Source organism: Winogradskyella sp. ABM4_392 (assembly GCF_056160445.1).
In genome coordinates this window covers 115,343-173,013 of sequence record NZ_JBSWXE010000006.1, presented here as the reverse complement: position 1 = coordinate 173,013, position 57,671 = coordinate 115,343, and the positions used below count along the sequence as shown (strand labels likewise).

Annotated in this window: 46 protein-coding genes (2 of these 46 running past the window's edge); 27 read left to right on the top strand and 19 right to left on the bottom strand. The window is 33.2% G+C overall.

Annotation, left to right across the window (positions count from 1 at the left end):
• Both ACXAFS_RS13245 and ACXAFS_RS13240 read left to right on the top strand, forming a co-directional pair.
• Positions 1-305, top strand: partial view of a DUF349 domain-containing protein gene (locus ACXAFS_RS13245; RefSeq protein WP_475307527.1) — the 3' portion only. It extends 1,657 nt beyond the left edge of the window; only the last 305 of its 1,962 coding nucleotides appear in the window; its start codon lies beyond the left edge, outside the window; it ends in the stop codon at positions 303-305.
• Positions 306-309: 4 nt separating this feature from the next.
• A complete protein-coding gene (locus ACXAFS_RS13240) occupies positions 310-495 on the top strand; it encodes a hypothetical protein (protein WP_475307526.1) in 186 nt (61 codons plus the stop codon).
• Between the two features lie 300 nt (positions 496-795).
• On the opposite strand, the gene mazG is transcribed toward ACXAFS_RS13240, so the two are convergent.
• The 4 genes from mazG to ruvX are packed head-to-tail and all read right to left on the bottom strand — an operon-like array spanning position 796 to position 3,060.
• Positions 796-1,569 carry a nucleoside triphosphate pyrophosphohydrolase gene (mazG, locus tag ACXAFS_RS13235; protein WP_475307525.1) on the bottom strand — a complete coding sequence of 258 codons (774 nt, stop codon included), beginning with the start codon at positions 1,567-1,569 and terminating at the stop codon, positions 796-798.
• Between the two features lie 3 nt (positions 1,570-1,572).
• On the bottom strand, positions 1,573-2,007 hold the full coding sequence (locus ACXAFS_RS13230) for a DUF5606 family protein (RefSeq protein ID WP_475307523.1): 435 nt from the start codon (positions 2,005-2,007) through the stop codon (positions 1,573-1,575).
• Between the two features lie 10 nt (positions 2,008-2,017).
• Positions 2,018-2,608: a peptide deformylase gene (def, locus tag ACXAFS_RS13225; protein ID WP_475307522.1), complete on the bottom strand. Its 591-nt coding sequence runs from the start codon at positions 2,606-2,608 to the stop codon at positions 2,018-2,020.
• A gap of 38 nt (positions 2,609-2,646) precedes the next feature.
• On the bottom strand, positions 2,647-3,060 hold the full coding sequence (gene ruvX, locus ACXAFS_RS13220) for a Holliday junction resolvase RuvX (protein ID WP_475307520.1): 414 nt from the start codon (positions 3,058-3,060) through the stop codon (positions 2,647-2,649).
• A 361-nt stretch (positions 3,061-3,421) separates the two neighbouring features.
• Here ruvX and ACXAFS_RS13215 point away from each other — a divergent pair, with 361 nt between their 5' ends.
• From ACXAFS_RS13215 to ACXAFS_RS13205, 3 genes are read left to right on the top strand one after another with little or no spacing between them, the layout of a single operon-like run.
• Entirely contained in the window at positions 3,422-4,237 is an 816-nt protein-coding gene (locus ACXAFS_RS13215) for a 2,3,4,5-tetrahydropyridine-2,6-dicarboxylate N-succinyltransferase (RefSeq protein ID WP_475307519.1), read from the top strand.
• A gap of 4 nt (positions 4,238-4,241) precedes the next feature.
• Positions 4,242-4,556 carry a hypothetical protein gene (locus ACXAFS_RS13210; protein ID WP_475307517.1) on the top strand — a complete coding sequence of 105 codons (315 nt, stop codon included), beginning with the start codon at positions 4,242-4,244 and terminating at the stop codon, positions 4,554-4,556.
• 40 nt (positions 4,557-4,596) lie between these two features.
• A complete protein-coding gene (locus tag ACXAFS_RS13205; protein ID WP_475307515.1) occupies positions 4,597-5,634 on the top strand; it encodes a glycosyltransferase family 9 protein in 1,038 nt (345 codons plus the stop codon).
• A 2-nt stretch (positions 5,635-5,636) separates the two neighbouring features.
• Here ACXAFS_RS13205 and ACXAFS_RS13200 read toward each other — a convergent pair whose 3' ends face one another.
• Both ACXAFS_RS13200 and ACXAFS_RS13195 read right to left on the bottom strand, forming a co-directional pair.
• Positions 5,637-6,458 carry a glycosyltransferase family 2 protein gene (locus tag ACXAFS_RS13200; RefSeq protein WP_475307514.1) on the bottom strand — a complete coding sequence of 274 codons (822 nt, stop codon included), beginning with the start codon at positions 6,456-6,458 and terminating at the stop codon, positions 5,637-5,639.
• Between the two features lie 7 nt (positions 6,459-6,465).
• On the bottom strand, positions 6,466-7,287 hold the full coding sequence (locus tag ACXAFS_RS13195) for a glycosyltransferase family 2 protein (protein ID WP_475307512.1): 822 nt from the start codon (positions 7,285-7,287) through the stop codon (positions 6,466-6,468).
• Between ACXAFS_RS13195 and ACXAFS_RS13190 the strand changes: the two genes are divergently transcribed.
• The gene (locus ACXAFS_RS13190) at positions 7,278-8,090 is read left to right on the top strand and encodes a glycosyltransferase family 2 protein (RefSeq protein WP_475307510.1); all 813 of its coding nucleotides are present in this window, start codon (positions 7,278-7,280) and stop codon (positions 8,088-8,090) included. The two genes, ACXAFS_RS13195 and ACXAFS_RS13190, sit on opposite strands and share 10 nt — an antisense overlap.
• On the opposite strand, the gene ACXAFS_RS13185 is transcribed toward ACXAFS_RS13190, so the two are convergent.
• Positions 8,087-8,860: a Kdo domain containing protein gene (locus ACXAFS_RS13185; RefSeq protein WP_475307509.1), complete on the bottom strand. Its 774-nt coding sequence runs from the start codon at positions 8,858-8,860 to the stop codon at positions 8,087-8,089. The genes ACXAFS_RS13190 and ACXAFS_RS13185 overlap by 4 nt on opposite strands.
• Positions 8,861-8,932: 72 nt before the next feature.
• Between ACXAFS_RS13185 and ACXAFS_RS13180 the strand changes: the two genes are divergently transcribed.
• The 16 genes from ACXAFS_RS13180 to uvrB all read left to right on the top strand — a co-directional run bounded on the left by ACXAFS_RS13180 (position 8,933) and on the right by uvrB (position 39,932).
• Positions 8,933-9,784 (top strand): glycosyltransferase, encoded by an 852-nt coding sequence (locus ACXAFS_RS13180; protein WP_475307508.1) that lies wholly within the window; start codon positions 8,933-8,935, stop codon positions 9,782-9,784.
• A 39-nt stretch (positions 9,785-9,823) separates the two neighbouring features.
• Complete coding sequence (locus ACXAFS_RS13175; RefSeq protein ID WP_475307507.1) at positions 9,824-10,930, top strand: glycosyltransferase family 4 protein; 1,107 nt, start codon at positions 9,824-9,826, stop codon at positions 10,928-10,930.
• A 10-nt stretch (positions 10,931-10,940) separates the two neighbouring features.
• Positions 10,941-11,903, top strand: coding sequence for a WaaS/CpsH family glycosyltransferase (locus ACXAFS_RS13170; RefSeq protein WP_475307505.1), 963 nt, complete (start codon positions 10,941-10,943; stop codon positions 11,901-11,903).
• Positions 11,904-11,955: 52 nt separating this feature from the next.
• On the top strand, positions 11,956-13,374 hold the full coding sequence (locus tag ACXAFS_RS13165) for a CCA tRNA nucleotidyltransferase (RefSeq protein ID WP_475307504.1): 1,419 nt from the start codon (positions 11,956-11,958) through the stop codon (positions 13,372-13,374).
• Positions 13,371-13,826, top strand: a complete 456-nt coding sequence (locus ACXAFS_RS13160; RefSeq protein WP_475307503.1) for a GNAT family N-acetyltransferase — start codon at positions 13,371-13,373, stop codon at positions 13,824-13,826. Before ACXAFS_RS13165 ends, ACXAFS_RS13160 begins: the two co-directional genes overlap by 4 nt.
• Before the next feature lie 15 nt (positions 13,827-13,841).
• Positions 13,842-14,858: a COX15/CtaA family protein gene (locus tag ACXAFS_RS13155; protein ID WP_475307501.1), complete on the top strand. Its 1,017-nt coding sequence runs from the start codon at positions 13,842-13,844 to the stop codon at positions 14,856-14,858.
• Between the two features lie 14 nt (positions 14,859-14,872).
• On the top strand, positions 14,873-15,388 hold the full coding sequence (locus ACXAFS_RS13150; RefSeq protein WP_475307500.1) for an IS1096 element passenger TnpR family protein: 516 nt from the start codon (positions 14,873-14,875) through the stop codon (positions 15,386-15,388).
• A gap of 136 nt (positions 15,389-15,524) precedes the next feature.
• Complete coding sequence (locus ACXAFS_RS13145) at positions 15,525-16,427, top strand: ABC transporter ATP-binding protein (protein ID WP_475307499.1); 903 nt, start codon at positions 15,525-15,527, stop codon at positions 16,425-16,427.
• Between the two features lie 51 nt (positions 16,428-16,478).
• On the top strand, positions 16,479-17,324 hold the full coding sequence (locus ACXAFS_RS13140) for an ABC transporter permease (RefSeq protein ID WP_475307497.1): 846 nt from the start codon (positions 16,479-16,481) through the stop codon (positions 17,322-17,324).
• 103 nt (positions 17,325-17,427) lie between these two features.
• Positions 17,428-20,856, top strand: a complete 3,429-nt coding sequence (locus ACXAFS_RS13135) for a T9SS type B sorting domain-containing protein (RefSeq protein ID WP_475307496.1) — start codon at positions 17,428-17,430, stop codon at positions 20,854-20,856.
• Between the two features lie 2 nt (positions 20,857-20,858).
• The gene (locus tag ACXAFS_RS13130) at positions 20,859-23,318 is read left to right on the top strand and encodes a T9SS type B sorting domain-containing protein (RefSeq protein WP_475307495.1); all 2,460 of its coding nucleotides are present in this window, start codon (positions 20,859-20,861) and stop codon (positions 23,316-23,318) included.
• A 37-nt stretch (positions 23,319-23,355) separates the two neighbouring features.
• On the top strand, positions 23,356-25,197 hold the full coding sequence (locus ACXAFS_RS13125; RefSeq protein WP_475307493.1) for a gliding motility-associated C-terminal domain-containing protein: 1,842 nt from the start codon (positions 23,356-23,358) through the stop codon (positions 25,195-25,197).
• A gap of 425 nt (positions 25,198-25,622) precedes the next feature.
• The gene (locus ACXAFS_RS13120; RefSeq protein WP_475307492.1) at positions 25,623-30,458 is read left to right on the top strand and encodes a choice-of-anchor L domain-containing protein; all 4,836 of its coding nucleotides are present in this window, start codon (positions 25,623-25,625) and stop codon (positions 30,456-30,458) included.
• 109 nt (positions 30,459-30,567) lie between these two features.
• Positions 30,568-35,469, top strand: a complete 4,902-nt coding sequence (locus ACXAFS_RS13115) for a choice-of-anchor L domain-containing protein (RefSeq protein WP_475307491.1) — start codon at positions 30,568-30,570, stop codon at positions 35,467-35,469.
• Between the two features lie 66 nt (positions 35,470-35,535).
• Positions 35,536-37,890 (top strand): choice-of-anchor L domain-containing protein, encoded by a 2,355-nt coding sequence (locus ACXAFS_RS13110; RefSeq protein WP_475307490.1) that lies wholly within the window; start codon positions 35,536-35,538, stop codon positions 37,888-37,890.
• A 35-nt stretch (positions 37,891-37,925) separates the two neighbouring features.
• Entirely contained in the window at positions 37,926-39,932 is a 2,007-nt protein-coding gene (uvrB, locus tag ACXAFS_RS13105; RefSeq protein ID WP_475307488.1) for an excinuclease ABC subunit UvrB, read from the top strand.
• Between the two features lie 103 nt (positions 39,933-40,035).
• On the opposite strand, the gene ACXAFS_RS13100 is transcribed toward uvrB, so the two are convergent.
• A complete protein-coding gene (locus ACXAFS_RS13100; RefSeq protein ID WP_475307487.1) occupies positions 40,036-40,437 on the bottom strand; it encodes a TerB family tellurite resistance protein in 402 nt (133 codons plus the stop codon).
• A 151-nt stretch (positions 40,438-40,588) separates the two neighbouring features.
• Between ACXAFS_RS13100 and ACXAFS_RS13095 the strand changes: the two genes are divergently transcribed.
• The 3 genes from ACXAFS_RS13095 (at position 40,589) to ACXAFS_RS13085 (ending at position 42,433) form a co-directional block, all read left to right on the top strand.
• Positions 40,589-41,401 carry an alpha/beta hydrolase gene (locus ACXAFS_RS13095; RefSeq protein WP_475307486.1) on the top strand — a complete coding sequence of 271 codons (813 nt, stop codon included), beginning with the start codon at positions 40,589-40,591 and terminating at the stop codon, positions 41,399-41,401.
• Positions 41,402-41,403: 2 nt separating this feature from the next.
• Entirely contained in the window at positions 41,404-41,646 is a 243-nt protein-coding gene (locus tag ACXAFS_RS13090; protein WP_475307484.1) for a DUF1456 family protein, read from the top strand.
• Between the two features lie 85 nt (positions 41,647-41,731).
• Positions 41,732-42,433, top strand: coding sequence for a phosphoadenylyl-sulfate reductase (locus ACXAFS_RS13085; protein ID WP_475307483.1), 702 nt, complete (start codon positions 41,732-41,734; stop codon positions 42,431-42,433).
• Positions 42,434-42,479: 46 nt separating this feature from the next.
• On the opposite strand, the gene ACXAFS_RS13080 is transcribed toward ACXAFS_RS13085, so the two are convergent.
• From ACXAFS_RS13080 to ACXAFS_RS13070, 3 genes are all read right to left on the bottom strand, one after another.
• Positions 42,480-42,830, bottom strand: coding sequence for a hypothetical protein (locus tag ACXAFS_RS13080; RefSeq protein ID WP_475307482.1), 351 nt, complete (start codon positions 42,828-42,830; stop codon positions 42,480-42,482).
• 152 nt (positions 42,831-42,982) lie between these two features.
• Positions 42,983-44,173: an ADP-forming succinate--CoA ligase subunit beta gene (sucC, locus tag ACXAFS_RS13075; protein ID WP_475307480.1), complete on the bottom strand. Its 1,191-nt coding sequence runs from the start codon at positions 44,171-44,173 to the stop codon at positions 42,983-42,985.
• Positions 44,174-44,275: 102 nt separating this feature from the next.
• Positions 44,276-44,938 carry a hypothetical protein gene (locus ACXAFS_RS13070; protein WP_475307479.1) on the bottom strand — a complete coding sequence of 221 codons (663 nt, stop codon included), beginning with the start codon at positions 44,936-44,938 and terminating at the stop codon, positions 44,276-44,278.
• A gap of 102 nt (positions 44,939-45,040) precedes the next feature.
• Between ACXAFS_RS13070 and lysA the strand changes: the two genes are divergently transcribed.
• Together lysA and ACXAFS_RS13060 are read left to right on the top strand one after the other, a co-directional pair.
• A complete protein-coding gene (gene lysA / locus ACXAFS_RS13065) occupies positions 45,041-46,246 on the top strand; it encodes a diaminopimelate decarboxylase (RefSeq protein WP_475307478.1) in 1,206 nt (401 codons plus the stop codon).
• Positions 46,247-46,440: 194 nt separating this feature from the next.
• Complete coding sequence (locus ACXAFS_RS13060; protein WP_475307476.1) at positions 46,441-47,166, top strand: hypothetical protein; 726 nt, start codon at positions 46,441-46,443, stop codon at positions 47,164-47,166.
• A 7-nt stretch (positions 47,167-47,173) separates the two neighbouring features.
• On the opposite strand, the gene ACXAFS_RS13055 is transcribed toward ACXAFS_RS13060, so the two are convergent.
• From ACXAFS_RS13055 to ACXAFS_RS13020, 8 genes are all read right to left on the bottom strand, one after another.
• The gene (locus ACXAFS_RS13055; RefSeq protein ID WP_475307475.1) at positions 47,174-48,595 is read right to left on the bottom strand and encodes a M20/M25/M40 family metallo-hydrolase; all 1,422 of its coding nucleotides are present in this window, start codon (positions 48,593-48,595) and stop codon (positions 47,174-47,176) included.
• On the bottom strand, positions 48,588-49,466 hold the full coding sequence (locus ACXAFS_RS13050; protein WP_475307474.1) for a PPK2 family polyphosphate kinase: 879 nt from the start codon (positions 49,464-49,466) through the stop codon (positions 48,588-48,590). The genes ACXAFS_RS13055 and ACXAFS_RS13050 overlap by 8 nt, the downstream gene beginning before the upstream one ends.
• A 139-nt stretch (positions 49,467-49,605) precedes the next feature.
• Complete coding sequence (locus ACXAFS_RS13045) at positions 49,606-52,638, bottom strand: T9SS type A sorting domain-containing protein (RefSeq protein ID WP_475307472.1); 3,033 nt, start codon at positions 52,636-52,638, stop codon at positions 49,606-49,608.
• A 98-nt stretch (positions 52,639-52,736) separates the two neighbouring features.
• The gene (locus ACXAFS_RS13040; RefSeq protein WP_475307471.1) at positions 52,737-53,900 is read right to left on the bottom strand and encodes a sigma-54-dependent transcriptional regulator; all 1,164 of its coding nucleotides are present in this window, start codon (positions 53,898-53,900) and stop codon (positions 52,737-52,739) included.
• 2 nt (positions 53,901-53,902) lie between these two features.
• Complete coding sequence (locus tag ACXAFS_RS13035; RefSeq protein ID WP_475307470.1) at positions 53,903-54,763, bottom strand: DUF6268 family outer membrane beta-barrel protein; 861 nt, start codon at positions 54,761-54,763, stop codon at positions 53,903-53,905.
• Between the two features lie 36 nt (positions 54,764-54,799).
• The gene (locus tag ACXAFS_RS13030; RefSeq protein ID WP_475307468.1) at positions 54,800-55,678 is read right to left on the bottom strand and encodes a mechanosensitive ion channel family protein; all 879 of its coding nucleotides are present in this window, start codon (positions 55,676-55,678) and stop codon (positions 54,800-54,802) included.
• Positions 55,679-55,682: 4 nt separating this feature from the next.
• On the bottom strand, positions 55,683-56,996 hold the full coding sequence (locus ACXAFS_RS13025) for an ABC transporter permease (RefSeq protein WP_475307467.1): 1,314 nt from the start codon (positions 56,994-56,996) through the stop codon (positions 55,683-55,685).
• 2 nt (positions 56,997-56,998) lie between these two features.
• Positions 56,999-57,671, bottom strand: the 3' portion of a protein-coding gene (locus ACXAFS_RS13020; protein WP_138433764.1) for an ABC transporter ATP-binding protein. It continues 254 nt past the right edge of the window; the window shows 673 of its 927 coding nt (coding positions 255-927); its start codon lies off the right edge, out of view; it ends in the stop codon at positions 56,999-57,001.

Here is a 57,671-nt window from a genome sequence, read left to right as displayed (position 1 = left end):
CTTTTGATAAACTAAAAATGGAGAAGTCTAAGTTAGAAATGGTAAAATTTGAAAGTAAGCTTGAAAATTTAGCCAATAATAATGATGACACCAGACTTTTAGATAACGAACAAAACTTTATCCGCAAGAAAATTGGCGAAGTAAAATCTGAAATAACGCAGCTTGAAAATAACTTACAATTTTTCACTAATGTAGACTCGGATAATCCATTGGTAAAAGATGTCCATAAGAACATTGCCAAGCACAAAAAAGAATTAGAAACTTGGAAAGCTAAGCTTACCAAGATTCGTGGAATGTATAGTTAAATTTATGGACAACAAATTATTAGGTAATTTCATCATTGCATTTCCAACAGCAGCTTATGTAACTTACATTATCGTTATGAAAGAGCCTAATAGCGGAATTGATTGGACATCTGTAATTATTGGAGGCTTGATTGGTATAATAAGCTTTAATATTGGAAAGAAAATCAAAAGCAAAGGTGAGGTAGAATAAATTTAAGCCTATAAAAATCAAAACCCATCTGTTACCAACAGATGGGTTTTGCCCTAACTAAACTAAATTAACCTTAATTACAACCGCTTAATAATAATTAAGATTTCCTACTAAGAATATAAAAACGTTGTTGTTTTTATATATCTTATTTACGTGAGAAATTTCTGTTTGGATCTTAAGGTTTTCTTTTTGGGATAATTTTAACATATCTCTCTTTTGTCATTCCTGCGAAGGCAGGAATCTAAAAATCGGTAGTGTAGAAGTGGATTCCGCATCAGGTGCGGAATGACAAAATATAAACTAAAGAGATTTCGCCTCTTCCCAAAAGACATCCATCTCAGATAAGGTCATATCTTTTAGTGGCTTATTAAGCTCTTTAGATTTACTTTCGAGATACTGAAAGCGTTTTATGAATTTTTTATTGGTACGCTCTAAAGCATTTTCAGGATTTACTTTTAGAAAGCGTGCATAATTAATCATAGAAAATAAAACATCACCAAACTCACTTTCAATAGCATCTTGATTACCTTTTGCTATTTCAGCTTTTAATTCGGCTAACTCCTCTTCTACTTTTTCAAAAACTTGCTCTGGTTGTTCCCAATCAAAACCTACACCTGCAACTTTATCTTGTATTCTATTGGCTTTTACCATAGCTGGCAAACTTCTTGGCACACCTTCGAGAACGCTTTTCTTACCCTCTTTGAGTTTTAATTGCTCCCAATTGCGTTTTACGTCTTCCTCATTTTCAACCTTTACATCTCCATAGATGTGTGGATGACGATCTATAAGTTTATCGCAGATGCTATTACATACATCTGCGATATCAAAATTGTTTGTTTCACTTCCTATTTTAGAATAAAAAACAATATGCAGTAAGACATCACCCAACTCTTTTTTTACCTCATCTAAGTCATTGTCTAAAATAGCATCACCAAGTTCGTAAACTTCTTCTATAGTGAGATGACGCAGCGACTCCATGGTTTGCTTTTTATCCCATGGACATTGCTCGCGCAACTCGTCCATAATTACAAGCAAACGTTCAAAGGCTTTTAGTTGGGCTGCTTTGCTAGACATGGTTTATTCTTCTTCGTCTGAAGTAGTTGTTTCTTCTTCAGCTTCAGTTTCAAGCGATCCTAAAAGATCATTTTTGTGCAGTAAATTGTACCACTGAATTACTTTTTTTATGTCTGAAGGATACACACGGTCTTCATCATAATCTGGTAAAACTTCAAAGAAATACTCTTCTAAAGTATCTTTACTGTCTTTGTGGCTAATCGATGTTTGCTCACCATTTTCTTTGTCTTTAACCTTTTTAAGTACATCTTTTAAAGGTACTTCTTCTGTTAAAGTATAAATAGCGATTTCACTTAATATACTAATGTTACTATGTGCACCTACAGTAATACGTTTCTTATCAATTAACGATTGTACTACTGCACCTGTTCTTGTCTGTGTTACGATTTCGTATAATCCTGGTTTACCAGAAATAGCTAAAATTTTATCTAAGCTCATATATTTTGTATTAACGTTTTCTGCTCATTGCAGGAAAACGCATTTTATAATCTATTCTTATTTTTCCTTTTGAAATATTTGTCAATTTACCTTTAATTAAACGTTTTTTAAACGACGATAGTTTGTCGGTAAATAAAATTCCTTCAATATGATCGTACTCATGCTGAATAACTCTAGCGATTAAACCATCATATTCTTCAACATGCGTTTCAAAATTTTCATCTTGATATTGAATCTTTATTTTAGGCTTTCTAAATACATCTTCTCTAACATCTGGTATGCTTAAACAGCCTTCATTAAAAGCCCATTCATCTCCTTCTTCTTCTAAAATCTGTGCGTTGATGAATGTTTTCTTAAAATTCTTCATTTGTTCTCTATCCTTTTCAGACAAATCTTCATCGTCTGAAAAAGGCTCTGTATCTACCAAAAATAAACGGATAGGCAAACCAACTTGTGGAGCAGCTAAACCAACACCATGAGCACCATACATAGTCTCGTACATATTTTCTATCAACTCATTAAGCTTTGGGTAATCTTTATCGATTTCCTTAGCCTTTTTCTTTAATACGGCATCTCCATATGCAACTATCGGTAATATCATAATTCTGTTGTTTTCGGGTGCAAAAGTACAATTCTTATTTAAAAATTTGAAGCCAAATAACTCTGCAAAATTAAGGTTGCACTTATTTCATCTACAAGTGCTTTATTTTGTCTTTGTTTTTTCTTTAAACCACTATCAATCATGGTTTGAAACGCCATTTTAGAAGTAAAACGTTCATCTACACGTACCACAGGAATATATGGAATTTCTTTTTGCAGTTTCTCTAAAAACTTTTGAATATGGATTTCACTCTCTGAAGCTGTGTTATCCATTTGTTTAGGCTCTCCTACAACAAATTTTTCTACATTCTCCTCTTCTATATAAATTTTCAGATATTGTATCAATTCACTCGTTTCAACAGTTGTTAATCCAGATGCAATAATTTGCATAGGGTCTGTAACTGCTAAACCCGTTCGTTTTGTACCGTAATCTATGGCTAAAATTCTTCCCATTGCTGCAAAGATAGTGTAATAAAAAACGCTTCTTAATAAAAAGAAGCGTTTTTAGAATTAGCTATTAATTAAGTCGTTGATTTTATTACCCTCTATAAATAAATCACGTTAATTATATCTATAAGACACCAAATGTTTTAAATGGTCACATTATTTCTAAAAAAAGAAAACTCCTCAAATCAAGGGGAGAGGAGTTTTCATAATTAGCTATTAATTAAATTCTCAGATAAACCTATATAAAATAAATTTAACTCGCATTTAATACTATTGAGACACAACTTTTTAAGATAGGTCACAATTCTTTTTAAAAATATTTTATCAAGGCTTTTTATCAACTTATCTTTACGGAAATTTTAGATACATGAAACAACTACAAACCGTTATAGAAAATGCTTGGGACGACCGTTCTCAATTAACCAACCGCGTAACCATTGATGCCATAAGAAGTGTTATAGACCTAATAGATGCTGGCACCTTACGTGTTGCAGAGCCTACTGAAAATGGCTGGCAAGTAAACGAATGGGTTAAAAAAGCGGTTGTACTCTACTTCCCTATTCAGAAAATGGAAACACACGAGGTTGGTATTTTTGAATACCACGACAAAATTCCATTAAAGCGTAACTATATGGAAAAAGGCATTAGAGTTGTACCACATGCTGTAGCTAGACATGGCGCTTACATTTCTAAAGGTGTTATTATGATGCCTAGCTATGTTAACATTGGTGCTTATGTAGATGAAGGTACAATGGTAGACACATGGGCTACAGTTGGTAGTTGTGCTCAGATTGGTAAAAATGTACACCTCTCTGGTGGTGTTGGTATTGGTGGTGTATTAGAGCCTTTACAAGCCTCTCCTGTAATTATTGAAGATGGTGCTTTTATTGGCAGCCGTTGTATTGTTGTTGAAGGAGTACATGTTGAAAAAGAAGCGGTTCTTGGTGCTAATGTGGTATTAACCATGAGTACTAAAATTATTGATGTTACTGGTGATGAACCTGTAGAAATGAAAGGTAGAGTGCCTGCGCGTTCTGTTGTAATTCCTGGTAGTTACACCAAGAAATTTGCTGCTGGCGAATACCAAGTGCCTTGTGCTTTGATTATTGGAAAACGTAAAGAAAGTACAGATAAGAAAACTTCTTTGAACGATGCTTTACGCGAGTATGATGTAGCAGTGTAAAAAAATGAGAACTAATCTAAATACTAATTATCATAAAGGTCGTTTTCGTTGTGGAGAATGGGCAAAACATTTACGTCCTTTTTCAAAGCGAATTGGTAATAAAAGATTTAGAAAAAGTGCTTTAGAGGCTATCGAAGATGAATTGAGAAACGAATTTATTACATGGCCTAAAAAAAGAGGAATCAAAAAAAACATTAAGGTTAAAATAACTATTAAATCTAATGGAAACACTTATAGTCATATTGAAAAATATGATAGTTTAAGAGATTTGAAAAACTCAATAAATAGACCTTGTGTAATTAGATATAGACTACTCTAAGAAATAATTAAGGTTGAAAATTTTAATCATACAACAAAAAATGATTGGCGATGTTTTGGCTTCGAGCATATTGTTTGAAGCCATTAAACATCAATATCCTAATACAGAATTACATTACCTTATAAATACGCACACGTTTCCTGTTGTAGATCAAAACCCTTACATCGATAAGATTCAGTTTTTTACTCCAGAACACGAAAACAGTAAACTGAAACTTTTTAAACTTGCTAAACAACTTCGCAAAGAAAATTACGATGTTATCATAGATGTTTACTCTAAACTATCGAGTAACCTCATAACTTTATTTTCTAAGGCGAAAATTAAAATTTCTATAGATAAAGGCAGAAATAAGCTATTGTATACCAACTTATACAAACACAAGGCTAAAGCTGACACCAATGCAGGTTTAGCCATAGAAAACCGACTGCAACTATTGCGGCCTATAGATATAGACAGCAGTAAAATAGTAAGACCAAAAATATATCTTACTAAAGAGGAAGAATCTGCAGCTAAAGCGTTTTTAGAATCAAATAACATTGACACTAACAAACCACTCTACATGATTGGTGTTTTAGGAAGCGGATCTAACAAAACTTATCCGTTTGACTATATGGCTTCAGTAATTGATACAATTGTAACAACTCAACCCGAAAGCCAGATTTTATTCAATTATATACCAAAACAAGAGACTGATGCTAAAGCGATTTTAAATCTTTGTGCACCAAAAACTCAAAACAACGTTCATTTTAATGTTTTCGGTAAAAGTTTGAGAGATTTTTTAGCCATAACACAGCATTGCGATGCACTATTAGGAAATGAAGGAGGTGCTGTAAACATGGCGAAAGCTTTGAGTATCCCAACATTTACTATATTTTCTCCTTGGATCAAAAAAGAAGCTTGGAATATGTTTGATGATGGTGTAAAGCACGTTTCGGTTCATCTAAAAGATTACGACAACCAACCATATTTAGATTTAAAGCACCCAAAGGAACTAAAATCTAAAGCTTCTGAATTATATTTAAAATTTAAGCCTTCTCTTTTTGAAGAAGGCTTGGTTAAATTTTTAGAAAGATTATAGGCTTAATCTTTCTTAATACCGAATTTAGTCCACTTTAAATTATCTTTTTTCACCTTAGCTCTAATGGCCAAATTTCTATCTAAAGATTCTTGTGTTTTATAACCACGTGCATGATCTAGATGCAAACAAATAGCTTTGTATCGTATTTGTTTCGTTTTAATGCCGTTGTTTACCAAGCGCTCACCCAATTCCCTATCTGGCCCACCATATTGCATGCGCTCGTCGTAACCATTTATAGCTATTAAATCAGATTTCCAAGCAGAGGAATTACAGTTGTTAAATGTAGCACCTGTTGGAGTTACCACATCTAAGAAGTTAGCCAGACCATTTTTTGCAGAGAGCTTTAGTTTGTTTTTTCCACTCAACTCACCTTGCTCTTTAAGCCATTTAACCTCAAAACAACGCTTAGATTTAATATCATCTTCAGCAATAGTTTTGCTAATATCCATTGGTAGTTTACAGTAGCCGCCAGACAAAAAGTAGCCTTCTTCGGCATGTTTAGCATGAGTTTCTACAAAATCTTCACGTGGAATACAATCTCCATCTGTAAATAAAATATAATCGTGCTTAGCCATTACAATGGCTTCATTTAAAATTTTTTGGCGTCTATACCCTTTGTCTTCATGCCATGCGTGGGTAATTTCTACAGGATAATCTTTCTTAAATTTATCTATTAATGCTTTGGTTTCTTCTGTAGAACCATCATCTGCTATAATAACATCAAAGTCTTTGTAGGTTTGCACACTATAACCATACAGCACTTTCTCTAACCAATCGGTTTTATTGTAAGTAGCAATAATGACTGTAATTTTTGGTAACGCCATGAATTTTTTATCTCTTAATACCGAACTTGGTATATCTTGATTTATTTTTTTTTGTTTCTTTTCGAATTTTCAGATTTAAAGTCTCTGCTTCTTCGTTTTTATAAGGCCTTTCGTGATGCAAATGTACACAAATAGTACTATACCTCACTTGCTTGAATCTTACACCGTTATTCATCATACGCTCGCCTACTTCCCTGTCTTCACCTCCATATTGCATACGCTCATCAAAACCATTTACAGCTAAAATATCTTTTTTATGACAAGATACATTCATGCCATCAAAAGTAGCTTTTGTTGGAGTTAATGTGTTTAAGAGGTTTGCCTTCAATTTAGATTTCGTTAACTTATTTAGCTTAAAACTTTTAGCCTGACCTTGATTTAAAAGCCACTGTTTATCGAAACATTTTTGATCATCTATGATCTCTTTGGTAATACTTTGAGAAATCTCCTTGGACAATTTAAAATACCCTCCTGATAGCGCACAACTCGTTTGCTTCAACTTTAAATGTGTTGCTACAAAATCTGCTCTTGCAATACAATCACCATCTGTAAATATGAGATATTCTGAACTTGAAACCATAATAGCTTTATTAAGAATTTTGGTTTTCTGAAAGCCTTCATCCTCTTGCCATACGTGAGTAATACCTATGTTTGACTGCTTAGAAAACTCACCAATTACAGCCTTTGTTCTATCATCAGAACCATCGTCAGCTATGATTAATTCAAAATTAGATTCTGTTTGAATACCATAACTATGCAACACCAACGCTAACCATTTTGGCTGGTTGTAAGTGCTTATGATAACTGAAGCCTTTAGTGATGATTTCATTAGCACAAAAATACTATTTTTACAGCAGTGAAATCACAACTATGCTAAAACTATCTGGTGTTATTATTACCTTTAATGAAGAACGAAACATTGAGCGATGTTTACAATCTTTAGTGAATGTTGTTGACGAAATTGTTGTTGTTGATTCCTACTCTACCGATAATACCAAAGCTATTTGCCAAAAATATAATGTAACGTTTATTGAGCAAAAATTTTTAGGCTACATAGAGCAAAAGAACTTTGCGCTAAACCAAACTACATACAACCATGTTGTTTCTCTTGATGGTGATGAGGCACTTTCTGAAGTACTTCAAAACTCTATAATTGAGCTAAAAAATAACTGGAATTTTGATGGATATTACGCCAACCGTTATAATAATTTTTGCGGTCAATGGATAAAACATAGCGATTGGTATCCTAACAGAAAATTACGTGTTTTTGACAAAACAAAAGCTGAATGGAAAGGAATTAATCCGCATGATAATGTTCAGTTTTACGATAATAAGACCAAAAGCGGACACTTAAAGGGTGATATTCTGCATTGGACATACCAAACTTATTCTGAATTTAATAATAAAACCGAACATTTCTCTACAATTGCAGCCAGGGCTTATTATGATAAGGGTAAAACGGCTCCTTTATGGAAAATTATATGGAATCCGACTTGGGCATTTTTTAAATCTTATGTTTTAAGACTTGGGTTTTTAGATGGTTTTAACGGCTTTGTAATCTGTGTACAAACTGCAAACATTACTTTTTTGAAGTACTCTAAGTTGCGTGAAATTTATAAAAAGGACATTTAGTTTTTCTTTTTTCTCCAGAAATAATATTTCTTTTTAAAAGCTTCTTTTTTCTTAAAACCAGAAGAAAATTTCTTAGAAAAAAAGTACATTCTCTCTTTAACTTCTTTGTGTGGTTTATTTATAAGCTTGGCATATTCATCACTTATTATATCTAGCATATAATCTTTTGGAGATAAGCGTGCAAAATTTGCCAATCGCTCATCATAAGTTAGCGTTTTAAACTCCATTCTATTAAGATCTACTAAATAAAAATCGTAACCAGAATCTGTTTTCTTAATCAAAGTATTTCCTGGTGAATGATCTAAGAAGTGTATGCCCTTTTCGTGTAACTTGAAAGTAAATTGTGTAAACTGCCTAAGGATATTATCGTAATCATCACACTCAGGTTCGTCTATAAGTTTTCTTATGGTAAAATCATATTCTAATTGCTTGCTTATGTAATAGCTTTTTCCAAAAACAAACAAGGATTTGTACTCAATGTAAGCTTCTGGCTTTGGTGTTAAAATTCCGCTTTTTAATAAACGCTCTGCATATAAAAAAGAACGCTCTGCTTTACTTTTTCTAAAAAAACGGTAAACAATCTTATTCACCAAATTAGGCACCTTAAAACCTTTGATATTATAGCGTTCACCTTCAATATCAAGAATCTTAATAACGTTTCTGTAACCTGTACCTATAAGTTCTCCTTGATGTTCAAAATTACCAAGTGTAGACAAAACAGTGGACTTAGTAAGTTTAGAATCTTTATGAATTTTAATTGTTACAGACATATACAGCTATTAACTTAGTTTGCAAAAGTAGCTATTTAATTCTTTAAATTTGCCAGCAACTAATACCATACCATGTTTAAACATTATCTAATCACGCGTTTTAATCTTAAAAATAAAAAATGGGAAGTAACTAAAAATAACGAAACCCTATTGACTCGCGAGTGGATGACACACCGTATTGGTCTTTTTAGTAACTTTTGTTTACCATCTGTAGCAAGTCAAACCAACACAAATTTTCAGTGGCTACTATTTTTTGACACAAGTACAGATTCTGATTTTAAAACCGAATTAGAAATGTTGCTAAAGCCATACCCTCACTTTAGGCCATTCTATATTGATGGTATGGAAGCATTCCATTCTTCTATTAAAGATTATATTGAAAAGGATAGCAAAGGTAGTCAGTACATCATCACCTCTCGTATAGATAATGATGATTGCATACACAAAGATTATATTACCTCAATTCAATCTCAATTTAAGTCTCAGAACTTTATGGCAATAGATGTATTGAAAGGCTATTCGCTTCAAATTTCACCAGATATAATGTTGGGTAAAAAAGAGCATATTTTTAATCCTTTTATAAGTCTTATTGAAAAAAATGATGCTCCAAAAACAGTATGGTTTAGCGATCATAATATGTGGAAAAAAGAATCGAGACGTGTTGAAATTTCAGACAAACGCCTTTGGATGTCTATTATTCATGAAAAAAATAAGGTTAATGAGTTTGATGGTTATGACAATGTAGATTGGGACGATATAAAAACCCAGTTTATTGTATCAAAAACGATTGAAGAAAAGGTGAGTAACGAGATCATTCCGCACAAAAAATGGAGAACTCTAAGCTTAAAAAACAAGTTATATGTTAATTATGTTTTAGCAAGCAAAAAGTTTAAAAAAGCCTTGGGACTCTATAAAATAAAGTAACCTTAAAACCTTACTTTTGTTTTGCAAAAAACAATTTAAATGCGGTTAATACAATTTACGGCCTCTAATGGTTGGCGTGGTCACGAACAAAAAATCATCTATTTATACGAAGCTTTTAAAGCAGAAGGTTATGTAGAAGACCAATGGATTGTTTGCCCTACAGGCTCAGAAGTAGAGCGTATTGCTTCTGAAAAAGGTATGCAAGTTATTCCGTTTGAATATAAATCTGAATACAGCTTATCTTACGCTAGAGAATTTAAAAAATTAGCAGAAGAAAAACAAGCATCTGTGATTTTTATACACAGCAGTAAAGCACATACCATAGCTGTTTTAGCTCATTTTATTTTTAGAATGAAAGTTCCTTTGGTGCTTTGCAGAACACTCATAAAGCGTGTAGATACCAATTTCTTTAGAAAGTGGAAATACAATTACAAAGGCATTAAAAAGATTATTTGTGTCTCTCAACCTGTTGTAGAATCTTTAAAATTTGCTGTTAAGGATCATAGTCGTTTTGCTGTAGTTGGTAGTGTTACTGATATTAACAAATTCAAGAAGCAAGAAGCCACCGGAATATTACATGAGGAATTCAACATCCCAGAAGACTATAAAATTATTGGGAATATTGCAGAATTTACTGGTTTTAAAGATCATTATACTTGGATAGATACTGTTGAACTTTTGGTAAAAAAAAATGCTATTAAAGCCAAGTATATTCTTGTTGGTAAAGGAAGTATGGAAAAAGATATTAAAAACTATGTTGAAGGAAAAGGCTTAACAGAGCACATTATTTTTACTGGTTTTAGAAGAGATGTTCCCAATATATTACCTGAATTTGATTTGTTCTTATTTACCTCAAACAACGAACCTACAGGAGGTGTACTATTAGAATCTTATGCATGTAAAGTTCCTATTGTAGCTGCAGATGCTGGAGGTATTTCTGAAGTTATTGTAGATGGTGAAACTGGTCTTTTAGCCAAAGTAGGTAATCCTAAAGATTTTGCAGAAAAAGTAACTTTACTTATGCAAGACAAAGGTTTACAAGATAAATTTACTCAAAACGGATTTCAATATTTATTAGATAACTTTACCAAGAAAGTAATTGCCAAGAAAATGTACGACGAATTATCTAAGCATAAAACTCAATAATCCTTAAATCATGAAATCAACGAGAGCACTTTTCATAACCTTTGATTTAAGTGGTTATTACGACTGTATTTTTGAAGAACTAAAATCTCAGTATAACGAGGTAGATTATTATAATCTTGCCGATTACAAAAACAAGCCCTACAAAAATATAGGACAACGAATCCTATCTTTTTACCTAAAAAAAACGAAAAACTTAAAATTAAAAAACTACTACAAGTACAATCCAGTAATAGAAGAGATTAGAGATAAACATTATGATTTCACACTCATTATAAGACCCGACTTATTTTTTGACAAGCAACTAAAAGTTCTTAGAGCAAACAGCAAAAAACTAATCGCTTATTATCATGACTCAATAAATAACATTCCTAGAAAAAAAGATGTTATTCATTTTTTTGACACTGTATATTCCTATGAAAAAAAAGATGTTGAGGATTTCAACCTTAAGTTCATACCCAATTTTATCTACCTCAACAATTATACAGTTAACGAACCTAACAAGACGCTACTTTTCACTGTTGTATCTAAAGACTATAGATATAAAAGCCTAGTTAAACTAGCTGACTTCCTTAAAAAAAATCAATTAGAATACAAGTTCTTCATTCATTCAGACAAAGAACAGCCAGAGTCCAATCTTGTTCAATTTATAACAAAAAGAAAGACAAATCCTGAAGTTTTAAAGGAAATAAATGAGTCCTCAATTATAGTCGATATTCACAAATATGGTATTCAAGATGGTTTAACCTTTAGAGCTTTTGAAAGTCTTTATTTTAAAAGAAAACTTATCACTTCTAATACAGATATAAAAAATTATGAATTTTATAACCCTAAGAATATTTATATAATTGAAGATTTTGATGACATTAACATTCCGACAAGCTTTTTTTCTGAACCATACATAGATATTCCTAAAGAAATTTATAAAAAGTACCTCTACACCACTTGGGTAAAAACTATACTCGGAAGAGCATAAAAAATTAGCCTTATGTCGTATCTTTGCAAAACACTATTTTAGTGGGTAAAGTATGACACACAAACAGGCTCTAAAGCACAACATTTTTAAGACTATTTCACAATCTGCTGAAGAACTACAGTTAGACAGCTATGTCATAGGTGGTTTTGTACGAGACTATCTATTAGAACGTGGTGATGCTAAAGATATTGATGTTGTTGCTGTTGGTAGTGGAATAAAATTGGCTCAACAGGTTTCTAAAAACCTACCTACCAATCCAAAAGTTCAGGTTTTCAAAACTTATGGGACAGCGATGCTACGTTACGATGATATTGAAGTAGAATTTGTAGGTGCTCGCAAAGAAAGTTACAATGAAGACAGCCGTAATCCTATTGTAGAAAATGGCACATTACAAGATGACCAAAACCGTCGTGATTTTACAATAAATGCACTTGCTCTTAGTCTTAATACATCTAACTTTGGCGAATTATTAGATCCTTTCAATGGTATAGAAGATCTAGACAAAGGCATTATAAGAACACCTCTAGACCCAGACATAACCTATAGTGACGATCCGCTACGTATGATGCGTGCTATTAGATTTGCAACGCAGTTAAACTTCAAAATTGAAGAACAGTCTCTTAAAGCTATTGCTGACAACAAGGACCGAATAAAAATTATAACCAAAGAGCGCATCGTTACAGAGTTAAACAAAATTCTTGAAAGTGATAAACCTTCAATTGGTTTTAAACTACTCGAAAAAACGGGTCTTCTAGATTATATTTTACCAGAACTTACCGCTTTAAAAGGTATTGACGAGAAAGAAGGACAACGACACAAAGATAATTTTTATCACACCTTAGAAGTTGTAGATAATATTTGTGAAACTACAGACAATCTTTGGTTGCGTTGGGCTGCATTGCTTCATGATATTGGTAAAGCTCCAACCAAAAAATTTAGTAAAAAAGTAGGCTGGACCTTTCATGGTCATGAGTTTGTTGGCTCTAAAATGGTTTACAAACTTTTTAAAAGGTTAAAAATGCCATTAAATGACAAAATGAAATTTGTTCAAAAAATGGTATTAATGAGCTCTCGTCCTATTGTTTTAGCTAGTGAAGTTACCGATTCCGCTGTTCGTCGTTTGGTGTTTGATGCTGGTGATAATGTAGATGATTTAATGACACTTTGCGAAGCCGACATAACGACTAAGAATCCTAAAAAGTTTAAGAAGTATCACAACAATTTTAAACTTGTAAGAGATAAAATTGTTGAAGTAGAAGAACGTGATCGTGTTCGTAATTTTCAACCACCTGTATCTGGTGAAGAGATTATGAAAACATTTAATCTTAAGCCATCAAAGGAAATCGGTATTATAAAAGAAGCTATTAAAGAGGCGATTCTTGAAGGAGATATCCCAAATGAATATGACGCTGCACATCAATTTATGATAGAAAAAGGAAAAGCCCTGGGCTTAAATGTGGTTAATGTATGATATCGATTCTAAGAACAGACGCCAATCATATCAATTTTAAGGTACTTGTAAAAAAGTTAGATGCTTACCTTAAAATCACAGATGGTGATGAACATAACTTTTACAACCAATTTAACGGCATAGAACATTTAAAGCATGTAGTTATTGCCTATGATAACAATAAAGCCATAGCATGTGGTGCATTTAAAACCTTTGACACCAGCAAGGTCGAAATAAAACGAATGTTTACGCTTCCTGAAGCTAGAAAAAAAGGAATCGCAACAAAAATTTTAAATGAACTCGAAGATTGGGCTAACGAAATAGGTTACAGTACAACTATTTTAGAAACAGGAATTAGACAAACCGAGGCTGTCGCCTTCTACAAAAGGAATGATTATAAAATTACACCCAACTATGGGCAATACAAAGGTGTTGAAAATAGTATTTGCTTTGAAAAAAAATTGAAAAACTGAAAAAGAATAAAGAAAATGAAAAAGGATAACAAAGCTATAATTTACTGGCTACTCACAGGTTGTTTCTTAATTTTTATTATGGTAATTGTCGGTGGTATTACCAGACTTACACATTCTGGATTATCCATATCTAATTACAAGTTAATCTCTGGTACCATTCCTCCAATGAATGATATTGAATGGAATGAAGCGTTTGATTTGTACAAGCAATATCCAGAATATAAAAAACTTAACTACGGCATGTCCTTAGAAGAATTTAAGGATATCTATTTTTGGGAATGGATTCACCGTGTCATAGGTCGTTTTATAGGATTGGTATTCATCATTCCTTTTCTTTATTTTTTAATCCGAAAGCAACTTTCAAAATCCACCATTAAAAAATCCGTCATATTGCTCCTTATGGGAGGGTTTCAAGGTTTTCTTGGTTGGTATATGGTAAAAAGTGGATTGGTAGATAGACCAGACGTAAGTCACTACAGGTTGGCAGCACATCTCACAACTGCATTTTTAACCTTTGCTTACACATTTTGGGTGGCATTAGATTTAATGTTTCCTAATAAAAAAGCTATTGATACTAAACTTAGAAATTTTATAAGAATAGGATTAGTGGTATTAGTCATTCAGATAATTTATGGCGCATTTGTAGCAGGATTAGATGCAGGTTGGATTCATAATCACTGGCCATTTATGAGTGAAGGAAAATTTATGCACGAGACCGTATATACCGAGCAAAACCCAACGTATCTTAATTTTCTTGAAGGCAAAAGCGGTGTTCAGTTTATACACAGAACATTAGCCTACGTAGTGGTTATATTTATTTTAACAATTTGGTATAAAGCTACACGAAACGATATATCAAAATGGCAAAGAAAAGGTGTTAACAGCCTCTTAATTGTAGTAGGAATTCAGTTTTTACTTGGTGTACTTACACTTTTATTAGCAGTACCTGTTTGGCTAGGTGTTTTACATCAGGTAGTTGCTTTTATTTTATTGAGTTGTATGGTGTTTACACTTCATCGTTTTAGTAAATAGTTTAAATTTGCAAAATGATTTACAGATTTAGAGTCATATTAGACAACGATACAGAAGACGATGTGTTTCGTGATTTAGAAATCCGCGAAACAGATACTATGGAAGATTTACATAACATTATAACCCAATCTTTTGGCTTTGATGGTATGGAAATGGCTTCATTTTACGTAAGTGATGATGAGTGGAATCAAGGCGAAGAAATTGCCATGTTCGACATGAGTGAAGCAGGTAACGAAGTTAAAATGATGAGCACAACAATCATTAAAGATATTGTACACGAAGCGTCACCAAAACTTATATATGTTTACGACTTTTTAAGCATGTGGACATTTTACGTAGAACTTGCAGAAATTGTTGAAGAAGCTCAAGGTACAGATTACCCTAACTTAATGTTTGTACATGGTCAAATACCAGATGAGGCACCAGACAAAATGTTTGAAGCTGATGAAGATGATGATTATAATGAATTTGAAGACGACTTAGACATCGATGACTATGAAAGTCTTGATTTTGATGAAAACTGGAACTAAAAAACAGTATTAAACTTATAAACAAAGCACTATTTTATGGTGCTTTTTTGTTTTTGTGTAACAAAAAAATCAGTTGTTCGTCTTACTTACATAACCAATCAATATTGTTTTATACAATATTTAAACCCAATCAATTTTGGAACAACCAATCCTTACAATCAACAATCTTACTAAAAGATTTGGAGCTCTTACGGCTGTAAAAAATTTAAGCTTTACAATAAACAAAGGCAACGTATATGGCATTTTAGGACCTAACGGAAGTGGTAAATCTACTACTTTAGGCATTGTTCTTAATGTTGTTAATAAAACTAGTGGAGATTTTAAATGGTTTAACGGAAATACATCTACACATGATGCTTTAAAGCAAGTAGGCGCTATTATAGAACGACCTAACTTTTATCCATACATGACTGCAGAACAAAACCTAAAGTTAGTATGTAAAATAAAAGGTGTACCCCTTAATAAAATTGACGAAAAATTAGAAATTGTTGGTCTTTTAGATAGAAAATACCACAAATTTAAAACATACTCCTTAGGTATGAAGCAACGCCTGGCAATAGCTTCTGCATTACTTAATGATCCTGAAATTTTAATTTTAGATGAGCCAACAAATGGTTTAGACCCACAAGGTATTCATCAAATCCGTCAAATTATAAAAGACATTGCTGCTGGTGGGACAACTATTTTGCTAGCCTCTCACTTATTAGATGAAGTTGAAAAAGTATGCTCTCATGTAGTTGTACTAAGAAAAGGCGAAAAATTATACTCTGGTCGTGTAGACGAAATGATTAGTAGTCATGGCTTTTTTGAACTAAAAGCAGATCAACAAGATCAGCTTGTTACATTACTAAAGTCGCACTCTAATTTTAGTAAACTTAAAATAGAAGATGATTTAATTACAGCCTTTTTAGACGAACCTATGTCTGCTTCAGACTTTAATAAACTCATGTTCGAAAAAGGTATCACTTTATCTCATCTTGTAAAACGTAAAGAAAGTTTAGAAGAGCAATTCTTAAAACTTACAGATAATTTAAACTAACATTTCTAAATACTATAATTAGAAATAAACCAAATAACCAATCAAAACATCATGTTACGACTTCTAAATATTGAACTTTTTAAACTTTGGAATAACAAATCGAGTAGAGTACTGATTATACTTTCTTTTGTGCTTCCATTTACCATTGCATTTATTACTTCCATAAAAATAGATCTAGGTTTTATAAGATTAGATCCTAGTGAATATGGTATTTTCAACTTCCCTTTTATCTGGCATTGGAATACTTATTTTGCATCTATCTTTAAAATGTTCTTTGCGTTAGTTGCTATTTCAATGATTTCAAATGAATATAATTACAGGACGCTAAAACAAAATCTCATTGATGGCCTCAGTAAAAAGGAAATGATACTTTCTAAATTTTATGTCATTTTAGCATACGCTCTTGTTTCTACAGTAGGTGTTTTTATAATGTCAATCATTATTGGATCAATCTACAGTACGTATACAGAAGCCTCTATAGTATTCACAGACTTAGAATACCTTTTAGCATATTTTTTAAAACTAGTTGGTTTTTTCTCTTTCTGTTTATTTATAACTCTATTGGTAAAACGATCTGTATTCTCTATTGGAATTATAATTATTTTAAGTGCTATCGAATGGATTTCTTATGCTTACATGAGATGGGAGGTCTACGAAAACCAAGCTCAAGAAATTGGTTATAATTTTGCTGAAAGCATTAGCCAATTTTTCCCACTAATGTCGCTTTACAACCTTATTGAGCAACCAATGGTAAGGTATGCCACCAGAATTAACCCAGAAGATATTGGGTTAATACATGATTACACAGTACAATGGCAAGAAATTTTGATTGTAATAGTTTGGACAGCATTATTTATATTTTTGTCTTATAGATTATTAAAAAAGAGAGATTTGTAATAACTTTGAGGTAATTGCTATGTAATTTTAATACTAACTCTAGGAGTTTTTAAGTTCTAGTTGTTATATAGTATTAAAGTGTGTAGCATACGTCAAAGCAATTATGAAAAAGAAAATCGCCTTATTATTCACATTATTTTTTGGAGTTATTGCGTTTGCTCAAGAAGAAACTACAAACTGGGCGTTTGGCAGTAATGCTGGTCTTAATTTTGATTTAACAACAGGAGACGTAACACCTATTACAACTGCCATAAGTACTAACGAAGGCTGCTCATCAATTTCAGATGAAAACGGTAATTTACGCTTCTACACAGACGGTAGAACTGTATGGAACCGAAATAATCAAATAATGCCAAACGCCAATTATTTAGGTGGTAATGGTTTGTTAGGTGATCCTTCTAGCACATCTTCAGGGGTAATTATTCCTCATCCTACAAACAGTGATTTGTACTACATCTTTACCGTAGATGAACCTCATCATAATAATGCTTGGGCTGATCCTAACCAAGGGCCAGCAGATCAAAACGGAAATCCTTTAAATGAATATCAAGAAAACCCTCCTTCTTCAGCACCCCAAACCGTGCCTCAAGCTGACGACGGCTTTAATAATGGTTTTAACTACTCATTAGTAGATATGACTCTCAACGGAGGTTTAGGTGATATAGTACCTACAGAAAAAAATGTACACCTTATAACTTATGACACTTCTGATCCAGACCAAGTTTTATATAAATGCGCCGAAAAGATTACTGCTGTACAAGGTGCGGATTGCGAAACTATGTGGGTAATCACTCAATTTGTTGACACTTTTTATGCTTTTAAAATAGATGCTAACGGATTTAATAATTTAACACCAGTAACCTCAGTAGTACCACCAAATATAACTACACAAGGTTACAGACGTAATGGTATTGGTTATATAAAATCTTCACCAGATGGTACAAAAATAGCAGTTTGCCATGCGCAAAACATTAACCAACCAAGCAGTACTACCAGTTCTCAAAATACTGGAAGTTTTTGGCTTTATGATTTTGATAATGAAACAGGAACTGTAAGTAACCCTATAAGTTTAGTATCAAACAATTCATGTTACGCCACAGAATTTTCAGCTGACTCTAAAAAGGTTTATGTAACAAGTACGAATGTTGTTAGGCAGTTTGACCTTGACAACAATAATGTAGAAACCATTGTACATCAACAACAAGGTGGATTTATCGCTTCAATGCAGTTAGCGCCCAACAATAAAATCTATGTATGTAACACTTTAAACATAAACACTTTAGATGTTATTGAAAACCCAAGTGAAGCTGGATTAGCCTGTACTTATAACGTTTCTGGGCAAGCCTTAGCTGTTGGAACCTCTGCAAGGTTAGGCTTACCACCTTTTATTACATCTTTTCTAGGTTTTGAAATAGATATCATCAGAAATGGTATAAGCACCTCAGAATTACGATTATGTACTGGAGATAGTTATACATTACAGGCAGACGATATTCCTGGTGCCGATTATGTTTGGTCTTTTGATGGTAGTCCTATTGCAGGAAATAACCAAGCACAGCTATTTATTGATACTCCGGGTTTTTATGAAGTTTATATAGAACCCAATAATGGTGATTGTCCAATTGAGGGTAGCGCAGTTGTTGGTGTTTTTGATATTCCTATAGCAAATCCTGTTTCAGATGTTAATGTATGTGATGATTTTGGAAACGATGGTATTGTTGACGGTTTAGATTTTACTAATAAAAATAGTGAAGCACTTTTAGATCAATCCACTACACAATATAATGTGCGTTATTTCGAATCTATGGATGATGCTAATAATCTTGAAAATGAAATAGCTTTTCCTTATAGTAATGCTAACAATCCTGACAATACAATTTATGTTAGAGTTGATAATATAGATAACACTAATTGTTTTGATATAACTACCTTTCAAATTGTGGTTTTTAACACACCACAAATCGTTCAATTAAATAATATAGAGTTCTGTGATAATGAAGGCGACCCAACCGATGGTATTGCCACAATAGATCTAGAGGATTTAATCCCATCAATTAGAGGTGAACAACCAGAAACTGACACAAGTATAACCTTTCATCCTAGCCAACAAGATGCAGACGATAACACATCTCCTCTATCTTTGTCTTACACAAATACCAATCCAGTCAATGAAACTATTTATGTTAGAATAGAAAACACAAATAATACAGACTGTTACAGTACAGGAAGTTTTCAGCTTACAATTAACGACGCACCAGTGGCAAATAACATTTCTATTATACAGTGCGATGAAGATGGCATACCAGAAGGATTTACGACTTTTAATATTGGGGTATTCAGTGCTGATATAATGAATAATGAGAATGATAGAACAATAGCGTACTACCTTTCTTTAGAAGATGCAGAAAATGAGACCGATGCCATTAATCCTGATGCCTTTGACAATTTCTTTAATCCGCAAATTATTTATGCAAGGGTAACCAATACCTCAACTGGATGTGTAAGTTTTAGTGAGGTGTCTTTAGAAGTGAGTACTACATCATCCAATAATGCTAGTCTAGCTATTTGTGATGCTGATGGTACTGAAGACGGTTTTGCAACGTTTAACCTTAACGACACTAATGCCATTGTATTAGCTGGTGCTCCTGCAGGTTTAGACCTTCAATATTATGAAACTTATGAAGATGCTCTAGTTGAAGCCAATCCGCTTACAGCCAGTTTCACGAATACTATTCCTTATAATCAAACGATTTATGCTCGTGTTGAAAACTCAAATGCTTGTTATGGTATCAGTGAAATAGAGCTTACTGTTTACCAGCTTCCTGATATTGAAACCGAATTTGAAACCTTATACTGTCTCAATAGTTTTCCTGATACTATCGTACTAGATGCTGGTATCATTAATGATTCACCTAGTAACTATATTTTTGATTGGTCTACTGGTGAAAATACAGCAACTATTGAAGTTGGTGCAGCAGGCACATACAATGTTAGAGTTAGTAATGTGAATGGATGTTTTAAAGATAGAACTATTACTGTTTTACCATCTAATATTGCAACTATAGATGCTATTGAAGTTGTTGATGCGTCTAACAACAATACGATTACAGTTTTGGTATCTGGCGAGGGTGATTATGAATATGCTTTGGATGATATTGATGGGCCTTATCAAGATTCTAATGTTTTTGAGGACGTATTACCTGGACTTTACACCGTATTTGTAAGAGACAAAAACGATTGCGGTATTTCTGAAGAATTAGTCTCAGTTATAGGTTTTCCTAAATTCTTTACACCTAATGGTGATGGAGTCAATGAATTTTGGCAGGTTAAAGGGATTAATAATCGTTTTCAGGCTAATTCTTTAATTCTTATTTTTGACCGCTACGGTAAACTTTTAACTAAACTTGAACCATTAGGTCCTGGTTGGGATGGTACATACAATGGTGCGCCTATGCCTTCGAGCGACTATTGGTTTAAAGTTCAACTAGAAGATGGCAGAACTTTTACCAGCCACTTCTCTTTAAAACGATAATATTGAAACCAAATCTATTCTATAATAAAAATCTATTAGCTATAGCTATCTTTTGCTTTAGTCTTTTTTGCCATAGTCAACAACCTAATGACTGTGTTAATAATATTATTGTTTGTGGCAATTCTAGTTTCTCTTTTGATGTTAATGGACAAGGTACTGAGGAAGTACAAGGATTAAGCGATTGCGGAAGTGGTGAGAATAATAGTATCTGGTTTCAAATAAATATTGCTAATTCAGGAACTTTAGCATTTACATTAACTCCAGGAAGTACTGCCATTTCGGAAGATTATGATTTTTTCCTTTTTGGTCCAAATGCCACTTGTGGCAATCTAGGTCAAACCATTAGATGTTCAACCACAAACCCAGCAGCAGCTAACCAAGGTAACAACCTTACAGGAATGAGTCCCAACGATCCAGATCCAAATGAAGGACCAGGAGCCGATGGAGATAGCTTTGTTAGCGATTTGGATGTATTAGCCGGAGAAACTTATTTTTTAGTAATAGATAGACCTGTTGGCAATAGTCCTTTCTCATTAGAATGGACAGGAACAGCTACATTTCCTGACAGTCCATCTAATCCGGTTTTGGCAAATCCAAACATAACGAGTCTGCCTTCTTTAGAGCTTTGTGATGGTTTGGCTCCTTTTGATGATGCCATCACCGAGATTGATTTTTCTAGTTTAACACAAGATATTATTAATGGTGCCAATGATGTTGCCGTAACTTATCATAACACAGAGAGTGATGCCAATATTAATCTTAATCCTTTAGGTGACCAATTTATTTCATTAGGAGGAAATCAAACCATATATATTAGAATAGAAAATACAATTACTGGTTGTTTTATCATTAACGATATAGATGTTAATGTCACTACGTTTTCAAACTTCAATACACCAACAAACTATGAGTTATGTGATGATGATACAGATGGTGATGATCAAAATGGACAAACCACATTTGATTTTGATGTAAAAACACAGGAAATTGAAAACGGTATTTTAGGTGCGAACTTCAATGTAAGCTACCATTTATCTGAAACTGATGCTGTAGCTAATGCTTCAGCTTTACCTACCATATATACAAACACTTCAGCAACACCAACCGAAATTTTTGTAAGAATTGAAGATATAAATAATGGTTGTGTAGGGTTTACTTCATTTAATATAGTAGTAGCTGCTAAGCCTATTGCCAATGATGTATCGCTAATTCAGTGTGATGAAGATGGCATACCTGAAGGTTTTACTACCTTTAATCTTAATGAAATATCTAGTGACATTACAAATGGAGATCCCAATGCTGATGTTACTTATTATTTATCTCAAGTGGATGCAGAAAATGAGACCGAAGCCATTAATCCTGATGCTTTTGATAACTTCTTTAACCCACAAATTGTTTATGCAAGGGTAACCAACACCTCTACTGGTTGTGTAAGTTTTAGTGAGGTCTCTTTAGAAGTGAGTACTACATCATCCAATGATGCTAGTCTCGCTATTTGTGATGCTGATGGCACTGAGGACGGTTTTGCAACGTTTAACCTTAACGACACTAATGCTATTGTGCTGGCTGGTGCTCCTGCAGGTTTAGACCTTCAATATTATGAAACTTATGAAGATGCTCTAGTTGAAGCTAATCCGCTTACAGCCAGTTTCATAAATACCATTCCTTATAATCAAACGATTTATGCTCGTGTTGAAAATGCAAATGCTTGTTATGGTATCAGTGAAATAGAGCTTACTGTTTACCAGCTTCCTGATATTGAAACTGAATTTGAAACCTTATACTGTCTCAATAGTTTTCCTGATACTATAGTGTTGGATGCTGATATTATTAACGATTCACCTAGTAACTATATTTTTGATTGGTCTACTGGTGAAAATACAGCAACTATTGAAGTTGATGCAGCAGGCACATACAATGTTAGAGTTAGTAATGTGAATGGATGTTTTAAAGATAGAACTATTACTGTTTTACCATCTAATATTGCAACTATAGATGCTGTTGAAGTTGTTGATGCTTCTAACAACAATACGATTACAGTTTTGGTATCTGGCGAGGGTGATTATGAATATGCTTTGGATGATATTGATGGACCTTATCAAGATTCTAATGTTTTTGAGGACGTATTACCTGGACTTTACACCGTATTTGTAAGAGACAAAAACGATTGCGGTATTTCTGAAGAATTAGTCTCAGTTATTGGTTTTCCTAAATTCTTTACACCTAATGGTGATGGTGTTAATGAATTTTGGCAGGTTAAAGGGATTAGTCGTCAATTTCAGGCAAATACAAGTATTTTAATTTTTGATCGTTATGGCAAATTGCTGGCAGAACTCAACCCTCTTGGTGGTGGTTGGGACGGTACATATAATGGTGCACCTATGCCATCAAGCGACTATTGGTTTAAAGTAAAGCTAGAAGATGGCAGAACTTTTACCAGTCACTTTAGTTTGGTGCGATAAATATTAATCGTAATTTAGATGAACCAACCTAAGCCAATTGAAACAAGCTCACTACATATTCACTTTGCTTTTTTTAGGCTTGGCATATCAATTGTCTGCACAAGATATTTCTCTGTTTGAACAGTTTAATGGCAGGTATGATTATACTGCTATCGGAAACACCTTAAACCAAGAAGAAAACAATATTGACCAAAGCTTTTGCTCACTTTTAGAATCGTCTGATGCAACCCTTTCTTTAGATCCAGAAAACGAAATTATAAAAGCTTATTTGTATTGGGCAGGTTCAGGATCTGGTGATACTGAAGTTACCCTAAACGGTATATCTGTTTCTAGCCAAGAAACCTATAGCGTTTTGTTTAATGATATCTTTAACGGACCTCTTGAATATTTTTCATGCTACTCAGATATTACCGACTTAGTACTTAGTCAAGGAAATGGAAACTATGAATTTTCAGACCTAGATATTAGTGCTGACTTAATGTCTAATCCTGGATATTGTAATAACAGAACTAATTTTGGTGGTTGGAGTATTTACGTTATTTACCAAAACGACAATCTACCTTTAAACCAAGTTAACTTATATCAAGGGCTTGAAATCATTAACCGAAATGTGCAGGAAAAAGAAATCATTCTTAATAATATTGACGTTATCGATAACCAAGGCGCTAAAATTGGTTTTCTTGCGTGGGAAGGAGATAATAGTCTTAATTATGGAGAATCGTTATCGGTCAATGATAATATTATTTCAAATCCACCATTAAATCTCGCAGACAATGCTTTTAACGGTACAAATACATTTACCAATTCAACCACATTTTATAATGCAGATTTAGACGTTTACGATTTAGAAAATAATATAAGTATTGGCGACACCTCCGTATCAATAAAATTGACTACTGGTGGCATTAATGAAAACGGAGGTTTTAGTGCAGACCTCATAATTCTAAATAATATTATTACAGTACTCAACAGTCAATTGCCAGATGCTACAGTAGATATTAATGATTATATAGTGAATTGTGGTGATAACAGCATCGAATTATTCTACACAGTTAATAACTTTAATAGTACTGATATTTTACCAGCAAATACACCAATTGCGTTTTATTTAGATGACCTTCTCATTGGTCAAAGCCAAACCATGAGCCCTTTAAATATTGGTGAGTCAGAGTCTAGTACAATCATTTTAACAGTTCCTGAAGATTCTAATCCAAATTTAACCATAGTTGCTAGTGTTGATGACGATGGTACCATGTCTGGCACTGTAACCGAAACCAACGAAGATAATAATACAAACTTTGCTGATATTGAATTATTAGTAATACCAGACATTATTACTTTACCAGGTTTAATTGGTTGTAACGAAGGTTTTGAAATTTCAACTTATAACCTGTATGATGCCTTAATTAATCTGGAATTTGAAGAAGAATTTATTTCCTTTTATCATTCGCTTGAAGATTTAGAAACAACATCAAATTCCATTTTAATACCATCTAACTATAATAACATTTCAAATCCTGAAACTGTTTATGTACGGTTAGAGAGTCCGCCTTGCTATGAGATTTATCAATTTCAGCTTTCCATAGAAAATTGTCCTCCTTATGTACCAAATGGGTTTTCACCAAATGAGGACACATTTAACGACTGGTTTAACATACAAGGGCTTTACGATATCTTTACAGAGCATGAGCTACACATTTACAACCGTTATGGTGATATAATTTTTGAAGGCAATAACGAAAAACCATGGAATGGAAAAATAAACCGAGGTTTAAATAATCATGGCAAAACTGTTCCTGTTGGCACATACTATTATATTTTAAACCTTAATAATCCTAACTATCGACCAATGGTAGGTTGGGTGTACGTAAATTACTAGAATTGTTAAGATTTTTGTCCGTTTATCTTTTTCATTTGCAGATAAGATAATCATCAATTAATTTTAAATGTTGTGTATTGATTTTCAATTTCCCTCCTAATTATCATACACTTTCCCTCTCAATATTTTTATCGAAAGCTATGTTTTCCTTTTAGGAAAACAACAATATGGAGTTTCAGGTTAAGAAACATTATTTGTTGAGGCTGTAATGTTTTCGAAATTTCAATTTGGGAAAGAGACCTCTTTTTGAGGTCTTTTTTGTGCGATTAAGAATACAAAAAACATAAATATGTTAACATTTTAAGTATTTCATCGTATTTATTTGTATTTCATCTTTATTGCGCTTATTTTTCACCCTTATAAAGTACAAAGAGGTCAGCCCCAAAAATGACTACTAGTTGTACACTGAAAACTTAACCTAACTTATGGATTATATTAATCGTTCCCTCCTCTTATTCCTATGCTTCATTTGTAGCGTCTCTTATGCGCAACAGATCACAGTAGATAATTCGGTAAGCCCTCAAAATTTAATTGAAAACAACCTTATACAAGGTTGTGTAGAAGTGTCTAATATTAGTTCTCCCTCAAACGGCAGTGTATCTGGTTTGGGTAGTTTTGGTTATTTTGAAAGAGCAAATTCAAATTTCCCTTTTGAAAACGGAATTGTATTAAGTACAGGTAATGCTAATTCTGCAGGAAATATAGAAAATTCAGCAACCTTAAACGAAGGTAACAGTAGTTGGGGAACTGATGCAGATTTAGAAACTGCTCTTGGCATTACAGGAACTCTGAATGCTACATCCATTGAGTTTAATTTTACCTCTATATCAAATCAAATTCAATTTAATTACATTTTAGCCTCTGAAGAATATTTTGGAAATTTTCCTTGTCAATACTCAGATGGCTTTGCTTTTTTAATTAGAGAGGCTGGCACTAATGCTCCGTACACTAATATTGCAATGGTTCCTGGAACTACTACTCCCGTTAACACCAATACAGTTCATGATGAAATCGTTGGATTTTGCGAAGCTTCGAATGAAGCATATTTTGAAGGTTATAGTCTTGGTGATACAAATTACAACGGTAGAACTACAGTATTATCTGCAACTGCTGCTATACAACCCAATGTAGAATATCAAATAAAATTAATTATTGCAGACCAAACTGATGAAAACTATGACTCTGCAGTTTTTATACAAGGTAATAGTTTTAATGCTTCTGTAGATTTAGGTGAAGATTTTTCAACCTGCGCAAGTGATGTAACTTTAGATGGAGATATAGGCAATCCACAGGCAACGTATAGTTGGTACTTTAATGATGTTTTAATTCCTGGTGAGAACCAAACTAATTTTAATGCAAGCGTTACAGGTAACTATCGTGTTGAAATAGAAATTCCACTATCAGGTAGCACTTGTGTTATTGAGGATGATATTAACCTTACTTTAAGTTCCACACAGTCTTCAGACCCAATTTCGGACTTTGAAATTTGTGATGATTTAAGTAATGATGGCATAGAACTATTTGATTTATCTACGAAAGACCCAGAAGTTTTAGCTTCTGTTCCTCCTTCAGATTACACTATATCATACCATTATTCTAATATTGAAGCACAGAATGGTATTAATGGCATTAATGGTACAATTCAAAATACCTCAAATCCACAATTAATATACGTAAGAATTGAAGATAATAATGACGGTTGCTTGGCTTTTTCAAACTTCAATCTTATTGTTAATTCATTACCTAACATCAATAATCCTTCTCCCTTAGAAGTTTGCGATGATCAGGTTGCTGACGGATTTACAACCATAGACCTAAATATAAAAAATGATGAAATCACTAACGGTCTTACTAATCTTATAGTTACCTACCATAGTACACTTTTAGACGCAGCTAGTGGTACAAATCCTTTACCGATGCCTTATGTAAACACAAGCAGTAACGAACAAGTTTTTGTAAGTGTTAGAGATGAGTTTACAGGTTGTATAAGTACTACAACTTTAGATATCACGGTTTTAGATAATCCTGTTATAAATGCAGAAGATCATTTCATAGATGCGTGTGATGCAGACCATGATGGTTTTGCTAATTTCGATTTAACAAGCATAATACCTGATGTCTTAGAAGGTTTAACTGATGTTACTGTCACATTTCATGAAACAAATGATGATGCTTTAATAGGAATTAATCCAATAGCAGATGATACTAACTACACAAATATTGTCTCTGAGGAACAGATTGTGTATATAAGGGTTGAAAGTAACACTACGGGTTGTGCTTCTGTAACACCAATTGAAATACATACCAACTTACTATTAACAGCTACAGATATTGATGATATTTCACGTTGTGATATTAATAATGATGGTGTTGAAGAATTTAGTTTTTTGTCAATTGCCACAAGGTTTATAAATAATTTACCAATAGAGTTTGGTATTTCTATTGAGTTCTATTTAACCGAGAATGATAGAGACAATCAAGTAAATGCAATAGATCAATCGGTTCCTTTTATACCAACTAGTAATCCCCAAACCATTTATTTAGGATTGTCAAGTTCTACATGCTACGACATAGAACAAATAGATATTACCCTTGTTCCTGTTTATGAGTTTGAATCTATTATTGGCCAAACGGTCTGTGATGAAGATCAGGATGGCTTTACAACAACAGACTTATCACAATTTGATGCTCAGGTAACAAATGCTTTAGATGGATTTAACGTTTCTTACTTTTTAACAGAACAAGACGCTAGAAACAATACTAACGTACTACCAAATTTTTATACCAATACTACAAATCCTTTTACAGTTTACCCAAGAATAACTTCTGATGAAACAGGTTGTTCTGATGTTAACTTTTTTGAGATTACAGTTTTAGAAGCACCTATTACCACCACTCCTGCTAATATTGTTATTTGTGATAATGATCAAGACGGTTTATTCACTATCAATCTTTTAGACGTTATTCCAGAGGTAGTAGGCAGTACAAATGAGAGACAAATCACTTTTTATAATAGCCAAACAGATGCTGACAATGGTAGTAATGCCATAACCAGTGAAAGTAGTTATAATGCACAAACTGAAAGTGTTTATATTAGAATAGAAAACACAACTACCGGTTGCCATTCTACAGAAGAACTAAATATTATAGTTAACACCTTACCTGTATTTACTGCGATAGATAACTATAAAATCTGTGAAGATAGTAGCGATGGATTTGCCGACTTCATTTTTAATACTAAAGATGCAGAAATTTTAAATGGGCAAACTGGTAAAGAAGTCTTATACTACTTAAGCCAAGAAGACGCAGATAACAGAACAAATGCCATTAATAAAGATTTAGCTTACCAAAACACCTCAACTCCACAAACTATTTTTGTTAGAGTAGAAAATACAACAGATCAAGATTGCTATGGTACAACAAGCTTTATAATAGAAGTAGGTACAAACCCTGTGTATAACGAGCCTGCAGATTGGTTTGTTTGCGACGACATATCTAACGACGGCTCAGAAACTTTTGATTTGTCTACCAAGATTACTGAAATATCAGAAGGTATATCAGACAACCTAGCTGTTACTTTTTACACATCATTAAATAATGCCGAAAATAGTATTGACCCTCTCCCACTTCAATTTACCAATACGGTAAACCCACAAACCATTTTTGTTCAAATTGATAATGGCACAATATGTAACTCTATAACATCTTTTGAACTTAATGTGATACAAGTGCCAGATGTTAATCCTTCTGTACCTTTAATAACCTGTGATACGAATTATGATGGATTCACAGAGTTTGATTTAACCAATGCTGAATTTGATATTTTAGATGTTCGGCAAGATGATATTGAGATTACTTATTTTGAGAACTATGAAGATGCTGAAACGAACAGTAACTTAATTTCAAATCCTGAAGCTTACACAAATACAAGTAATCCACAAACTGTTTATATTAAAATAAATAATACCATATCAAATTGTTATGTATTAGTTCCTATAGATTTAAGCGTAAATATGCCTCCTGTTATAAATGATTTTCAGTCTTATGACATATGCGAAAATGAGGATAATAGTTTCGACTTAACTGAAATTAATGAGGTTATTATGGATGAAAGTTTTAATGTTCTATTCAGTTACCATAATACAGAAGCTGATGCATATGCGAACGAGAATGCATTAAATACAAATTACACCTACTCTACCAATAACGATACACTTTTTGCACGTGCCGAATTCAGTACTACACATTGTTTTACAGTATACGAATTTAATCTTAATGTAAATCCGCTTCCTATTGCAAACCAACCCGATGATTTAGAAGCTTGTGATGATGATTTTGATGGCTTATTAGACTTTGATTTAACACAACAAAATACTGAAATATTAGGTACTCAAAACCCTTCTAATTTCACAATAACCTACCATAATTCAGAGGATGATGCCAACAGTAATTTATCTGCAGTAGATACAGACTATATTGCTTTTGATTCTGAAATCATATACGCAAGAGTAGAAAACAATGCAACCGCTTGTTACTCAGTAACACAATTTTCAGTTATTATTCATCCTTTACCTATAATAGATATTGAAGATCAGGTGATTTGTTTAGATAATCTACCATTAATTGTTTCTGCAAACACTAATAACCAAACAGATCAATACATATGGTCTACTGGTGAAACCACATCAGAAATTGAAATTACAGAAATTGGTACCTATTGGGTTACCGTAACCACCGAATTTGGTTGCGAAAACACAAGAGTGTTTAGTGTAGCAGAATCTGAAGCTGCAACCATAGAAGCAACTGAGGTTATTGATTTTTCAGACCCTAATAATATCACAGTAACTATAAGTGGTATTGGAAATTATTTATATCAATTAGACGATGGTGAACCTCAAGAATCAAACTTTTTTGATAATGTAGGTATGGGTTACCATACTATAACTATTATAGATTTAAATGGTTGTTCGGAAGTAACTAGAGATGTTTTGGTAATAGACATCCCAAAGCATATGTCACCTAATGGAGATGGTCATTATGATACTTGGCATATCGTTGGTGTAGAAACACTTCCTGGAACCATTATTCATATTTTTGATCGTTATGGTAAACACCTAACAACCCTAAGACATGATAGTCCTGGTTGGGATGGCACATTAAATGGGCACAACCTACCAGCTAGTGATTATTGGTTTGTAGCTAATGTGTCAAGAGGTAATCAATCTTTTGAAGTCAAAGGTCACTTTGCAATTCGTCGTTAAATTCTTTCTTAAAGCAAATAATTAGTTAAAATTGAAGAAAGCATAAGGAAATTCCTATCTTTGGTTATAAGAGTACTTAAGTATTACTAATGTCCTCTAAAAATTAGCTATGATAAGGAATAGATTACTTACTCTTCTCCTCTATTTGTCGTTTGTAAACTTTTTGTTTTCTCAACAAATCGTTACAGACAATACGCTAACTCCGCAACAACTTATCCAAAATCTTGTAGGTGAAAATTGTGCAACTGTTAACAACATCTCATCATCTTATAACGGGAATGTAAATAACATTACAAGTTTTGGAAGCTTTGATAGAGGCACCTCTAATTTTCCTCTAGAGAGTGGTATTATTCTATCTACAGGTAATGTAACAAATGCTGGCAACTCTGTCTTTTCGGACAATCTCAGTGATGGTGATCTTAATTGGGAAACAGATCCAGATGTATTGAATATACTTGGTATAGATCAAACTCTTAATGCAACTTCTATTCAATTTAATTTTAGCACAGCCAACAACTTTGTTGCTTTTAAATACCTTTTTGCATCAGACGAATACCAACAAGATTACCCTTGTACATTTAAAGATGTATTTGCCATTTTAATAAGACCTGTTGGTAGTTCAGATCCTTATGTAAATATTGCATTAGTACCAGAAACAAATACAGAAATTAGCACTAATACTGTCCATCCAAATATCAATGGATTTTGTGACGCAATGAATGAAGATTATTTTCAGGGTTATAATTTACCAAGTACAAACTTCAATGGTCAATCTACAGTATTAATAGCTAATACGGCAGTAATGCCTAATGAAGAATATGAAATAAAATTTGTAATCGCAGACCATATAGACCAACGTTTTGATTCTGCAGTTTTTATTGAAGCTGAAGGCTTTGGTGGCGCAATAGATCTTGGACCTGATCAAGAAATTTGTGGAAATGGTTTTGTTACATTAGATGCTGAAATCAGTAACACTTCTGCGATTTATTCGTGGTTTTTAAACGACACTTTAATCGTAGGGGAAAACAACACTACCCTGACAATAAATGAGGAAGGCATTTATCGTGTAGAAATTGAGCTTCCTCTTACTGGTGGTAACTGCATTCTCTCAGACACTGTACAATTACAAGTTATACCATTCCAGCCTGCTGAACCAATTGAAGATATTTTAGTTTGTGATACGACAGCACCAATAGGTATTTCAGATTTTGATTTTCAAGCATTAAAAAATGATGAGATACTTTCTGAATTACCATCAGATAATTACATAATTACTTATCATTTATCTTTGAATGATGCACAAGAAAACATAAATTCGATTACAGGCATTTATGAGAATACTGAAGCACTAGAGACTATTTTTGTTAGAATTGAAAGTTTAGATGGTAGTTGTTTACAGGTTGGTAATTTTAATATAAAAATTGAGCTGGCACCAACTACACAAGACTATGATTTAGAAGTGTGCATAGACCAAATTGCAGATCCAGGAATAAATGATATTAACCAGTTCAGAAGCATACTTTCGGATAATAACCTAGATAGAGACATCAGGTTTTTCCTAACTGAAGAAGATGCTATTAATCTAGAAAACCAAATTTTTGACTTTCCTGATTTTAATGACCAGCCACCATTTGTAGTAGCAAGAATATCGCTAGATTCTCAGCCTGAGAGTTGTTTTTCGTTAGCATATTTAAACTTTATATACATAGGTCCACCTCCATTATATACGGATCGACTTATATTAGATGCCTGTATAGATCCTGAATATGAGGAATATGATGGAACCAATCTTCTAACTTACGATAATGTTCCTGTAACTTTCGATATTGAAAGTTATTTTGAACTTATTGAAACGACAATCTTTCCTGGGTCAAGTGTTAGAACATTAGCCTTGTATGGCTTAGGTAATCCCAGATCATGGACACTTACCACTTCACCATCATTCACCTTTAGACTTGGTATATCTTTTGAAAACGGTAATTGTTTTTCTGAAATTGAACTCGAAGTGCACAAGAACTATTTATTTAACATTATTGGTGCAGAAAAAGACATAAATAAGTGTGATGACAACTCTAATGACGGCATTGAAATTTTTAATTTTGAAGAGATGAGGTCTGAGATTATAGACGGACTAACTCCTGAGTACACACCTAATTTATTTATAGAATATTATCAATCTGAAGAAGATAGAGCCGCAGGAATTAATGAAATTGATCAAACAAATAACCTTACTGTAAATACTTCTGAAACCTTATATATTAAAGCTTATTACATAATTAATGGGATTGTTGGCTGCTCCATTGACTCACAGATTAACCTCAATGTAGAACCAGCACTAAATCTACCAGATTTCATTTTTGATTACTGTGGTAATACTGATCCCGTGAGTAATACTACCAATATAATATTAGAAGTTGTGGCTAATCAAATTAGAAATCAAATCCTAAATAACTCAAATACTGTTTTAGCTGTAGATTTCTTTGTTACTGAAGATGATGCACTAAATAACGAAAATGCATTAGTCAATAACTTTGATCTTAGCGAAGGACAAAATCTATTTACTAGAGTTACAAACGCATTTACAGGTTGCTTTGATATTGCAGAAGTAACACTAAATATCACAGCAGCTATAGAAGCAACAAACCCAGAACCTATTATAATATGTGATGAAGACCAGAACCTTCAGGCTACTGTAAATCTTACAAGCGTAATAGAGGAATTAAATATTGACACAAGTAATTTTGATCTAACTTTTCATGAAACTTTTGAAAATGCCCAAAGAGATTATTTTCTGCCGATTACTAACCCAACTAATTATCCTACAACCACCAGAACAGTATATCTCAGAGCAGAATTAAACGACGAAAGCTGTTTTACAATTTTTAACATTGAAATTCTAATTTACGCTGATCCACAATTAAATGTGACAACAGATATGATTAACTGTGAAGTCAATCCTAATATTCCTTCTAATTTCATTTTTGAAGATAAGGATGTAGAATTTATAGGCAATCAACAAGGTATGCAAGTCCTTTATTTTGAAACCGAAGACGATGCCATAAATAGAGAAAATGAAATAGACAAGACTCTTCCATATCAAAACATTTCAAACCCTCAAACAATATATGTAAGGTTAGAAAATGAAGATGGCAATGGCTGTTACAAAATCGAACCAATGCAAATAGAGGTAAGAGAAACACCAGATTACAACATACCTACAGATATCTTTGAGTGTGATATCAATAATACAGGGTTTGCAACAACAAATCTTAATAACATAATAGAAGAAATTGAGTTTGGTAGTACCACAGATTTAAATGTTTCTTTTCACTCTACACCACTCAATGCAGAACTCGGTACCAATGCCATTCCGTTAAATTTTACAGCCACAACTAATCCTCAAATTATATATGCTAGAATTGAGAATGCAAACTCTGGTTGTTATAATGTTGAGACTTTTAGCCTTAACACGCTTTCACTACCAGAAGTAACTTATGGACAATCCTTAGTGGCTTGTGGCAATAACTACGATACTTCTGTAGAGTGGAATTTAACCCAAATTGAACTCAATATCTTAGATGGCAGACAATACAACATTGACTTTACTTATTTTAATTCTGAAGTTGATGCGCAGAATAATGTTAATAGTATTGATAATCCTACTGCATATACAAATACTAGCAGTCCAGAGACGGTGTATGCCAGAGTTCGTAATGTGACAACGGATTGTTTCTCTGTTGTACCTTTTGAGCTGATTATCAACTCTCCTCCTGAAATCAATCAGTTTGATGTTTATGATATTTGCGATAACGACACCAATACTTTAGACTTTCACGACATTGATTTGCTTTTGGTTGATAACACCTTTAATGTTTTAATTAGTTATTACCAAACAACAGACGATGCAGAAAATGACAATAATGCCTTAAACACAGATTACATCTACATAAATAATATTGAAACTCTTGTAGCTAGAGTAGAATACACTACAACTGGTTGTTATGCAATCTATCCTTTTGAGTTACGAGTAAATCCAATGCCTATTGCAAACCAACCTGATAATATAATAGAATGTGATGATGATTTTGATGGACAATTAACTCTTAATTTGTCTCAGCAAGATATTCCAATTCTTAATGGACAAAATCCTGATGAATTCTCAGTAAGTTATTATAATTCTGAAGTTGATGCTATTGAAAACAATAATGTCTTAACCAATCAATATCTAGCTTCAAATAATGAGGTTATTTTCGCAAGGGTTGAAAACAGTACAACAGGTTGTTTCAATACCACACAATTCTCTGTTATTATCAATAACAAACCTATTGCAGATATTGATGATCAAGTACTTTGTCTCAATGATTTACCTTTAGTGGTCTCTGCTGAAACCAATAATCCTTTGGATACTTATGAATGGTCTACAAATGAAACTTCTTCTTCAATTGAGATTACTACTATTGGGTCCTATTCTGTTACGGTTACCAATGAATTTGGGTGTCAAACCACATCTACATTTTCTGTAACGGAATCTAACTCTGCTGAAATTGATCTTGTTGAGACCATAGATTTTGCAGATCCAAATAACATCATTGTTACAGTAACTGGTATTGGTAATTATCTCTATCAATTAAATGACCTACCTTTTCAAACTTCTGGAACCTTCTACAACGTACCTATCGGATACAATACCGTAACAATTATAGATCAGAATGGTTGTGCTCAAATTACAAAAGAGGTTTTAGTGATTGATACACCAAAACATCTAACTCCAAATGGTGACGGCCAATACGATACTTGGCACATTACTGGTGCAGAAACTCTTCCTGGTACAGTAATCTATATTTTTGATAGGTATGGCAAACTCATTAAAACACTTCTACATACCTCACCTGGTTGGGATGGCTCGTATAATGGTAATCCTATGCCTATTGGCGACTATTGGTTTATTGCCAAAGTAGTACAAGATGATAAGTCTTTTGAAATTAAAGGTCACTTTGCTTTAAAACGTTAGTTATAACCTGTAGTTAACACTTTTTAATATTTTCTATGCGTATCTTTGCACTCTCTAAAAATTGAGATGAAGAAAGTATTAAGACTTGTTGTATTTTTTATATCACTATATACCTACTCACAGAATATTGTGGTTGATAGCCAAAGCTACACTCCACAGCAACTTATAGAAGATATATTAATTGACAGTGAATGTATTACCAATATTAATGTTACCAATGTAATAGGTGGTGATTTTGGTGGTACTGATCAGAGTTATGGCTATTTTGATGCCTCTGGAACAAGTTTCCCTTTTGAAAGTGGTATTGTTTTAAGTACTGGTAGACTAGTAAATGTACCTGGCCCAAATAATAACTTAAGTGATGATGATGCACCTAATTGGCCTGGTGATCTTGATTTAGAGAACATCCTAAACGAAAGCAATACCTTTAACGCTACAATTTTAGAATTTGATTTTACTGCTGTTGCTTCACAGGTAAGCTTTAGATACTTATTTGCTTCTGAAGAATATCAAGAAAATAATCCTAATAGTTGTGAGTTTTCTGATTTGTTTGGGTTTTTAATCAGACCTACTGCTGGTGACAATCCATATCAAAATATAGCATTAGTACCAGACACCAACACACCTGTTAAGGCAACGACAGTTACACCAGGTGTTCCAGGATCGTGTCCACCACAAAACGAATTTTATTTTGGTAGTTATAATGGCATTAATTCACCAATAAATTTTAACGGTCAAACAGCTGTTTTAACAGCAACAGCAGATATAATTCCTAATCAATCTTACCATGTAAAACTCGTCATAGCAGATGAGCAAAACTTTCGTTATGACTCTGCGGTATTTTTAGAGGCTGGTAGCTTTCAACTTTCTACAGATTTAGGTCCAAACCGACTTATTTCTACAGGAAATGCATTATGCGAAGGAGAAACTCTAGAGCTCAATGCAAATAATCCTTCGTTAAGTTCATACAGCTGGTACAAAGATGGTGTGTTACAAGAAACAACTCCTAATTGCTTTAATTGTGGATATTACACAATAACAGAACCTGGTACCTACAATGTTGAAGTGACTATCTTAGATGATTGTATTTCTTACGGAGAAATCATTGTTGAATATGCCTCATTACCTATTGGACAAGACTCAGTATTAACGGAATGTGATATAGACACAGACGGATTAACAACCTATAATCTTTTTGATGCAGAAAGTAGTTTGATTAATAATGATAATTCATTAACTATTTCAGATTTTTTCTTAACGGAAGATGATGCAAGAGATAACATAAACCCTATCTCAAATCCAACTAGTTTTGATAATACCGAAGCATTTCAGAATGTATTTGCTCGCATTGTTAATGCTGCAAATTGCTTTGATGTTGTGGCTCTGGAATTACAAACCACCAACACTATAATATCAATTCCTGATTTGGGTGCTTGTGATGGCATAAATATGGATGGTTTTGCCACGTTTGCTTTAAGCGATATTGAAGCTTCCATTATCGCTCAAATTCCAACAGGATCTCAAGTAGCATATTATGAAACACTTGAAAATGCTTTAAGCGAAAGCAATTCTTTACCAAACAATTACACCAACATCACAGCTGATACACAAACCATTTTTGTAAAAATTAAAAACGATAATCAGTGTTTCAGTATTTCAACAGCAAATCTGAATGTACTTTACACTCCTGTATTAGAAGCAGATGAAACTCTAATTTATTGCACAAATACGTTTCCTGAAACAATTACACTTCATGGTGGAGTTTTAAATGATTTACCAAACAATTACTACTATGAGTGGTATTTTAATGGTGCTTTAACAGATATTGACACCTCGTTCAATGAGATCAACGAAGCAGGAAACTATACCGTAATTGTAACCGATCCTAACGGTTGTTCTTCAAGCCGAACTATAACAGTAAATGCATCTGAAACCGCTATAGTTGAAAGTATTTCTATTGAAGGTATTTCTCCAAACAACACTGTTACAATTAATATTTCTGGACAGGGAATTTACGATTTTGCGATAGATGATAGTAGTGGTAATTACCAAGAAAGCAATGTATTTTTTAATATTCCTGAAGGGGAACATACTATTTATATAAAAGACCGGAATGGTTGTGGCATCGTTGAAGAAACCATAACAATAGTTGGCATCCCTAAATTCTTTACTCCAAATGGAGATGATGTTAATGACACTTGGCAAATTGTAGGCACCAATACAAATCTCAACCAAATTGAAAGCTTACAGATTTTTGATCGCTACGGAAAAATAATGCTACAATCGTATTCTGGCGGTTTTAGTTGGGACGGAAATTATAAAGGCAATCCTATGCCATCAAGCGATTATTGGTATATCGTAAAGTTTAGACAAGACACTTCAAACTACGAAATTAAAGGTCACTTTGCTTTAAAACGTTAATTGATTACTGCCAATCTTTATCGTAAATTTGTGCTATGCGCTTTAAGATAGAATCAGAATTTAAACCTACAGGAGACCAACCCGAAGCTATAAAACAATTAGCTGGTGGCATCACACAGGGTGAACGCTACCAAACCTTACTTGGTGTTACAGGTTCAGGAAAAACATTTACCGTTGCCAACGTCATTGAAGAAGTACAACGACCAACCTTGGTTTTAGCGCACAACAAAACCTTGGCTGCACAATTGTACTCTGAGTTCAAACAGTTTTTTCCTAATAATGCTGTAGAATACTTTGTATCGTATTACGACTATTACCAACCAGAGGCTTACATTCCTGTTTCTGGTGTTTATATAGAAAAAGATTTATCTATAAACGAAGAAATCGAGAAGATGCGATTGAGCACAACCTCTTCTCTACTTTCTGGACGTCGCGATGTTCTCGTAGTTGCATCAGTATCTTGTTTGTATGGTATTGGTAATCCTGTTGAATTTCAGAAAAATGTTATTACGCTAGAGCGTGATCAGGTAATTTCCAGAACTAAACTTTTACATCAGTTGGTGCAAAGTTTATACTCTCGTACGGAAGCCGAATTTAAAAATGGAAACTTTAGAATAAAAGGAGATACTGTAGATGTCTTTCCTGGATATTCAGACAATGCGTTTAGAATTCATTTTTTTGGTGATGAAATTGAAGAAATTGAAGCTTTTGATCCGTATTCTAATGAAGTGATTGAGCGCTATGACAGACTCAACATCTATCCTGCAAACATGTTTGTAACATCGCCTGACGTACTTCAAAATGCAATTAGAGACATACAAGATGATTTGGTAAAACAACACGATTATTTTAAAGATATAGGCAAACATCTGGAAGCCAAACGTCTTAAAGAACGTACCGAATTTGATCTTGAGATGATTCGTGAATTAGGCTACTGCTCTGGTATTGAGAACTACTCGAGATACCTAGATGGTAGAGCTCCTGGTACCAGACCCTTCTGTTTGCTCGACTATTTTCCAGATGATTATTTAATGGTTGTAGACGAAAGTCATGTTACGATTTCTCAAGTACATGCTATGTATGGTGGAGATAGAAGTCGTAAGGAAAATTTAGTAGAATATGGTTTTAGATTGCCTGCTGCCATGGATAACAGACCTTTAAAGTTTGAAGAATTTGAAGCGTTGCAAAATCAGGTGATTTACGTTTCCGCAACTCCAGCAGATTACGAAATGCAAAAAACAGATGGAGTTTACGTTGAGCAAGTTATTAGACCGACTGGCTTATTAGATCCAATTATTGAGGTGCGACCTAGCTTAAATCAAATTGATGATTTAATCGAAGAGATACAAGACCGTGTAGAAAAAGACGAACGTACTTTGGTCACTACATTAACCAAGCGTATGGCAGAAGAATTGGTAAAATACTTAACACGTATTGCTATTCGTTGTCGCTACATTCATAGTGATGTAGATACGCTAGAGCGTGTAGAAATTATGCAAGACTTGCGTAAAGGACTTTTTGATGTTTTGGTAGGTGTTAACTTACTACGTGAAGGTTTAGACTTACCAGAAGTATCATTAGTAGCCATTTTAGATGCTGATAAAGAAGGTTTTTTACGTTCTAATCGTTCACTAACCCAAACTGTTGGTAGAGCTGCGAGAAACTTAAATGGTAAAGCGATAATGTATGCAGATACTATTACCAAAAGTATGCAGCAAACTATAGATGAAACTAACTACAGACGTGAAAAGCAGATTGCTTACAACACGGCAAACAATATCACACCAAAGGCACTTAACAAAAGTCTAGATAGTGCATTAGCTAAAAATTCTGTAAGTACATACAAAACAGAACTCGATGCTAAATTAGCCGCAGAACCAGAAAGCGAATACCTTACAAAATCGCAACTCGAAAAGAAAATTAGAGAAAAGCGTAAGCAAATGGAACAAGCTGCAAAAGCTCTAGACTTTATGGAAGCAGCGCGTTTTAGAGATGAAATTACTGCTTATCAAGAAAAGTTAGAAAAGTTGAAAGTGAAATAGTGATTAGTGAAACTAATAAATTAATGAGCATATAATCAACTTAACCAATACACTTCTTACGATTCAATATATAAAATCTTAAACGATTAAACATTTTGGGCTCCTAATTATACTGAACCTTAAAAATATCGATTAAAAAATCTGGTGGTACTATTTTGTTTGGAAAACTATCCATTAAATCTAAAACCCTGTTAATAGATTCATGGCTTAATCCCATACGTAATCCAAAGTTGTGGATCTTCACTAATTGTTTAGGTGATACTTTGTGATCTAAGTTCATTAAAAGCACTAATCGGTGAAACTGAACAATACGCTCACTATGCGTTTTTAAATGTACATAGGTTACAGGATGCTCAAAAAGGTATTCAAAATCTTCTTTAGAAATATCCAATTGTTTCGCTATACTAAACAAGAAATTATACTCAATAGTTTTTATATTTTCATCTGTCTGAGCAAAAGCAATCATCTCAGAAAGCAAACTCAATTTTTCAGCACGATTAATCATCTATATAGGGAATTAGGGTGAATTAATTAACTATGTAAAGTTACAGAGGTACATTATTTTATTGTCGTTGATATAATGTATCTTGTCGAAAAATTAAATGTACTTAGTCGGTATTTTTAAACTTTTATCAAGCTCTAAAGCCTATAATAGTATGCGTTTCAGCCATTTTTTGATATTTTTTTGTCTATTAATTTGTTTCAAAATTAATGCGCAAAGTACTGCTTCTAAACAGGTTACAACTTTTACAATTGCTGCACCTCAACTCGATACTCTGAAGACAATTTGGGTGTATTTACCGAAGAATTACGAAAATTCTGAAAAAGCGTATCCTGTCATTTATATGCACGATGCACAAAATCTATTTGATGATGAAACTTCATATGTTGGAGAATGGAAAGTAGACGAATACCTAGATAGCCTTTCTAAAAACGAAAGCATAATTATTGGTATAGAGCATGGCAATGCAAAACGAATCGATGAGTTAACACCTTATAAACACGAAAAATATGGTGGCGGACAAGGTGAAGACTACATAACTTTTATAAAAAATACGCTTAAGCCACATGTAGATGTTGCTTACCGCACAAAACCAGAAGCCGAGAACACAACTATCTTTGGGGCTTCACTTGGTGGATTAATATCCTTTTATGCAGCAATAAAATATCCTGAGACCTTTGGTAAAGCAGGTGTTTTCTCACCTTCATTTTGGTTTAGTGAAAAAATTTATGATTTAGTAAAATCCGTTGACATATCTACAACTTCAAAATTATATTTTTTAGTTGGTGATAGTGAGAGTGACACCATGGTTCCAAATCAAACCAAAATGATAGAATTATTGAAATCTAAAGGAGTTAATAATCATCAAATTGAAAACCACATCATAAAAGGTGGACAGCACAATGAGAAACTATGGTCCGAAAATTTTGCAGCAGCTTATAATTGGCTATTCTCAGAAACAAACTAGACATGACAAATAACGATATATTAAAAAAACTAAGAGTTGCTCACAAACTCAGAGACGAAGACATTGTAAAAATTCTGGAGCTTGTAGATTTTAGGATTTCTAAAAGCGAACTTAATGCTTTTTTTAGACGCGAAGATCATCCAAAGTATATGGAATGTGGTGACCAAATTCTGAGAAATTTTCTAAATGGATTAATTATCCATTTAAGAGGTCCTATGCCAAAACCACAAAAAAAGAAGGGATAAATTATCAACTTCGCAAAAATAAATAATTGATTTTTTTGTTTTAAACCAAGCCTATATATTTAAAATATAAAAGTTGATAAATAGCATGTTTGAAACCTCTTTAAATTACACTCCTTTGTTAGATATTTCTTCAGAGGAAATAAAAGCACTTAATAAAAAATACAAACCCTTATCTGCACAAGAACGTATAAAGCAATTATACATAGATTTTAATATTGCAGATGTAATGCTAACCAGTTCTTTTGCTGCGACTTCGGCATTTTTATTAAAGTTGATTTCAGATATTAACAATAAACAAGAAGTGTTTTTTATTGATACAGGGTATCATTTTGAAGACACCTTAAAATACAAAACTACTTTAGAAAAAAAATACAATCTCAACGTTACTTCTATTTCTGCAATTAAAGAAGAACACGAGTTTACAACCAAAGATGAAACCTGGAAGAAAAACCCTGATTTCTGTTGTTCAATCAATAAAGTTCAACCTTTGGAAAAAATAAAGAAAGATTACAAGGTTTGGATTTCTGGTTTAATGGAATGGCAAAGTGACCATAGAGCAACGCTAGATATCTTTGAAGAGCGTGGCAATATTTTAAAGTTTTATCCGCTTTTAGATGTTACTAAAGAAGAACGAGATTCTTTTATAGAAGAACATAACCTTCCGTTTCATCCTTTGGTAGCTAAGGGCTATCACTCTATTGGCTGTAAGCATTGTACAGTACCTGGAGAAGATAGAGGTGGTCGTTGGAATAACAACCCTAAAACCGAATGTGGTTTGCATTTATAAAAAAAGAGTAACTATTGCAGTTACTCTTTTATAAATAATCAAAAAATTAACGTCTCTCTGATTTTAACATCTTTACAGGAATCTTATAATACTTTATATCACCTACTATTTCGTCAGAAATTTTCTTGTAATTCAATCTATTCTTAATATAGTTTTCTACCTTTTTGTTTTTAGTATCAACTAATAAAACTACTATTTCATTATCAGTATTTATAGCTATTTCTACTGTAGCCTTTATATCCTCATTTAATATAATGTAAGGATCTTCTAATAATTTACTAACAGTCTTAGAAATTAAGTTAGGTTCGTCAGCATTTTTGGAAGGGTCTGTGTTAGCTGAAATAACACTGCTAAAAGCGATGGAAGCAATTAGCATAAACATTTTTAGTGTTTTCATAATTATTCGTTTTATATGATTGATACTAAAAAGACTACCATCAAAATCAGATTGTTACAATTGTTAACATAGTTTAACGTTGATTAGCAGATTATTAACAATAAAAAAGCGCCTTAATTAAGGCGCTTTTCAATTCTATATTTATTCTTTTCTTAAGAAAGAACTTCTTGTACTTTATCTGCTGCTTCTTGGAATTCCGTAGCACTTAGTACATCTAAACCAGAGTTGTCAATTAAGTCTTTAGCAATATCTGCATTGGTCCCTTGTAAACGTACAATAATTGGCACGTTAATGTTACCCATGTTTTTATAAGCATCAATAACACCTTGTGCTACTCTATCGCAACGAACAATACCACCAAAGATATTAATTAAGATTGCTTTTACGTTAGGATCTTTCAAAATGATTTTAAAAGCAGCTTCTACTCTAGCAGCATCTGCAGTACCACCAACATCTAAAAAGTTAGCTGGCTCACCACCTGCTTGCTTTATTAAATCCATAGTAGCCATTGCTAAACCAGCACCATTTACCATACAACCAACGTTACCGTCTAAGTCTACATAGTTAAGGCCTAATTCACCTGCTTCAACCTCAATTGGGTTTTCTTCACGCTTATCGCGTAATTCAGCTAAATCTTTATGTCTGTATAATGCATTAGCATCTAAAGTTACTTTAGAGTCTACTGCCATAATTTTATCATCACTTGTTTTTAAAACAGGATTGATTTCAAATAAAGACGCATCAGATTTTACATATGCAGTGTAAAGTGAAGACACAAACTTGGTCATTTCTTTAAATGCAGTACCTGACAATCCTAAATTAAAAGCTACACGACGTGCCTGAAATGGTAAAAGGCCTAAAGCAGGATCTATTTCTTCAGTAAAGATTAAGTGTGGAGTCTCTTCAGCAACTTGCTCGATATCCATACCACCTTCAGTAGAATACATAATCATGTTTTTACCAGTACCTCTGTTTAAAAGTACTGACATATAGTATTCTTCTGGTTCGTTATCACCTGGATAGTAAACATCTTCAGCAACTAAAACCTGGTGTACTTTTTTACCTTCTGCAGAGGTTTGTGGTGTTACCAAGTTCATTCCGATGATTTGACCAGCAAGATCTTTAACCTCATCTAAATTTTTGGCAAGTTTTACACCTCCACCTTTTCCACGTCCACCAGCATGAACCTGAGCTTTAATAACATGCCAACCTGTGCCTGTTTCTTCAGTTAATTTCTTAGCTGCTTCTACAGCCTCATCAGCAGTTTGAGCAACAATTCCGCGTTGAATACGCACTCCAAAGCTGTTTAGTAATTCTTTTCCTTGATATTCGTGTAAATTCATGTGTGATCTGAAATTAATTCGTTTCGCAAAAATACATATACGCTAAGTTTAAACCAATAATTTTTAAGTCGAATTTTTAAACCTTCATTCTAAAAGATAACTTCACTTTTTATTCAGGTTTTTTATAATAGAAAATGCACTATCTACATAGGCATCTTCAACCACAATTGTAAACTCATTGGTTGTAGAAATCACTTCGTATAAAGCGACATTTTGCCAAGCCAAACGCTTTAAAATTTGATAATACAAACCAGCAACTGTTGTATTGCTTTTTGGTAAGATTAGACTAATAGCTGATAAATTTTCTTTTACAGCAATACATTCTTCATTCATAAAACTTTCTTGTACAGAAGTTCTTTCGGAACTTGAAATAATAATATTACTTTCTAAAATTCCTCTTGTAAAGGTGTAAAACACGTTACTTTTATCTTTTATTTTAGTCAGAATTGCTGCCTGACTATCTATTAAGGTATTAGAATTTTTATATGTAAAATCACTCAAATTAGAACGCAATGTAATATCTCCTAACTGTCCGAGAAGTGTATCTAGTTTATAATAAGGCTTACTAACCTCTAAACGATCTTTGAAGCGTCGTAATGCCATCATTATAGCACCTGTTTTTACTGGCTTTCCTAGTTTTTTAGACACTTCATCTTGTAAGGCTTCTGCTAGTGCTGAATAATTAATAATTTCTTTTGCTAGACCTTCTTCTAAAAAGGGTTGTTCTAATACAATACGCTCTACACAAGATGCAATTGTCTTCATTTTGTTAATTATTTAACTTAATGTGTAAAATTAGTAAATATTCTACAATAAATTCCATGATAACTTATCTAACTCTATGTTTGTGCTCTTATTTAAAAATTAATGGACAACAATACGTTATTACAAATTGCCAAAGAATACGGAAGCCCAGTTTATGTATATGATGCTGAAAAAATTACAGCACAATACAAGCGCTTAACCAAAGCTTTTAATTCTGTAAACAACTTAAAAATTAATTATGCTGTTAAAGCACTATCTAACATATCTGTGCTAAAGCTATTTAATACCATGGGCTCTGGATTGGATACAGTTTCTATTCAAGAGGTTCAACTTGGTCTTAAAGCAGGTTTTAAACCAGAAGATATTATTTATACTCCTAACGGAGTTTCTTTAGAAGAGATTGAAAATGTTGCAGAATTAGGTGTTCAAATTAATATTGATAACCTTTCTATTTTAGAACAATTTGGCTCTAAACATCCTAATATTCCTGTTTGTATAAGAATAAATCCACATGTTATGGCTGGTGGTAATACCAATATATCTGTTGGTCATATAGACAGTAAGTTTGGGATTTCGATACATCAGATACCCTTATTACTTCGTATTGTTGAAAATACAAACATGACCATAAACGGTATACACATGCATACTGGAAGTGATATTTTAGACATTGATGTGTTTTTGTATGCAAGTGAAATTTTGTTTGAAACTGCTAAGAATTTTAAAAACCTTGAATTTATTGATTTCGGCTCTGGGTTTAAAGTTCCTTACAAAAAAGGAGATATAGAAACCAATATTGAAGAACTTGGCAAAAAACTATCAAAGCGATTTAATAGTTTTTGTAAAGAATATGGAAAGGACCTGACTCTTGCATTTGAGCCAGGTAAATTTTTGGTGAGTGAAGCTGGTGTGTTTTTAGCAAAAGTGAATGTTGTAAAACAAACAACATCTACAGTTTTTGCTCAGATAGATTCCGGCTTTAATCATCTTATTAGACCAATGCTTTATGGATCGCAACATGAAATTGAAAATATTTCTAACCCAAAAGGCAGAGAACGTTTTTACTCTGTTGTAGGCTACATCTGCGAAACCGACACATTTGCCAATAATAGAAGAATTTCAGAAATAAACGAAGGTGATATTTTGTGTTTTAAAAATGCTGGTGCCTATTGTTTTACCATGTCTAGTAACTACAACTCCCGTTACCGACCTGCTGAAGTTTTAATATACAAAGGCAAACCTCAACTTATACGACAACGAGAAACCTTTGAGGATATCTTAAGAAATCAACTTGAAATTGCTATGTAAAAGTTGAAGGGCGTTGCAAATTGCAGCGCTTTTTTTATACCTTTAAGCAAAGGTAATTCATCAATTAAAAGATATATGAGTGGTTTTGATATTGTCATAGTTATTTCGGTAATCTTATTTGCCAGACTCGGAGTCCGCTTAGTATCAAAATACCTTCAGATGAAGAAAGAAAATAAAGATGATAAATAAAAACTATGATTAATATCTTTAGAAAAATCAGAAAGAAGTTCTTCTCCAACAAAGTAAGCAGCTACTTAGTATATGCCATTGGCGAAATAGCATTGGTAATGATTGGTATTTTATTGGCACTTTATGTGAATAACTGGAACGAAGACCGAAAGCTTAAATCAGTAATTAATAATACGCTTGGCACAATTTCTTATGACCTTGAAGCAGATACATTATCTGCTAATACCATTATAGAGTTTTACAAAAAGAACCTTGAAGACAGTAATAGAATCTTAAATAATGAAATTACTCCAGACAACTATATGGACTGTTTAAACTGTTTTAATCTTGTAACAATCTATCAACCTTTTGCCATACAAACCAAAGGTTTTGAGCAGTTAAAACAACTAACTGATGAATCTAACACACAAAAGGACAGTCTTATTTCTGATATTACCAGACTATATTCGGTTTACACTCCCATAATTGACAAGAATAATGACCGTATGGAAACCATTGTAATGAAGAACTTTTATGAGCTTGAAAAGTTTCCTTGGTTTCTAGACTTAGCCACAAATAATTTAAGCGAGGAGGTCATAAAATACTATACTACAAGTGAAGATTATAAAAAGCGCGTAGCATCTCATAGAATGCTTGCTGTTGGCAACCATTTAGGTGCAACACAAAAATATAAGGAAGACGCTATTGAATTAATAAAAAGAATAAAACAAAGGCTTGACGAATCTCAATAAATCTGTTTTAATCCTTAATATCTTTGACTTTTAAAGAAGTCTCCACACCATATTTATCTACCAGATATACCAAAGCTGTCATAGTTGCGGCACCTAGTTCTAATTCGCGTTTGTTGACATGCTCAAAGGTATCATTGGCAGCATGATGATGATCAAAATAACGCTGAGAGTCTGGTCGTAAACCAGCTAACAAAATACCATCATTCTTTAATGGACTAATGTCTGCTCCACTATATCCTTTTTCAAAATAATGGATTAAATACGGTTTAAATAGAGGCCTCCAAGCATCAATTTTCTTTAGCATTAACTCATTGCCATCAAAACTAAAACCTCTAGGTGTAAAACCACCTGCATCACTTTCTAACGCAAAGACATGCTTCTCACCCTTTGCTTTTGCGACTTCTGCATATTTGCGTCCACCTCGCAGTCCGTTTTCTTCATTCATAAAAAGCACAACTCTAATACTTCGCTTTGGTTTAATGCCGCTTTCTTTCAACAAACGTAATACATCCATAGATTGTACGACTCCTGCACCATCATCGTGTGCTCCATCACCTAAGTCCCAAGAATCTAAATGACCACCAACGACGATATATTCGTTAGGAAATTCGCTTCCTGTAATTTCTCCAATAACATTATAAGACTCTACATCATCAAACTGCTGACAACTCATTTCGAAGAAAAATTCTAAGTCTTTATTCTCTTTTAAAGCTTCACTCAGCTTTACAGCATCATTGGTGCTTATTGCTGCAGATGGTATTCTTTTTTCTACTGGCAAATCTCCATAACTCATACTACCAGTATGTGGATAATCGTCTTGTCTAGAACTCAATGAACGTACAATCGTACCAACAGCACCATATTTTGAGGCTTCAGCTGCGCCTCGGTAACGTTCCACAGAACAGCCTCCATAGGCCTCAAACGTATTGATTAAATCTGGCTGAAGAGCTCTATTAATAAATACAATTTTACCTTTAACCTTTTCTTCACCTAAGCTCTCCAAGTCTTTAAAGCTACTAACTTCTATAACCTTTGCTTTTAGACCTTTTTCAGGTGTTGCTATAGAACCACCTAATGCGCAAATATTAACCTTGTTTAATTTACCATTAGAAGTAAAATAAGCCATTTCTTTTTCTCCTCTCACCCATTTTGGCACCATTACAGGTTGCAGCCACACTTCATCTAAGCCAAGTTTTTCTAGCTCGTTTTTTGTGTATTGTACTGCAAGTTCTGCATTTGTTGAACCAGATAAACGACCACCAATAGTATTAGACAAATAATCTAGCCATTCATAACTTTTTCCATTGGTTAGTGAGGTTTTGTAAATGGTTTTTAATGCTGCTTCGTCTGATTGTGCAGAAACGCAAAACGAACTTAACATAAGACCTACTACAATGATCTTTAATTGAATATTTAGAATTCTATTCATTTTCTAATTCTTGCTTATATAGACCAATATTTGCTTTCTCTTTTTCTGGTAATTCTGGTTCTTTAATATCGGTGTAAGTTTTTAATGTATCATATAAAATCTTTGCTACTATATACCTTGCCGTTGGTTTATCGTCAGCCGGAATATTAAACCATGGAGCATGAGGTTTAGAACTGCGGTTTAACACATCCTCATAACAGGCTTGATATTTATCCCAAAGCTTACGCTCTTTGAGATCATCTGCCGAAAACTTCCATTGTTTATCTACTCTGTTGAGACGTCTTAATAATCTATTTTTTTGTTCTTCTTTAGAAAGATTTAAAAAGAATTTGAATATGATTGTTCCGTTATCTGATATATGTTTTTCAAAATTATTGATTTCTTCAAATCGTCTTGTCCAGAAGGCATCATTTACATCTTTCACACTATTAATCTCAGGCATGTTTTCGTACTTTAAATAATTGGGATGTACTCTGGTAACCAATACATTTTCATAATGCGTACGGTTAAAAATTCCAAATTTACCTCTAGCTGGCAGAGCAATGTAGTGTCTCCAAAGATAATCGTGTTTTAGTTCTAATTCTGTTGGCTTCTTAAAACTGTGAGCCACAATTCCTCTAACATTAAACTCCTTAAATACCTCACGAATCAAACTGTCTTTACCTGCCGTATCCATACCTTGAATACAAAATAAAACCGAATATTTGCCGTGTGCATACATTGCATTTTGTATTTCCGCAAGGTCTTTACTAACGGCTCGCATCGCTTCTTTTATATCTTTTTTATTTGCCTCTAGATTAAACTTGGTAGGTAACTCGTGGATGCTGACTTTAGAAGAAATTCTAAAATCGTCTATGTTAATTTTCTTCATACTTTTATTTAAACTTCTAATATAATGAAGATTTTATAGATTGTAAATTACAAGTCTAATTAACTAAGAACTTTAAAAAAGAAAACACCTGCCAAAAATCTTTAACAGGTGTTTTTATATATCATTAAAAGATCAAATGCTAAAAACCATTGGTAGAGAAGATCACTTTTTGCGTTATTGATGAATTATTTCCATCAATTTTAGCAATATAAATACCAGAATTTAAATTATTAAACTCAATGATTTGTGAGTAAACATTAGTTTTTAAATCTTTTATTTCTACCAATCTTCCCTGAACATCATAAAGTGTTAACTGAGCATCAAAGTTCAGCAATCCTTTTAAGATTAATGTTTGAGATTTAGGGTTATTAAACAGCTCTAACTTCTCAATTGAATTTTCGGTATTAGATAAAGTTGTATTTGAAATATTCAAATAAAAACGCCCTGTACCTTCTATGTCTGAAATCGGATTAATCACATAATCCATAGTATTCAATTCTGTCGTAGTGTTATTTAATACATCCTGCAAATACACCTTAGTACCATCTGGTAAATTCATTTCTTCAATACTAAAAGTTAAAATGTCTCCTTGTTGAGCATTTACACCAAGTGGAATAGTTAAATCATGAAAATCTGAATTACTAAATGACTGAATTGCCATAGGATTATTGTTATTGTCTTCAACTAATTGAGAATACAAAGCAAAGTCTGGTATAATACCATTCCATAATTTTGAGTCATATCCAACATCTAAACCTCTTGTAGCATTATCATTAAAATAGAATTCGGTTTTGTATGAGCTCGTTGTAGATGCTGCTTTTAGTTTAATAAAAGTGAACTCTGAAGTTGAAACGTTTCTTCCTACAATAAAGTCATCTGTACGATCAACGCGTCTCATAGATGGTGTAAACGTAATATTACCTGACACACCTGGTTCAGTAGCGATAAAAAATCCTTGACCTGGTGTTATAGCTGTTGTTGTTGTTGTATTTGCTAGATTATAAATTGTCCATCCGTCTAGTGCCGCACCATCGTAACCATATATACCAAATGTATCTCCACTATTTATAACTTGCTGATTATTTGTGTCATTTAAAAACTCTTGTACATTAAGATATGACGGATAAGGGTTACCTATAAGATTCCATACTATATCTCCTCCAGTTACTAATGGTGAAGTTACTATACCTTTTTCAACTGTACCTTCAAAAGTATATGTACCATTATCTGTAGACCCTGTTCTATAGCCAACACCTGCATCTAAAGTTGACACATCGTCTGATAGTCCATAATTAACATAAACCTCAGAACTGCTATCAAAAGGTCCGAATAAAAAAGCCGGATTTCCACCAATAGTTCCTGACAAGATATTAGAATTCTCAGCTCTAAAATCGCCAAAAGTCTGCCCATTTAATGGTGCACTTACCAAATCATTGGCTGTGGTAGAATTGCCTGCTCCTGCAGCAATATTTACATGCCTTTTATAAACAACATCTCCTGTAACTAAACCGTCTAAAATTAAACTAGAATAGCTTGTTGAATTAGAGTTTAAAAATAATCCACAACTAGTTTCAACGGTAGCTGCAGTATTTACAATTAAACTTGCACCTGGCTCAACAGAAATGTTATTTGCTTCTGCTGTTACTCCACTTACAATCATATCTACACCCAGCGGAATTATAACATTGTCTGAATTCGTTGGAACGCCTTCTGGAGACCAGTCTGTTCCTGTTGCCCAATCTGTACCAACAGCAGTTTTTGTTGGTCTTAATGTTTCGAATGTAAAATACATGCCATCTGTGAAATCAAATCCTGCTGGTAATTCCCAATTAGTACCATTTAATGTTAACTCAGTAACTGCGGCTCCAATTGTAAAATCTGCATCACCTTCTTTGGTAACCAAATATACACTACCGTTATCTGCTGGCAGTTTAGTCAAAGCTGTACTACTATCATCTGGAATAGAAATATGAACATTTCTTACTGTTCCTGTTTCATCAATTTTCCAAACTCTACTCAAAATTTGATTTTCACAAACTGTTGATCCAGAGTTTGACCACTCAATAGCTCCATCATTGTTAGCCCAAGTCATAAATGACAAATCTGAAGCATGAGTTGTTGTTCTACCAGTTGCATTATTTGCAGAAACAAAATCATTATCTAAAGCAAAAGTTACTAAAGCGTCTGTATTTTGAGATTTTGAAACACGCTGATCTAGTGCTGATTCATTATCTAGACCAATACCTGCTATATCATTTTCGAAAGATGTATTATCAACCGCACTCCAAATTACTGTACCAGATGTACCGTTCCAATCACTAGCATAATAGTTTGTAGGCGTTGATTGATTTAAAGTAACGCCATACTTGAAGGCTAAATAAGATTCAATACTTTCAATTTTAGAAAGAGCAAGAACTGTGTTCTCAAAATATATAATTTCTGAAATATCTCCTGAATAGTATCTATTATTTGCTCTTGAATCAAAACTAGAAGCTTCAGAACCATCACCAACATAACCATATCGTGTATTATTGCTTCCTAAAGCAGTGTTTGTAAAATCATCATTAACCTCAACTGAACCATTTAATCTAATAGTTGTTTCGTTTACTTCGTTGAGATTAAATACAAATCCACCAATATGAGGTTGGCCATTATTTGTAAATGTTGTGGCTTTAATATCCACAATAGCAGAACCAGAAGGGTGGTAATAAAATCCTAATCTACCATCACCACCAACTGAAGTATTAAACCATTCACTTCTATCAAAATCTAAAAAAGCCCAATTTGTTGTATCGAAAGAACTTGTAGATTGTGAGTTATTTGAATATGAAGTCGCATAAACCGTCCAAACATAAACTTGATTTAAGTTATCTGAACTTGTATAATTCTTGTTCTGTATAGGTAATCTATCACTCGTACCATCAAATGTGAAGGTAGGATTAAAGTTCATTAAATTACTGTTTATTGGTCTTCTTATGGTATTGGATTGTGATAAATTACTACCATTACCAGATTGATCAATAACAGTTTCTACGCTTGCTCCTGTTTGCGTAACACCTGCATCTGCTTTATACCAGATTGTAGTATTTGGTGCGCCACCAGGAGATTGTGAAAATACATTGAAATAGCAACTAAAAAATAGTATGCCAAGTAATAAGGGTTTTACTTTCATAGCATTTAAGGGGATTTGTTCTTAAGTCTTTAAAATTTTCTTTCAAGCTTAAGACACGAAAAACCCTACAAAGTCACAAAAGTAATTTTTTTAACAGCCTATTTTGAAGCAAAAGCTTTTACATCTGCTTCGCTTACTTCTTTTCCACCTAAAATTATTAAACGCTCCACAACATTTCTTAACTCACGTATGTTTCCTGTCCAGTCATAATTTTGGAGCAATTTAATGGCTTTATCAGAAAAAGACTTTTTAGCGTTACCTTGTTCCTCAGAAATTTTATTAGAGAAGTAATTTACTAATAAAGGAATATCTTCTCGTCTATCGTTTAACGCTGGTACTTCAATTAAAATCACTGCTAGTCTGTGGTACAAATCCTCTCTAAACTTACCATCCGAGATTTCTTTCTTTAAATCTTTATTTGTTGCGGCAACGACTCTTACATTAACCTTAATATCCTTATCACTACCTACACGTTGAATTCTACTTTCTTGTAAAGCACGTAGTACTTTAGCTTGCGCAGAAAGACTCATATCACCGATTTCATCTAGGAAAATGGTGCCTCCATTGGCTGCTTCAAATTTACCAGCTCTATCTTTATTTGCTGAAGTAAAAGCACCTTTTACATGACCAAATAATTCACTCTCTATAAGCTCACTTGGTATAGCTGCACAGTTTACTTCAATCATTGGTCCTTTAGAGCGTTCGCTCTTTTGATGCAACCAATGTGCTACCAATTCCTTACCAGTTCCGTTTGGTCCTGTAACCAAAACTCGGGCATCTGTAGGAGCTACTTTATCTATCATGTCTTTAATGCGAGCGATAGCATCACTCTCACCTATCATCTCGTAGTTTTTGCTTACTTTTTTCTTAAGTCGCTTATTCTCTACAACAAGTTCTTTTCGATCTAAAGCTATGCGAACGGTATTTAATAATCGATTTAAATCTGGTGGTTTTGAGATATAATCAAAGGCACCAAGACGCATTGTATTTACAGCTGTATCTAAATCTCCATGACCAGAAATCATTACCATTGGTATTTCTGGTTTCATCTTTTTAACAGCTTCAAGCACTTCAACACCATCCATTTTTGGCATTTTTATATCGCACAATACCAAATCATAATCGTCTTTCTTTATTTTTTCAATACCTGCCAATCCATCTTCAGCTTCTTCAACCTGATAGGTATCACTTTCCTCAGAAAGAATTTTCACCAATACTCTGCGAATTGCAGCCTCATCTTCGATTATTAATATTTTAGACATATCTATATTTTAAATTTTAATCCTGTTCTTAAATAAAATGTATTCACATCATTCAATTTAAATACCTCACCTCTATTTTCATTTCGTAGGGCATTATTTAACCTGAATGTGTAACCTGTATACATATATGCTACTATGTGTTTTGTAAAGCAATATTCATACCCAAGTCCTCCAACAACTAAAGATAATGATATATTATCTACTTGTTTGCCATTAACTACTTGTGGACGTTGTAAATGTGCAAAATATCCATCTAAGGATACAAAAGTTTGAAGCATATTTTTTTCGTTGAAAAAATACTTAACATTAGATTTTGGTACTCCAGCATTAAAAGACCAATTTTCATTAACACGTCTGTAATAACTTATAAACGGTAATGGAATAGGCAATCCTGTTGTTGCATTAAAAGTAAGACCCAAAACCAAACGATAGGGTTTTTTAGCATTTTCGTCTTTTGTCCTGTCGTTTATTGCGAAAACCCCTCCGTTAAGAAAAAAATCATCAGAGGTTAACCTTTCTGTTAAAGTTGAGGCTATTCTTGGGTTAAACTTTAATCCTAAACGCCATTTAGTACTAGATTTAAAGGTGTAACCAATATTAACATCAATAATATTTATTGTTTCTAAGAGTGATTTATCAAAAGGATAACTATCTTCTAAATTGAGTATAACTCTATTATATTCTGCTCCTAAAACCAAATAACAATCCTTACTCGTTTCAATAGGATAATTAAACAAAGCTCTTAATCTGGTGTATTGATCTTCAGAATTTCCTTTAGGTATAAAGGAATACTCTAAACGTGCTAAATCTGTGAGTTGCGCATTTGCAGTATATAAACAACACATTACTACAAGAGTAAACATTATATGACATTTCTTAAATTGTATAATCATATAAACTTATTTCTTCTCTATAATGTGAACATCACGTTGTGGGAACGGAATAGTAATATTATTTTCTCTAAAAAGTCTATCAATCTCAAAGCGAATATCACTCTTAGGGAAAGACGCTTTAAAACTATCATTTAACGTAAAAACTAATCTAAAATTAAGAGCACTATCACCAAAGTCTCTAAATAGAACTATTGGTTCTGGTATCGCTATGACATCTGGATGAGTACTTGCCGTTTGTAATAATAACTTTTTTACCAACTGTACGTCACTACCGTAAGCCACACCTACATCTACGCTTTCTCTGGTTAGCGTACCATTTTGAGTCCAATTATATAACGAATTGGTTAAATACAGATGGTTGGGAATTACCAATACTTTGTTATCTATGGTTACAGCTCTGGTAGTTCGTAATTTTATCTCTTCTACTCTACCTACTTTACCTTCTAACTCTATAATATCACCAACATGTACCGATTGGTCTATAAGTATAAAAACACCAGAGATGATATCCTGAAAAAGGGTTTGTAATGCCAAACCAACACCTATCAAAAGTGCTGCCGATGCTGCAAATACTGCGGTAACATTTACACCAACCGAGTGTAATGTTATAAGCAAAATTATAATGTAGATTAACCACCTAAAGTAGCCATATACCACATTAAATTTTCCTTTATCAGCTTCTGGTAAGTTTCTTGTGATAATCCTTAAGAATATTTTTAAAACAACTGTTGTGATAACAATAGCTGTGATAACAATAAGCATATCAAAAATTGAAATACTTATTTGATCCGTAAAGTCTATGTGCAGACTTAGAAACTTCTTAACACTTTCCCATGCTGAGCTTTCAGTTATTTTTTCCTCTATTTCACTAAGTCCTTGTGTCATGTACTTAATACTTCAACCATTTAAAAAGTTCCTTATAGGTTGGTTTTTTACCATACATTAAAATACCAACTCGGTAAATCTTAGCAGCAAACCAAACCGCAAATATAAATGTACCTATTAGAAGTAACAATGACAAACCTTGTTGCCAAAGAGGTACACCAAACGGAATACGCATTAACATTACCACTGGAGACGTTAATGGAATAAATGAGAATACAGTAGATACAGTACCATGCGGATCTTCAATAACCGTAAATACACCAACATATACCGCTAAAATCAGAGGCATTAAAATTGGTAACATAAACTGTTGCGTATCTGTTTCGTTATCTACAGCTGCACCAATAGCTGCGTAAAGCGAACTGTAAAGCAAATAACCTCCAATAAAAAAGAAGACGAAAGCAATTACCAGATTTAATATTGGCAAATTGTTAATGCTATTTATAAGATTTTCTGCTATGGCTTGAGCACCTTCTGCTTGCATAGCTTGGTTCATTAACTCTTGTTGTGGTGCGGAAGCTTGGGCTAAATCTATTCCAAAGATTGCTGAAACCACAACCATTAACACGCCACCTAAAATTACCCAAATGGCAAATTGAGTTACACCAGCTAATGATGTCCCTATTATTTTACCCATCATTAACTGTATAGGTTTTACCGAAGAAATAATCACTTCAATAATTCTACTGGTTTTTTCTTCAATTACACTGCGCATAATCATGTTACCATAGATTATGATAAACATAAATAACAAATAACCTGCAATACCACCAAATGCCAGTTTTATGATATTATCTAGTTTAGAACTTTTTTGACCATCAAAACTTTCTTGTGCAATGTCTACTTTGGTTTTAGCAGCTTCTATTTGAGCAAGAGACACACCATCTTTTTGAAGTTTTTTATCGCGCAAATGTTTTTCTATTCTGCTCTCAATACTAGAAATAATAGTTAACGAAGGCGTCTCTTCTGAGTAAAACTTAATATGCTTAGAAACCTCATTTAAAGAATCTACTTTTTCCACATGAAGCAAGCCATAATTATTGGTTTCTTTTACAAGTTTTATAGCTTCTTCTAAACTAAAGTCATCGAGATTATTGTAAGTTGTATTCTCTATGTTCTGAAAAACATCCTTTAAAAAACCTGATTCATCCAATACTGAAATAGTACGCTTTTTATCATTATTTAATTGTGATAAATAAGCCACCACAGCAATAAGCGCAATCATAATTAACGGACTTAAAAAAGTCATTATAATAAAGGACTTATTCTTTACCTTGGTAAGGTATTCGCGTTTTATAATAAGTGGTAAATGATTCATTCTTAGTTGTTTTTTACAGTTTGAATAAAAATATCATTCGCTGTTGGTATCACTTCTACAAAGTGATGCACTTCTGCTTTTGAAGCTAAAAATGATAATAAATCGTTTGATGACGTTGACGCATCAATCTTAACATTGAGCTTTATATCATCATTCAAATTCTTGAAGGTTGCTGGCAAGACTTCAAACTTATTTTTTATGTCTGCGATAACCGCTTCACTATTGTTAGATTGCAAACCGACTTCGAAGGTATTTGTTTTAAACTGACGTTTAATATCGTTGAGCTTACCATCTAAAATTTTATTCGACTTGTGAATCAATGCAATATGGTCACAAAGTTCCTCGACAGATTCCATACGATGTGTTGAAAATATAACAGTTGCTCCTTCGTCTCTTAGCTGAAGGATTTCATCTTTTATTAGGTTGGCATTTATAGGGTCAAACCCTGAAAAAGGCTCATCAAAAATTAAAAGTTTTGGTCGGTGTAAAACCGTAACTACAAACTGAATTTTTTGTGCTTGACCCTTACTTAATTCTTGAATTTTTTTGTTCCACCAATCTCCAATCTCTAACTTATCGAACCAATATTTTAATCGGGTTCTGGCTTCGGTTTTAGACATTCCTTTTAACTGCGCCAAGTATAAAGCTTGCTCTCCAACTTTCATGGATTTATAT

Excerpts from the sequence above, each read along its gene's own strand:
- ACXAFS_RS13135 (WP_475307496.1), top strand. The coding sequence starts at position 17,428 with ATGAAAAAGAAAATCGCCTTATTATTCACATTATTTTTTGGAGTTATT.
- ACXAFS_RS13185 (WP_475307509.1), bottom strand. The coding sequence starts at position 8,860 with ATGTCTGTAACAATTAAAATTCATAAAGATTCTAAACTTACTAAGTCC.
- ACXAFS_RS13240 (WP_475307526.1), top strand. The coding sequence starts at position 310 with ATGGACAACAAATTATTAGGTAATTTCATCATTGCATTTCCAACAGCA.
- ACXAFS_RS13155 (WP_475307501.1), top strand. The coding sequence starts at position 13,842 with ATGAAAAAGGATAACAAAGCTATAATTTACTGGCTACTCACAGGTTGT.
- ACXAFS_RS13060 (WP_475307476.1), top strand. The coding sequence starts at position 46,441 with ATGATTAATATCTTTAGAAAAATCAGAAAGAAGTTCTTCTCCAACAAA.
- ACXAFS_RS13030 (WP_475307468.1), bottom strand. The coding sequence starts at position 55,678 with ATGACACAAGGACTTAGTGAAATAGAGGAAAAAATAACTGAAAGCTCA.
- ACXAFS_RS13165 (WP_475307504.1), top strand. The coding sequence starts at position 11,956 with ATGACACACAAACAGGCTCTAAAGCACAACATTTTTAAGACTATTTCA.
- ACXAFS_RS13205 (WP_475307515.1), top strand. The coding sequence starts at position 4,597 with ATGATTGGCGATGTTTTGGCTTCGAGCATATTGTTTGAAGCCATTAAA.
- ACXAFS_RS13175 (WP_475307507.1), top strand. The coding sequence starts at position 9,824 with ATGCGGTTAATACAATTTACGGCCTCTAATGGTTGGCGTGGTCACGAA.
- uvrB (WP_475307488.1), top strand. The coding sequence starts at position 37,926 with ATGCGCTTTAAGATAGAATCAGAATTTAAACCTACAGGAGACCAACCC.
- ACXAFS_RS13025 (WP_475307467.1), bottom strand. The coding sequence starts at position 56,996 with ATGAATCATTTACCACTTATTATAAAACGCGAATACCTTACCAAGGTA.
- ACXAFS_RS13055 (WP_475307475.1), bottom strand. The coding sequence starts at position 48,595 with ATGAATAGAATTCTAAATATTCAATTAAAGATCATTGTAGTAGGTCTT.
- ACXAFS_RS13045 (WP_475307472.1), bottom strand. The coding sequence starts at position 52,638 with ATGAAAGTAAAACCCTTATTACTTGGCATACTATTTTTTAGTTGCTAT.
- ACXAFS_RS13150 (WP_475307500.1), top strand. The coding sequence starts at position 14,873 with ATGATTTACAGATTTAGAGTCATATTAGACAACGATACAGAAGACGAT.
- ACXAFS_RS13200 (WP_475307514.1), bottom strand. The coding sequence starts at position 6,458 with ATGGCGTTACCAAAAATTACAGTCATTATTGCTACTTACAATAAAACC.
- ACXAFS_RS13230 (WP_475307523.1), bottom strand. The coding sequence starts at position 2,007 with ATGAGCTTAGATAAAATTTTAGCTATTTCTGGTAAACCAGGATTATAC.
- ACXAFS_RS13180 (WP_475307508.1), top strand. The coding sequence starts at position 8,933 with ATGTTTAAACATTATCTAATCACGCGTTTTAATCTTAAAAATAAAAAA.
- ACXAFS_RS13090 (WP_475307484.1), top strand. The coding sequence starts at position 41,404 with ATGACAAATAACGATATATTAAAAAAACTAAGAGTTGCTCACAAACTC.
- ACXAFS_RS13120 (WP_475307492.1), top strand. The coding sequence starts at position 25,623 with ATGGATTATATTAATCGTTCCCTCCTCTTATTCCTATGCTTCATTTGT.
- ACXAFS_RS13085 (WP_475307483.1), top strand. The coding sequence starts at position 41,732 with ATGTTTGAAACCTCTTTAAATTACACTCCTTTGTTAGATATTTCTTCA.
- ACXAFS_RS13095 (WP_475307486.1), top strand. The coding sequence starts at position 40,589 with ATGCGTTTCAGCCATTTTTTGATATTTTTTTGTCTATTAATTTGTTTC.
- ACXAFS_RS13160 (WP_475307503.1), top strand. The coding sequence starts at position 13,371 with ATGATATCGATTCTAAGAACAGACGCCAATCATATCAATTTTAAGGTA.
- lysA (WP_475307478.1), top strand. The coding sequence starts at position 45,041 with ATGGACAACAATACGTTATTACAAATTGCCAAAGAATACGGAAGCCCA.
- ruvX (WP_475307520.1), bottom strand. The coding sequence starts at position 3,060 with ATGGGAAGAATTTTAGCCATAGATTACGGTACAAAACGAACGGGTTTA.
- ACXAFS_RS13100 (WP_475307487.1), bottom strand. The coding sequence starts at position 40,437 with ATGATTAATCGTGCTGAAAAATTGAGTTTGCTTTCTGAGATGATTGCT.
- ACXAFS_RS13070 (WP_475307479.1), bottom strand. The coding sequence starts at position 44,938 with ATGAAGACAATTGCATCTTGTGTAGAGCGTATTGTATTAGAACAACCC.
- def (WP_475307522.1), bottom strand. The coding sequence starts at position 2,608 with ATGATATTACCGATAGTTGCATATGGAGATGCCGTATTAAAGAAAAAG.
- ACXAFS_RS13190 (WP_475307510.1), top strand. The coding sequence starts at position 7,278 with ATGATTTCATTAGCACAAAAATACTATTTTTACAGCAGTGAAATCACA.
- ACXAFS_RS13050 (WP_475307474.1), bottom strand. The coding sequence starts at position 49,466 with ATGAAGAAAATTAACATAGACGATTTTAGAATTTCTTCTAAAGTCAGC.
- ACXAFS_RS13215 (WP_475307519.1), top strand. The coding sequence starts at position 3,422 with ATGAAACAACTACAAACCGTTATAGAAAATGCTTGGGACGACCGTTCT.
- ACXAFS_RS13195 (WP_475307512.1), bottom strand. The coding sequence starts at position 7,287 with ATGAAATCATCACTAAAGGCTTCAGTTATCATAAGCACTTACAACCAG.
- mazG (WP_475307525.1), bottom strand. The coding sequence starts at position 1,569 with ATGTCTAGCAAAGCAGCCCAACTAAAAGCCTTTGAACGTTTGCTTGTA.
- ACXAFS_RS13140 (WP_475307497.1), top strand. The coding sequence starts at position 16,479 with ATGTTACGACTTCTAAATATTGAACTTTTTAAACTTTGGAATAACAAA.
- ACXAFS_RS13115 (WP_475307491.1), top strand. The coding sequence starts at position 30,568 with ATGATAAGGAATAGATTACTTACTCTTCTCCTCTATTTGTCGTTTGTA.
- ACXAFS_RS13035 (WP_475307470.1), bottom strand. The coding sequence starts at position 54,763 with ATGTTTACTCTTGTAGTAATGTGTTGTTTATATACTGCAAATGCGCAA.
- ACXAFS_RS13210 (WP_475307517.1), top strand. The coding sequence starts at position 4,242 with ATGAGAACTAATCTAAATACTAATTATCATAAAGGTCGTTTTCGTTGT.
- ACXAFS_RS13110 (WP_475307490.1), top strand. The coding sequence starts at position 35,536 with ATGAAGAAAGTATTAAGACTTGTTGTATTTTTTATATCACTATATACC.
- ACXAFS_RS13170 (WP_475307505.1), top strand. The coding sequence starts at position 10,941 with ATGAAATCAACGAGAGCACTTTTCATAACCTTTGATTTAAGTGGTTAT.
- ACXAFS_RS13040 (WP_475307471.1), bottom strand. The coding sequence starts at position 53,900 with ATGTCTAAAATATTAATAATCGAAGATGAGGCTGCAATTCGCAGAGTA.
- sucC (WP_475307480.1), bottom strand. The coding sequence starts at position 44,173 with ATGAATTTACACGAATATCAAGGAAAAGAATTACTAAACAGCTTTGGA.
- ACXAFS_RS13080 (WP_475307482.1), bottom strand. The coding sequence starts at position 42,830 with ATGAAAACACTAAAAATGTTTATGCTAATTGCTTCCATCGCTTTTAGC.